52 protein-coding genes (2 of these 52 running past the window's edge) are annotated in these 56877 nt (G+C 65.7%); 28 read left to right on the top strand and 24 right to left on the bottom strand.

Annotation, left to right across the window (positions count from 1 at the left end):
- Positions 1-114, bottom strand: partial view of a YggS family pyridoxal phosphate-dependent enzyme gene (locus M3P36_RS03695; protein ID WP_249700851.1) — the start only. 561 nt of this gene lie to the left of the window's left edge; only the first 114 of its 675 coding nucleotides appear in the window; it begins with the start codon at positions 112-114; the stop codon falls past the left edge of the window.
- 20 nt (positions 115-134) lie between these two features.
- Between M3P36_RS03695 and M3P36_RS03700 the strand changes: the two genes are divergently transcribed.
- The 3 genes from M3P36_RS03700 (at position 135) to M3P36_RS03710 (ending at position 3719) form a co-directional block, all read left to right on the top strand.
- Positions 135-671, top strand: coding sequence for a thiamine phosphate synthase (locus tag M3P36_RS03700; protein ID WP_249700853.1), 537 nt, complete (start codon positions 135-137; stop codon positions 669-671).
- 71 nt (positions 672-742) lie between these two features.
- Positions 743-3115: an FtsK/SpoIIIE family DNA translocase gene (locus M3P36_RS03705; RefSeq protein WP_249700855.1), complete on the top strand. Its 2373-nt coding sequence runs from the start codon at positions 743-745 to the stop codon at positions 3113-3115.
- 94 nt (positions 3116-3209) lie between these two features.
- Entirely contained in the window at positions 3210-3719 is a 510-nt protein-coding gene (locus tag M3P36_RS03710) for a hypothetical protein (RefSeq protein ID WP_249700857.1), read from the top strand.
- Here the strand turns inward: M3P36_RS03710 and M3P36_RS03715 are convergent.
- The 4 genes from M3P36_RS03715 to M3P36_RS03730 all read right to left on the bottom strand — a co-directional run bounded on the left by M3P36_RS03715 (position 3716) and on the right by M3P36_RS03730 (position 7318).
- Positions 3716-4447 carry a hypothetical protein gene (locus tag M3P36_RS03715; protein ID WP_249700859.1) on the bottom strand — a complete coding sequence of 244 codons (732 nt, stop codon included), beginning with the start codon at positions 4445-4447 and terminating at the stop codon, positions 3716-3718. The two genes, M3P36_RS03710 and M3P36_RS03715, sit on opposite strands and share 4 nt — an antisense overlap.
- On the bottom strand, positions 4374-4943 hold the full coding sequence (locus tag M3P36_RS03720) for a TonB-dependent receptor plug domain-containing protein (protein WP_249700861.1): 570 nt from the start codon (positions 4941-4943) through the stop codon (positions 4374-4376). Before M3P36_RS03720 ends, M3P36_RS03715 begins: the two co-directional genes overlap by 74 nt.
- A gap of 82 nt (positions 4944-5025) precedes the next feature.
- Positions 5026-5727 carry an HPP family protein gene (locus M3P36_RS03725; RefSeq protein ID WP_349630535.1) on the bottom strand — a complete coding sequence of 234 codons (702 nt, stop codon included), beginning with the start codon at positions 5725-5727 and terminating at the stop codon, positions 5026-5028.
- Between the two features lie 7 nt (positions 5728-5734).
- The gene (locus M3P36_RS03730) at positions 5735-7318 is read right to left on the bottom strand and encodes a DUF6351 family protein (protein ID WP_249700863.1); all 1584 of its coding nucleotides are present in this window, start codon (positions 7316-7318) and stop codon (positions 5735-5737) included.
- Positions 7319-7466: 148 nt separating this feature from the next.
- Here M3P36_RS03730 and M3P36_RS03735 point away from each other — a divergent pair, with 148 nt between their 5' ends.
- Together M3P36_RS03735 and M3P36_RS03740 are read left to right on the top strand one after the other, a co-directional pair.
- On the top strand, positions 7467-8711 hold the full coding sequence (locus tag M3P36_RS03735; RefSeq protein WP_249700865.1) for an SGNH/GDSL hydrolase family protein: 1245 nt from the start codon (positions 7467-7469) through the stop codon (positions 8709-8711).
- 93 nt (positions 8712-8804) lie between these two features.
- The gene (locus tag M3P36_RS03740) at positions 8805-8981 is read left to right on the top strand and encodes a hypothetical protein (RefSeq protein ID WP_249700866.1); all 177 of its coding nucleotides are present in this window, start codon (positions 8805-8807) and stop codon (positions 8979-8981) included.
- Here M3P36_RS03740 and M3P36_RS03745 read toward each other — a convergent pair.
- Complete coding sequence (locus M3P36_RS03745) at positions 8978-9397, bottom strand: acyl-CoA thioesterase (RefSeq protein ID WP_249700868.1); 420 nt, start codon at positions 9395-9397, stop codon at positions 8978-8980. The genes M3P36_RS03740 and M3P36_RS03745 overlap by 4 nt on opposite strands.
- A gap of 145 nt (positions 9398-9542) precedes the next feature.
- On the bottom strand, positions 9543-11711 hold the full coding sequence (locus M3P36_RS03750) for a S9 family peptidase (protein WP_249700870.1): 2169 nt from the start codon (positions 11709-11711) through the stop codon (positions 9543-9545).
- Positions 11712-11837: 126 nt separating this feature from the next.
- Between M3P36_RS03750 and M3P36_RS03755 the strand changes: the two genes are divergently transcribed.
- From M3P36_RS03755 to M3P36_RS03765, 3 genes are all read left to right on the top strand, one after another.
- The gene (locus M3P36_RS03755; RefSeq protein ID WP_249700871.1) at positions 11838-13643 is read left to right on the top strand and encodes an aminopeptidase P family protein; all 1806 of its coding nucleotides are present in this window, start codon (positions 11838-11840) and stop codon (positions 13641-13643) included.
- Between the two features lie 257 nt (positions 13644-13900).
- Positions 13901-14650: a response regulator gene (locus M3P36_RS03760; RefSeq protein WP_249700873.1), complete on the top strand. Its 750-nt coding sequence runs from the start codon at positions 13901-13903 to the stop codon at positions 14648-14650.
- Positions 14650-16038 (top strand): sensor histidine kinase, encoded by a 1389-nt coding sequence (locus tag M3P36_RS03765; protein ID WP_249700876.1) that lies wholly within the window; start codon positions 14650-14652, stop codon positions 16036-16038. Before M3P36_RS03760 ends, M3P36_RS03765 begins: the two co-directional genes overlap by 1 nt.
- Positions 16039-16083: 45 nt before the next feature.
- Here M3P36_RS03765 and M3P36_RS03770 read toward each other — a convergent pair whose 3' ends face one another.
- On the bottom strand, positions 16084-17658 hold the full coding sequence (locus M3P36_RS03770) for a helicase HerA-like domain-containing protein (RefSeq protein WP_249700877.1): 1575 nt from the start codon (positions 17656-17658) through the stop codon (positions 16084-16086).
- A 102-nt stretch (positions 17659-17760) separates the two neighbouring features.
- Here M3P36_RS03770 and pabB point away from each other — a divergent pair, with 102 nt between their 5' ends.
- The 8 genes from pabB to ribA all read left to right on the top strand — a co-directional run bounded on the left by pabB (position 17761) and on the right by ribA (position 25075).
- Positions 17761-19587 (top strand): aminodeoxychorismate synthase component I, encoded by a 1827-nt coding sequence (gene pabB, locus M3P36_RS03775; RefSeq protein WP_249700879.1) that lies wholly within the window; start codon positions 17761-17763, stop codon positions 19585-19587.
- Positions 19584-20765: a pyridoxal phosphate-dependent aminotransferase gene (locus tag M3P36_RS03780; protein WP_249700881.1), complete on the top strand. Its 1182-nt coding sequence runs from the start codon at positions 19584-19586 to the stop codon at positions 20763-20765. The genes pabB and M3P36_RS03780 overlap by 4 nt, the downstream gene beginning before the upstream one ends.
- Before the next feature lie 54 nt (positions 20766-20819).
- On the top strand, positions 20820-21467 hold the full coding sequence (locus M3P36_RS03785; RefSeq protein ID WP_249700883.1) for an RluA family pseudouridine synthase: 648 nt from the start codon (positions 20820-20822) through the stop codon (positions 21465-21467).
- Between the two features lie 3 nt (positions 21468-21470).
- Positions 21471-21875, top strand: coding sequence for an alternative ribosome rescue aminoacyl-tRNA hydrolase ArfB (gene arfB / locus M3P36_RS03790; RefSeq protein ID WP_249700885.1), 405 nt, complete (start codon positions 21471-21473; stop codon positions 21873-21875).
- A gap of 146 nt (positions 21876-22021) precedes the next feature.
- Positions 22022-22186 carry a 50S ribosomal protein L33 gene (gene rpmG, locus M3P36_RS03795; RefSeq protein ID WP_160770263.1) on the top strand — a complete coding sequence of 55 codons (165 nt, stop codon included), beginning with the start codon at positions 22022-22024 and terminating at the stop codon, positions 22184-22186.
- Positions 22187-22273: 87 nt separating this feature from the next.
- A complete protein-coding gene (locus M3P36_RS03800) occupies positions 22274-22933 on the top strand; it encodes a LolA family protein (RefSeq protein ID WP_249700886.1) in 660 nt (219 codons plus the stop codon).
- 271 nt (positions 22934-23204) lie between these two features.
- Positions 23205-24008: an exodeoxyribonuclease III gene (locus tag M3P36_RS03805; RefSeq protein WP_249700888.1), complete on the top strand. Its 804-nt coding sequence runs from the start codon at positions 23205-23207 to the stop codon at positions 24006-24008.
- A gap of 41 nt (positions 24009-24049) precedes the next feature.
- Positions 24050-25075, top strand: coding sequence for a GTP cyclohydrolase II (ribA, locus tag M3P36_RS03810; protein ID WP_249700891.1), 1026 nt, complete (start codon positions 24050-24052; stop codon positions 25073-25075).
- Between the two features lie 431 nt (positions 25076-25506).
- Here the strand turns inward: ribA and M3P36_RS03815 are convergent, their stop codons facing one another.
- The 5 genes from M3P36_RS03815 to recQ form a co-directional block, all read right to left on the bottom strand.
- Positions 25507-26466, bottom strand: coding sequence for a right-handed parallel beta-helix repeat-containing protein (locus M3P36_RS03815; protein WP_249700892.1), 960 nt, complete (start codon positions 26464-26466; stop codon positions 25507-25509).
- A 45-nt stretch (positions 26467-26511) separates the two neighbouring features.
- Positions 26512-26841, bottom strand: a complete 330-nt coding sequence (locus tag M3P36_RS03820) for a hypothetical protein (RefSeq protein WP_249700894.1) — start codon at positions 26839-26841, stop codon at positions 26512-26514.
- Positions 26841-27053 (bottom strand): type II toxin-antitoxin system antitoxin, encoded by a 213-nt coding sequence (locus M3P36_RS03825; RefSeq protein ID WP_249700896.1) that lies wholly within the window; start codon positions 27051-27053, stop codon positions 26841-26843. The genes M3P36_RS03820 and M3P36_RS03825 overlap by 1 nt, the downstream gene beginning before the upstream one ends.
- A 4-nt stretch (positions 27054-27057) precedes the next feature.
- A complete protein-coding gene (locus M3P36_RS03830; RefSeq protein ID WP_249700898.1) occupies positions 27058-27960 on the bottom strand; it encodes an SPFH domain-containing protein in 903 nt (300 codons plus the stop codon).
- 74 nt (positions 27961-28034) lie between these two features.
- On the bottom strand, positions 28035-29852 hold the full coding sequence (gene recQ, locus M3P36_RS03835; protein WP_249700900.1) for a DNA helicase RecQ: 1818 nt from the start codon (positions 29850-29852) through the stop codon (positions 28035-28037).
- A 121-nt stretch (positions 29853-29973) separates the two neighbouring features.
- Here recQ and M3P36_RS03840 point away from each other — a divergent pair, with 121 nt between their 5' ends.
- Both M3P36_RS03840 and M3P36_RS03845 read left to right on the top strand, forming a co-directional pair.
- Positions 29974-30255: a hypothetical protein gene (locus tag M3P36_RS03840; RefSeq protein WP_249700903.1), complete on the top strand. Its 282-nt coding sequence runs from the start codon at positions 29974-29976 to the stop codon at positions 30253-30255.
- Positions 30252-30443, top strand: a complete 192-nt coding sequence (locus tag M3P36_RS03845) for a hypothetical protein (protein WP_249700905.1) — start codon at positions 30252-30254, stop codon at positions 30441-30443. The genes M3P36_RS03840 and M3P36_RS03845 overlap by 4 nt, the downstream gene beginning before the upstream one ends.
- Before the next feature lie 82 nt (positions 30444-30525).
- Here the strand turns inward: M3P36_RS03845 and M3P36_RS03850 are convergent, their stop codons facing one another.
- From M3P36_RS03850 to M3P36_RS03870, 5 genes are all read right to left on the bottom strand, one after another.
- Positions 30526-30729, bottom strand: coding sequence for a hypothetical protein (locus M3P36_RS03850; RefSeq protein WP_249700907.1), 204 nt, complete (start codon positions 30727-30729; stop codon positions 30526-30528).
- 75 nt (positions 30730-30804) lie between these two features.
- Entirely contained in the window at positions 30805-31074 is a 270-nt protein-coding gene (locus M3P36_RS03855; RefSeq protein ID WP_249700909.1) for a GlsB/YeaQ/YmgE family stress response membrane protein, read from the bottom strand.
- Between the two features lie 80 nt (positions 31075-31154).
- Positions 31155-31949, bottom strand: a complete 795-nt coding sequence (locus M3P36_RS03860) for an undecaprenyl-diphosphate phosphatase (RefSeq protein ID WP_249700911.1) — start codon at positions 31947-31949, stop codon at positions 31155-31157.
- 96 nt (positions 31950-32045) lie between these two features.
- Positions 32046-34166, bottom strand: coding sequence for a M13 family metallopeptidase (locus tag M3P36_RS03865; RefSeq protein ID WP_249700913.1), 2121 nt, complete (start codon positions 34164-34166; stop codon positions 32046-32048).
- A 125-nt stretch (positions 34167-34291) separates the two neighbouring features.
- Entirely contained in the window at positions 34292-36112 is a 1821-nt protein-coding gene (locus tag M3P36_RS03870; RefSeq protein WP_249700914.1) for an ABC transporter transmembrane domain-containing protein, read from the bottom strand.
- 179 nt (positions 36113-36291) lie between these two features.
- Between M3P36_RS03870 and M3P36_RS03875 the strand changes: the two genes are divergently transcribed.
- Positions 36292-37527 carry a polyhydroxyalkanoate depolymerase gene (locus M3P36_RS03875; RefSeq protein WP_249700916.1) on the top strand — a complete coding sequence of 412 codons (1236 nt, stop codon included), beginning with the start codon at positions 36292-36294 and terminating at the stop codon, positions 37525-37527.
- Between the two features lie 3 nt (positions 37528-37530).
- Here the strand turns inward: M3P36_RS03875 and M3P36_RS03880 are convergent, their stop codons facing one another.
- Together M3P36_RS03880 and M3P36_RS03885 are read right to left on the bottom strand one after the other, a co-directional pair.
- The gene (locus M3P36_RS03880; protein ID WP_249700918.1) at positions 37531-38913 is read right to left on the bottom strand and encodes a putative O-glycosylation ligase, exosortase A system-associated; all 1383 of its coding nucleotides are present in this window, start codon (positions 38911-38913) and stop codon (positions 37531-37533) included.
- A gap of 3 nt (positions 38914-38916) precedes the next feature.
- Complete coding sequence (locus tag M3P36_RS03885; RefSeq protein WP_249700920.1) at positions 38917-39078, bottom strand: hypothetical protein; 162 nt, start codon at positions 39076-39078, stop codon at positions 38917-38919.
- Between the two features lie 99 nt (positions 39079-39177).
- Between M3P36_RS03885 and M3P36_RS03890 the strand changes: the two genes are divergently transcribed.
- The 6 genes from M3P36_RS03890 (at position 39178) to M3P36_RS03915 (ending at position 50106) form a co-directional block, all read left to right on the top strand.
- Positions 39178-40422, top strand: coding sequence for a TIGR04063 family PEP-CTERM/XrtA system glycosyltransferase (locus tag M3P36_RS03890; RefSeq protein ID WP_249701757.1), 1245 nt, complete (start codon positions 39178-39180; stop codon positions 40420-40422).
- A gap of 44 nt (positions 40423-40466) precedes the next feature.
- Complete coding sequence (locus M3P36_RS03895) at positions 40467-42434, top strand: hypothetical protein (RefSeq protein WP_249700922.1); 1968 nt, start codon at positions 40467-40469, stop codon at positions 42432-42434.
- A gap of 282 nt (positions 42435-42716) precedes the next feature.
- Positions 42717-47360, top strand: a complete 4644-nt coding sequence (gltB, locus tag M3P36_RS03900) for a glutamate synthase large subunit (RefSeq protein ID WP_502798356.1) — start codon at positions 42717-42719, stop codon at positions 47358-47360.
- A gap of 12 nt (positions 47361-47372) precedes the next feature.
- Entirely contained in the window at positions 47373-48809 is a 1437-nt protein-coding gene (locus M3P36_RS03905; protein WP_249700924.1) for a glutamate synthase subunit beta, read from the top strand.
- Positions 48810-48868: 59 nt separating this feature from the next.
- Positions 48869-49534 carry a hypothetical protein gene (locus M3P36_RS03910; RefSeq protein WP_249700925.1) on the top strand — a complete coding sequence of 222 codons (666 nt, stop codon included), beginning with the start codon at positions 48869-48871 and terminating at the stop codon, positions 49532-49534.
- A gap of 80 nt (positions 49535-49614) precedes the next feature.
- On the top strand, positions 49615-50106 hold the full coding sequence (locus M3P36_RS03915) for a 2,4'-dihydroxyacetophenone dioxygenase family protein (protein WP_249700927.1): 492 nt from the start codon (positions 49615-49617) through the stop codon (positions 50104-50106).
- Between the two features lie 12 nt (positions 50107-50118).
- Here the strand turns inward: M3P36_RS03915 and M3P36_RS03920 are convergent, their stop codons facing one another.
- From M3P36_RS03920 to M3P36_RS03930, 3 genes are all read right to left on the bottom strand, one after another.
- Positions 50119-51069 (bottom strand): TauD/TfdA dioxygenase family protein, encoded by a 951-nt coding sequence (locus tag M3P36_RS03920; protein ID WP_249700930.1) that lies wholly within the window; start codon positions 51067-51069, stop codon positions 50119-50121.
- A gap of 265 nt (positions 51070-51334) precedes the next feature.
- Complete coding sequence (locus tag M3P36_RS03925) at positions 51335-52276, bottom strand: TauD/TfdA dioxygenase family protein (RefSeq protein ID WP_249700931.1); 942 nt, start codon at positions 52274-52276, stop codon at positions 51335-51337.
- Between the two features lie 56 nt (positions 52277-52332).
- On the bottom strand, positions 52333-53013 hold the full coding sequence (locus tag M3P36_RS03930; RefSeq protein WP_249700933.1) for a uracil-DNA glycosylase: 681 nt from the start codon (positions 53011-53013) through the stop codon (positions 52333-52335).
- A gap of 81 nt (positions 53014-53094) precedes the next feature.
- On the opposite strand from M3P36_RS03930, the gene M3P36_RS03935 reads away from it, so the two are divergent.
- From M3P36_RS03935 to M3P36_RS03945, 3 genes are read left to right on the top strand one after another with little or no spacing between them, the layout of a single operon-like run.
- Entirely contained in the window at positions 53095-53712 is a 618-nt protein-coding gene (locus tag M3P36_RS03935) for a ribonuclease D (protein WP_249700935.1), read from the top strand.
- Positions 53713-53739: 27 nt separating this feature from the next.
- Positions 53740-54393, top strand: coding sequence for an LPS export ABC transporter periplasmic protein LptC (gene lptC, locus M3P36_RS03940; protein WP_249700937.1), 654 nt, complete (start codon positions 53740-53742; stop codon positions 54391-54393).
- A 44-nt stretch (positions 54394-54437) separates the two neighbouring features.
- Complete coding sequence (locus tag M3P36_RS03945) at positions 54438-54998, top strand: LptA/OstA family protein (RefSeq protein WP_249700939.1); 561 nt, start codon at positions 54438-54440, stop codon at positions 54996-54998.
- Here M3P36_RS03945 and M3P36_RS03950 read toward each other — a convergent pair.
- Positions 54989-56877 carry the 3' portion of a sugar transferase gene (locus M3P36_RS03950; protein WP_249700942.1) on the bottom strand. Its footprint extends 118 nt past the window's final position, so only the last 1889 of its 2007 coding nucleotides appear in the window; its start codon lies off the right edge, out of view; its stop codon occupies positions 54989-54991. The genes M3P36_RS03945 and M3P36_RS03950 overlap by 10 nt on opposite strands.

Here is a 56877-nt window from a genome sequence, read left to right on the forward strand (position 1 = left end):
CATCTTGCTCACCGCCACCAGCGTGACGTCGGCAGGCTCGCGGCGGGCAATGGCACAGGCCTTGGCAATGCGTTCTTGCACCTGGGCGAGAAGTTGGGCTGCGTTTTCGCTCATGGCCGCGCTATAGCGGGCCGATGGCCGCGATCCAGTCTTTCCCACACCTTTGGCTCCTGTCCGATGCACGCAACGATGGCGTGCTGGAGCGCGCGCTGCACCGCCTGCAGCGCGGATCGGGCTTCATCTATCGCCATTACCACCTGCCGCCGGTGGAGCGCGTGGCACGCTTCCGCAGCCTCGCCCGCATTGCCCGCGCGCGCGGGCACGTGGTGGTGCTGGCCGATTCCGCCCTGACCGCGCGCGAATGGGGGGCCGACGGGATCTACGGCGCGCCGCTGTCGCTCGCGCCGCGCCGCGACGACCTGCTGCGCCTAGCCACGGCCCATTCCATGGCCGAAATCGCGCAGGCCCGGCGGGTGGGGGCTCACGCCGTGCTGCTGTCGCCCGCTTTCGCCACCCGAAGTCACCCTGGCGCTCCAAGCCTCGGTCCGGTGCGCTGGCGCTTACTCGCAGCCCATAGCGGGATGCCGGTAATCGCACTTGGCGGGATGAACCGGCGCAATGCTCACAGGCTGCAATGGCCACACTGGGCCGCAATTGACGGCCTCTCGTAGAGCTATTCCTTGACGCGGACTCGCTGCGGACTCACAATGCCGCCTCGCGGGACGAAGAGGGAACAAGGGCCATGGCGACGCGCGCCCGTAATGCGCAACCGAGTGACTGGAAAGCGGCCTTCCGCCGCTCGCTGGCGCGCGTGTGCCAGCGGACCGGGTCGGTCCTGCTGTTCGCCCTGTTGGTGTTCCTTGCGCTTTCGCTCATCAGCTACAACCAGACCGATCCCTCTCCCTCCACCGCTGCGGGCGAGGTGATTTCCAACTGGATGGGCCGCAGCGGCGCCTGGGCGGCGGAGCGCGTGCTGATGGCCTTCGGGCTGGTGGCGGTGCTGTTGCTGCCGCTGTTCTATGCCTTTGCCCGCAAGCTGTGGCGCACGGCGGACGCCAGCGAAGAGGACGACAACCCGACGATCCACATGGCCCACGGCCGCTGGTGGCGCACCACGCTGGTGCTGCTGCTGGCCATGGCGCTGCTCAGCACTGTGCTGGCCATGGTGACCGATCCGGCCGTATGGTCGCTGCCTGCCGGCCCCGGCGGACTGGTCGGCTTGCTGGGCGAAGGCGCTTTGCGCGCCCTGTCCGGCCGACTGCCCGAAGCGGGCCAGGTCTGGGCCATGCTGGCTGGCGGCGTTGTGGCGCTGGTGGGTGGCGCTTTCCTGGCGGGCAAGGTATTCGCGGTGGACTGGGCGGGCCTGCTCACCCTGCCACAGGCGCTGCGCCGCAAACCTGCCCAGCCCGGCAGCACGGCCAATCCGTTCAAGGAACAGGCCGAAAAGCGCCGCGCCGCAGCCGACCGCAAGGCCGAGCCGGTGGCCTTGGCCCAGCCCGATCGCAAGCCGCCGCAGATCGTCGATCCCAGCGCGCCGCCGCGCCCGGCGCGGGCCACCGCTGCAAGCCAGACCGACATGTTCGCGGCTTTCGCCCTGCCCAGCCTCGACCTGCTGGAAAACCCGCCGTCCGACACCGGCCCCAAGCTCGACAAGCTGGCGCTGGAGAGGAACGCCCGCCTGCTGGAAAACGTGCTCGACGATTTCAACGTCAAGGGCGAGATCACTGCCGTGCGCACCGGGCCGGTGGTCACAATGTACGAGCTGGAGCCTGCGCCGGGCATCAAGGCCAGCCGGGTGATCGGCCTGGCCGAGGATATCGCCCGCAACATGAGCGCGATCAGCGCGCGCGTGGCCTCCATCCCCGGCAAGACGGTGATGGGCATCGAACTGCCCAATGCCGACCGGCAGATGGTCAGCTTCAAGGAAATGGTCGCGTCAGAAGCCTTTGCCGATAGCAAGGGCAACCTGCCGATCATCCTGGGCAAGGATATCGCGGGCGAGCCGGTGGTCGCCGATCTTGCCGCCATGCCTCACCTCCTGGTGGCGGGCACCACGGGTTCGGGCAAGTCGGTCGGCCTCAACTGCATCCTCCTGTCGCTGCTCTACCGTTTCAGCCCGGCCGATTGCCGGATGATCCTGATCGATCCCAAGGTGCTGGAACTGAAAAGCTACGACGATATCCCCCACCTCCTGGCCCCCGTAGTGACCGAACCGCACAAAGCGATCCGCGCGCTGAAATGGGCGGTCGAGGAGATGGAGCGGCGCTATCGCATGATGAGCGATATCGGCGCGCGCAACATCAGCGGCTTCAACGAGCGGGTGAAGACCGCCGTATCCAAGGGCAAGCCATTGGGCCGCCGCATCCAGACCGGCTTCGATCCAGATACCGGCGAGGAGCTGTTCGAGGACAAGCTGCTCGAATACGAAGTTTTGCCGCAGATCGTGGTCATTGTCGACGAACTGGCCGACCTGATGGTGACCGTGGGCAAGGAGATCGAGGTGCTGATCCAGCGGCTGGCGCAGAAGAGCCGCGCGGCGGGCATCCACCTCATCATGGCCACCCAGCGCCCCAGCGTCGATGTCATCACCGGCGTGATCAAGGCCAACCTGCCGACCCGCATCGCCTTCAACGTGACCAGCCGGATCGACAGCCGTACGATCCTGGGCGAACAGGGCGCGGAACAGCTGCTGGGCAAGGGCGACATGCTCTACAAGCCCACCACCGGCGCGCTGAAACGTGTCCACGGCCCCTTCGTGTCCGACGAGGAAGTGGAAGCCGTGGCCGCCCACTGGCGCGCGCAGGGCGAGCCGGCCTACATCGGCAGCGTGACCGAGGAGCCGGAGGACGACGGATATGGCCCCGGCGGCGGCTTCGGGTTCGAGGACGAATTTACCGCTTCGGACAACCCCGACGAGCGACGTTATCGCCAGGCCTGCCAGATCGTGTGGGAAAACCAGAAAGCCAGCGGTTCATGGCTCCAGCGCCAGCTCGGCGTGGGCTACAACACCGCTGCCAAGCTGATCGAGCGGATGGAGGAAGACGGCATCGTTGGCCCGTCTAACCACGTCGGTCGGCGAGAAATCTATCGCGACCGGGATGGCAATCCGCTCTGATCCGGCCCCGGGCCGCCGTTAACCATGATCGGGCAGGCAGGATTCACCCTGTCCCTGTACTGCTGAGGCTCAACTATAGCCCTGGAGAATGGTCGTGTTCGGATTCCTCAAGTCCAAGCCAGCCCCCGAGGGGCCCGTTACCATCGATTTTGATATCGAAATCGGGTGCGCGGCCGAAGATGTTTACGCCCTCATCGACTTTGCAGATCCGCGCAATGCCAAGAAGCAGGTCGGCACGGTTGAGCCAACGGGCAACAACACGTTCCGCATGGAACTGGACCTGGTGCCTGACATGGTGTTCGACCTTCGCGTTACCGAGGCAGCCAGGCCGCAAGTCTATGCCTTCGATACCAGGATCGCCCCGCAGGCAGGCCGACTGACTCACAGCCACGAACGCTACGAAATCAAACTGGTGGACCGGAATTCCTGCATTCTGAGGCTTATCACCGATGTCACCTTCGAGAAGGGCATGACCATGCGCCAATTCGAAGAAGAGGTGACGATGATGTCACGCGCCGTGCACAATGCGTTGCTCAAGCTGAAGATCCACGCCGAGAAGGGGGTCGATGTCGTCCGCCAGATAGAACGCGCCCAGATAGCCTAAAGGGGGCGCGGGCGGGGATCGTATCCCGCCCGCGCGCACCCATCAGAAGCCGGCTGACAGCTGGAGATACCAGTGTCGGCATCGCGGATGCCGCGCGATTCTGGGGAACGATAGGCGGTGATGCTCTTGAAGGTCAGGGCATCGGTCAGGTCGAACGTGGCCGTGCCCGACACAATCCAGACTGCCGACGTGCTCATCACCGGGGCCGTGCCGCCGTTGACGAACGGCCCGCGGTCCTGGAAATCGTTGGCGCAGCGATTGTCGTTGATATTGGGCACAAAAGGCGCACCGGGGGCCGGCGTGCCGGGGAACGGCATGGTCGCACCGGGGCAGCCCGCCGCCACGCTGACAATGGCCGGAACCGGGGCGTTTTCGTTGATCCCGGCAAAGGTGAACGGCGCGCCGTTCTCGTCGCGGTCGGTATAGTCGGCGCGCAGTGACAGGGTGAAATCGGGGCTCGGCTCCCACCTGAGGGCGCCGTTGATCGTCATCGAATCGTCGTTGCCCAGGTCCAGCCCGTCGATCACGCGGATGACGTAGCCATCGCGCTTGCGGAAGCCGCCCGATACGCGGGCAGCGGCCGTGTCACCCAGCGGCACGTTGAGCGCGGCGAAGCCTTCGACCAGGTTGTCGGACCCGATGCGCAGGCGACCGTTACCGGAGAACTCTCCGATCTCGGGCTCCTTCGTCCGGACCAGGATCGCGCCGCCGGATGGTGTTGCGGCCAAACAGCGTGCCCTGCGGCCCGCGCAGCACTTCGACACTGGCAATGTCGCCGAATTCGATCGTCCCGCCGACCGAGCGGCCGACATAAACCTCGTCAATATTGATGCCGACGCCCGGATCGACCGCGGCGGTCGGGTCAAGCTGGCCGATGCCGCGAATGAACACGACCGAGGCCGAGCTGTTGCCCGAAAGCTGTCCGGCGGGCTTGAACTGCAGGCTGGGGGTAATGCGCTCCAGGTCCTGCGTCTGGGAAATCTGCCGTTCTGCCAGCACCTCGGCAGAAAAGGCGGAAATGGCGACCGGCGTTTCCTGCAGCGATTCCTCGCGGCGGCGGGCGGACACGAGGATCACATCCCCCTGGCCTTCGTCGGTTGCAGCGCTGGGAGCGCTATCTTGCGTCAGCGCAGGCATGGCCACGCCAAGGCTGGTGGCGGCGAGCGCGGCCATGGCACAGCTGTGCAGCAGGCGCGGCTTTTCAATCATTTGTGTGTTGGACATCGGTTTTCCTCCCCGGTGTGGTCCACATGGCAATTTTCGAACTGCGCCGCCTGCTGGCCAAGATCCACGGCTGACGGGCCGGTCAGGAGTTGGGGAAGCTCCTCTTCCGGTGCCGTTCAGCCGCCTGGATCAGGGCGAGCAGGTCATCCGCATCGATATCGAGCACCTCGTCCCAGTCCTCCATCACCGCCTCCACGTCGGCGTGGGTCACGGTATCGCCGATGCTGTCGGTCACGGGCGGGGGCGGGACGACCAGCTGGTGCGGCCAGCTATGCCCGGTCAGGTTGTTGTAGAGCCATGCGGCGACCGCCAGGAGCAGCACGTTGGCGGCAAAGGGGAGGAGGTAGAACCAATCCCACTGCTCCGGCCCCGATGCACCCAGCGCGCAGAGCAGTGCACTGGCCCCGCCCGGCGGGTGGAGGCAGCGGGCCACACTCATCGCCGCAATGGCCAGGCCCACCGCCAGCGCCGCAGCCACGGCGGGCGAACCGATCGCCAGCCCCGTGCCGATACCGACCATGGCCGCAACGAGGTTCCCGCCGATTACCGGCCACGGCTGGGCCAGCGGACTGGCGGGCACGGCAAAGACCAACACGGCGCTCGCCCCCATCAGCGCGACAATCATCGGCAGGGCCGGATCGTATGGGCCAAGCAGCATGGCCGTAACCACGGCGGCCAGCCCGATCCCGATCGCTCCGCCCACGGCTCCACGCAGCCAGCCAAGCTGGCCCAGCGGCGCTTGCGGCATCAGCGATGCAGCATGGGCGAAAAGCGGTCTCAGCAATCGTAAGTTACCCGGTCACTCCAGGCATCCGGCACGAATAGCTCGCCGCGCTGGCCGCATCGCCGCCGGTGTAATGGGCATAGGACGGATGCGGGCACAAAGGCATCTGAGCGGGCGTGCCATTCGTGCGGCTGGCATTGACAGCGCCGGGCGCCGAGCCGCCTTCCACCCAGTCCACCAGCGGGCCAAGCAGGTCGAAATTGTCGAACGCATTGCCGCCCGAACAATGCATCATTCCGGGCACCATGTAGAAGCGCGCGGCATTGTCCCACGCCTCGGCCCCGTTGGCCTCGCGGGCGCGCTGGAAATAGTCCCACGTATCCCATGCGGAGAACCACGGATCGGACACGCCGTGGAAATACATGATCTTGGCCCCGCGATCGAGGTAGGTGGACAAGTTGGTCCAGTAGGCGGTGTCGGTCAGCCGGCCCACCGCATCGGAGCGGACCTCGTGCATCCGCTCGTCGATGTCGATCGCGCGCGCCGTGCTGGCCGGGCCGAAGGGGCCTGGAGCTCCGGCGGGAAGGAAGCCCGGCAGGCCCGCGCCGGTGAAGGTGATACCGGTGTCCCACGGGATCGGCACATAGATCGGGCGGCCCGCCGCATCGCGCGGTCCGGCAAACATTGCGCCGAGCGCCGCAACCTTTGGCGCGGACAGGCATCCTTCGCGCTGGCCTGCGCTACACGAGAGGGCGGCAGGATCGAAGGCACGGCAGGCCTCGACATTGGCGATCACGCCATCGACCCGCCCGTCCTGCCCGTCGCACTGCCGGCGAAGCTCGGCATCGACCAGCGCACGTTCGGGCGCACTGAACCCGGCTGGCCCCGCCTCGCCCGCAGGCAGGGTGGCGTTGAGCAGCACCTGGGCATATTCGATGCCGAGGTTGGAGTGGCCCGGCCGCATGGCCGGCGCGCCCACCACGATACCGTCGAACAATTCGGGGTAACGCTGGCTTGCCAGCATCCCCTCGCGCCCGCCGGTGGAACAGCCGGTCATGTAGGAATGGTGCGGGGCCTCGCCATAGAACTGCGCGGTGATCGCGCGCGCGGCCAATGTGACGGTCAGGACAGAGGTTTCGGCAAAGTCGAGCGCGGCGCGCTGGTCGGCCTGGAAGCTGGCATCGAAGCCTGCGCCCTTGTGCCCGCTGTCATGACTGGCCACGGCAAAGCCGCGTTCCAGCGCGCTGCGGTTGCCCGCCGCGACCGGGCCGGTGGCCGGCCGGATCGATCCATTGAGCCCGCCGCCGCCCATCAGCAGGAAGCGGCCGTTGTAATCACCCGGCAGCGCCAGTTCGAACCCGATGCCATATTCCACACCACCGACACCGACCCGCTGGTTGATCATCCCTTCGACCAGGCAGTGCGGCGGAAGCTGGGTGGCAGGGCTGCCCATGAAGCCGGGAAGTTCGCGCCCTTCGCCATGCCAGGTGGTGGCCACGATCTGCACGTCGCCTGTCACTTGCCCGGCAAGGGCCGCGCAGCGTTGGTCCATGCCGGTGGTCGCCTGGCCCTGCGCAAAGCCCGCCGATGAAGGAAGCGCAGCAACCGATGCCAGCAAGGCGACAATGGCCGGTGTCCGTGGTCCGCTCATATGCATTTCCTCTCCTGCTCCGCCACGCTGGCTAGCAAGGTCGGACAGGCGCAACAACCTGCATTGCTGCACCGCATTGAAACGGCGCTGCAACGAGCTAAGGTAACGCCAAAAGCGCGACGACCGCGCCGAACGGGAGAAATCGACGATGCGCCTCCTTCTGACTTCCATGGCCCTTTCAGCGATGCTGTTCACCGGCACTTCTGCCGCCCAGGATGAGGGCCTATGGGTCGCCAGCTGGACCGCCAGCCCGCACGCGCCGCTGTCGACCGAAGGGCCATTTGGCGCCGCGCGGTTCGAGAACGTGACGGTCAGCCAGGTCTTGCGCCTCAGCGAAGGCGGCACTGGCCTGCGCGTGCGCTTCACCAACCGCTATGGCCCCGGCCCGCTGGAGATCGGCCAGGCGCGGGTGTACCAGATCGACGAGGCGGGCGCGGAAGTGCCCGGCACCAGCCGCATGCTGACCTTCGGGGGCGAGGCGGGCGCGGTGATCCCGCGCGGTGCGCCATTTGCCAGCGATGTGGTGGACCTCGACCTGTCTGATCTTGCCCGCATCAAGGTGGAGATGTTCCTGCCAACAGACACCGGCCCCTGCACCTGCCACCTTACCGGGCAGGATGAACTGGCAGTCTCTGCCCCCGGCAACTTCGTCGGCCAGACATGGGAGCCTGCCTCCACCGCCGGATACCGCGCGTTTCTCCACACGGTAGAGGTGCTGTCGCCCGATGCGGTCGGCACCATCGTCACCTTCGGCGATTCGATCACCGATGGCGTGGGCTCCACGCCGGGCGAGAACCGCCGCTGGCCGGATGTGCTCGCCAACCGGCTGGAGGAGGCGGGGCTGGAATATGCCGTCGCCAATGCCGGAATTTCCGGCAACCGCGTGCTCAGCCCCGGCATGGGCGAAAGTGCGCTTGCCCGGTTTGACGAGGACGTGCTTGCCCTGCCCAACGTCACGCACCTGATCATCTTCGTCGGCGTGAACGATATCGGCAACCGCTATGGCCCCACGCGCGGCGGGCCTGCCGGGGTTGGTGGCTTCATGCTCGACCAGCCCGAGATCGACGCTGCCCAGATGATCGCCGGATACCGGCAGTTGATCGCTCGCGCCCGGGACAAGGGCATAACGGTCATCGGCAGCCCCATCGGTCCCTACAAGGGCGCAAGCTACTGGACCGAGGAAGGCGAAGCGGCGCGCCAGACGATCAACGACTGGATCCTCAATTCAGGCGAATTCGACGCCACCACCCGGCTCGATCTCGCCTTTGCCGACCCGGCGGACCCTGCCACCATGCGCGACGGCTACCACATGGGCGATTTCCTGCACGGCTCGGACGCCGGCTTGCAGGCGGTGGGTGAGAGCATCGACCTTGGCCTGTTCGGACGGAATTAGCTTGGTCGCCCGCGACTCACGCAGTAACCTTGCGCTGCCGCATTATCGCGGGCAAATATGTGGGCCTGCGGAATTCAGGCAGGAGAATCTTGCATGCCGATCATAGAGCTGAAGGGCGGCCCGTTCGACGGTGATCAAATGGTGTGGGATGGGACCGACTGGATTCAGTTCAATCCTGATTGTCCGCCCAAACTGCGCAAAGCCTACGAAAAGCCTGTCCTTTATCAACGATCGGGTGACGACCCGGCACTTTTCATCTTCCGGAACTAGGCCTCTCGCGGCACTTCTTGCGGAGCCAGAAATGGCGCGGATACCTCCGCCGGCACTCGCATCACGCGGCCGGTGCCGCGGTCAACCATGGCCCAGGTTGTGCGGGCGCGGACCAGCGCCTTGCCTTTGCTATCGGTGAAGGTGAAATGCCGGTCAAACCGCGCGCCGGTTGGCCCCTCAAGGATCTCGGTCAGCGCGGTCACCGTGTCGCCCAGCCGCACGTTGCCGCGATAGTCGATCTCGTGCCGGGTCACGACCCAGGCATATTTCGCGACATGCGCCGGATCGCCATCATGCTGCCAGTGGGCCGTGGCGATGGCTTCCATCCAGTTGACCCACACCCCGTTGTTGACGTGACCCATCTCGTCGATGTGCCGCGCCTCGGCGGTGAAGGTCATGGTGAACCGGTTTGCCATTACTCCACCTCCCGCTTGCGGGAGGGGGTCGGCGGGTGGGTGCGGGCAGGCACGATCATCGCCGATACATGCCCACCCCCGCCCCCTCCCGCAAGCGGGAGGGGCCTATTGGTTGCGCCCTCCCGCAAGCGGGAGGGGAGAAGCACTACTCCGCCACGCCCAGCTGCCACAGGATAAATGCGGCTTCCTCGGCATCCTCGCGCAAGCTCTCGAACCGCCCGGAACGCCCGCCGTGGCCTGCGCCCATGTTGGTCTTCAAGAGCAGCACGTTGTCGTCCGTCTTGGTGACGCGCAGCTTGGCGACCCACTTGGCAGGTTCCCAATAGGTCACACGCGGATCGTTGAGGCCCGCGGTCACCAGCATCGGCGGATAGTCCTGCGCCGTGACCTGGTCATAGGGCGAGTAGCTGAGGATGTGGGTGAAGGCGGCCTTGCTTTCCACCGGGTTGCCCCATTCGGGCCACTCGCCCGGCGTCAGCGGCAGGCTTTCATCCAGCATGGTGCTGAGCACGTCCACGAACGGCACATGGGCCGCCACCGCACCCCACAGTTCGGGCGCCTGGTTGACCACCGCGCCCATCAGCTCGCCGCCGGCAGAGCCGCCGCTGGCGCTGATTTGCCCTTCGGTCGTATAGCCAAGAGCGATCAGTCCGCGCGCCACATCAACGAAGTCGTTGAAGGTGTTGGTGCGTTCTTCCATCTTGCCCTGGAGGTACCAGCGCCGCCCCAGGTCATCGCCGCCGCGGATATGGGCGATGGCATAGGCCATGCCGCGATCAACATAGGACAGCCGGTTGGTCGAAAAGCCCGGCGGCACGGCATAGCCATAGGCACCATAGGCATAGAGGTGCAGCGGGCCGCCTTGCCCATTGTCTCCGGTCTGGCGATCCTTGCGATAGACCACGCTGACCGGAACCAGCGTCCCGTCGCGCGCCGGAATTTCCAGCCGCTCGACCGTATAGAGCGAGGGATCGTAGCCCGAGGGGATTTCCTGCACCTTCAGCGTCTCGAGCCGCTGCTCGCCCACGTGGTAGTCATAGACCGTGCTTGGCGTGATCATCGACTGGTAGGACAGGCGCAGCGCCTGCATATCCCATTCGGGATTGTTGCTCAGGCCCGCGGTATAGCTCGCTTCGGGGAAGGTGATCTGTTCCAGCCGCGCCGGATCATCGTAGTACCGCACCTGCACCTGGTCGAGGCCGGCCAGCCGCCCTTCGGTGACATAGAAATCGCGGAACAGGTCCACGCCGGTGAGGTAGAACTCGTCCGACCCCGGGATCAGCGTGGTCCACTGCGCCGGGTTCGCCAGCGGCGCGGTGGCGAGGCTGAAGTTCAGGTGATCGGCATTGTGGTGGACGAACAGCGTGCTGTCCTTCACGTCCACCGAATATTCCACCCCGGTCTGCCGCGCGCGCACCAGTTGCTGCGTGCCCAGAGGATCGGAGGCGGGCAGCAGCCACACTTCGCTTGTCTCGTTGTCACCCGTGGCGAGGATCAGCCATTCCTCGTTGCCCGATAGCCCGGCGTGGACGGTGAAGCCCAGCTGCGCCTCGCGATAGATCTCCACGTCCTCTGCAGCATCTGTGCCGATGCGGTGAACGCGGACGTTGTCCACCCGCCAGTTCTCGTTCGCTACGCCATAGACCAGCATGGTGTCGTTCGCCGCCCAGGTGAGCGAGGTGTTGGTCTCCTCGATCACGTCGGGCAGCAGGTCGCCGGTTTCGAGATCCTTTATCCTGACCGTGTAGCGTTCCGACCCGTCGGTATCGATCGAATAGGCCATGTAGCGGCCGTTCCGGCTGATCGAGATATCGTTGATCGACAGGTATTCGTGGCCCTCGGCCAGCACATTGGCATCGAGATAGAGCTGCGCCTCCCCACCCGAAACGGGGCGGCGGTAGTACTTGCGGTATTCGCTGCCCGCCTCGTATTCCGCCCAGTAGAGCCAGTCGCCATCCTTCTGCGGCACGGTGGAATCGTCTTCCTTGATCCGCCCGCGCATCTCCTGGAACAGTTCCTCCACCAGCGCGGAATGCGGCGCCATCTGCGCTTCGAACCAGGCGTTCTCGGCATTGAGGTAGGCCAGCACATCGGGATCGTCGATCACCGGATAGGACTGGTCCTTCAGCCAGTGATAGGGATCGGCAATGGTGATGCCGTGGCGGCTGTAGGAATGCTCGCGCTGCTCGGCGATGGGCGGCGCATTCGGAATAGGCTGGTTCAATGGGGTCTCGCTCGGTTGGTCTTGCGCCGACAGGCTGGCAAGGGGAGACAGCAGCAGGGCCGCGGCTGCAAGCTTGAATGCAGGTTTCATTGGTGAAAAAATCAATCCTTGTGGTGGGGGAGCGAGCGGCCCGGCCCGCTTCGATCGGGGGCCTGTGCCAAACGGCAGATTGTGCTAGGGCATCTAGTTACAGTTTCAACCGGAAGCAAATGTTCGATGCTGATGCAAACCTATGAAGCCCGTCTTGTTTCCCTGCGTGAAGAACTGGCCCGGCGCGGGCTGGCCGGATTCGTCATCCCGATCAGCGACGAGCACCTGTCGGAATATGTCGGCGGCTATGCCCAGCGGCTCGCCTGGCTGACCGGCTTCGGCGGATCGGCGGGGACCGTGGCGGTGCTGAAGGACCGCGCGGCGATCTTCGTCGATGGCCGCTATACCCTGCAGGTGCGCGACCAGGTCGATGGCCGGTTGTACGATTACAAGTCCGTGCCGCAGGATACATTGGCCGACTGGCTGGCGGACAATGTCGCCACAGGCGCCAAGGTCGGCTTCGATCCGTGGCTGCACACGCAGGGCTGGGCAAGAACCACGGCGAAGCGCCTCGCCAAAGCGGGCGCGGAACTGGTCGCGGTGGAATCGAACCCGGTTGATGCCGTGTGGGAGGACCGCCCCGAACCTTCCACCGCCCCCGCCTTCCTGCAGGACGAGGCGCTGGCGGGCCGTTCCAGCGCCGACAAGCGCGGCGCGATCGGCGAATGGCTAAAGGCCGAGGGGCTGGATGCCGTGGTCATCAGCGCGCTCGATTCGGTCGCCTGGGTGCTCAATGTGCGGGGCAGCGACGTGGAACGCACGCCGGTGGCGCTGAGCTATCTCGTCGTCCATGCCGATGGCACGGCGGACTGGTTCATCGCGCCCGAGAAAGTCACCGCCGAACTGGCTGCGGCCCTGGGCAATGCGGTGCGCGTGCGTGACCGCGACACCTTCGAAGCAGCGCTGGGGGAATTCAGCGGCAAGAAGGTGGCCAGCGATCCGCAGCGTTCGGTTGCCGCCATCGACAGGGCACTGGTGGCAGCAGGCACCGAAGTCGCCGCCCTGCCCGACCCTGCCGTGCTGCCCAAGGCGGTGAAGACTCCAGCCGAACAGGCCGGGCACCGCGCTGCCCAGGCCCGCGACGGGGTTGCCGTGTCGCGCTTCCTGCGCTGGCTCGAACTGGAAGCGCCCCGGGGAGAAGTGGACGAACTCGGCGCTGCTGCTCGGTTGCAGGCCGAACGCGAGGCCTGCGGCGATCTGCGCGACCTGTCGTTCGACACGATCAGCGGGGCCGGACCCAACGGTGCGATCGTCCACTACCGGGTGAGCGAGGAGACCTGCCGCAAGCTGGAGCCGAACAGCGTCTATCTGGTGGACAGCGGGGGCCAGTACCCCGACGGCACGACTGACATCACCCGCACCCTGTGGGTCGGGCCGGGAGAGCCGCCCGCCGAGGTGCGCGACCGCTTCACCCGCGTGCTGAAAGGCCACATCGCGCTGGCCGTGCAGACATTCCCCACAGGCACCACCGGCTCGCAACTCGACGTGCTGGCCCGCCAGCACCTGTGGGCAGCGGGCATCGACTATGCCCACGGCACCGGCCACGGCGTGGGCAGTTTCCTGTCCGTCCATGAAGGCCCGCAGCGCATCGCCAAGCCGAGAGGCGGGCAGGCGGGCGGCGAGCAGGAACTGCTGGCCGGCATGTTCCTGTCGAACGAGCCGGGCTATTACAAAACCGGCGAATACGGCATCCGCATCGAGAACCTGGTACTGGTCGAACCGCGCACGATCCCCGGCATGGAAGGTGAATGGCTCGGCTTCGAAACGCTGACCCTGGCCCCGATCGACCGCAAGCTGGTTGATCGCCCATTGCTCTCAGCCGCCGAGATCGACTGGTGGAACACATACCACGCCCGCGTGCTCGACGTGGTCGGCCCGCAGCTCGATGGCGAGGACCGGGCATGGCTCGAACAGGCCTGCGCGCCGCTCTGAACCGTTCGGATGGGTCGCGACAAATTGCGACACTAAAGCCGCCGCCCGGCATATCCCTGCGACAAGCGCACGCTAGAACCTCTTTGAGCAGCGGGGCGCCGCCCCTCCCCCCCTTCCTTGGAAGGCAGTGCCCCGTTGCTCTAGTTGTCCCCCACCGGGGCTGATACGGAATCGCGCAATGGCTTACTTTGTTGCCGGGCATGGACAGTGCGGAACGATCGGCTAGTCTGGAACCGAGGGGATAGAACAAACCACCGATGAACAACGAACAGGCTGAAATCAGGCTGCTGCTGGTCGATGACGAGGCCAGCCTGCGCGAACCCCTGGCCGACTATCTGTCGCGCCAGGGCTTCGTGGTGACCCAGGCAGCCGATGCGGCGCGTGCCCGCGTGCTGTTGCAGGACCGCAAGCCCGATCTCGTGCTGCTCGACATCATGATGCCGGGCGAGGATGGCCTGTCGTTGTGCCGTCACCTGATCGAGGGCCAGCATGTCCCCGTCATTTTCCTGACCGCCCGTGGCGAGGCGACCGACCGCATCGTCGGGCTGGAAATCGGTGCCGACGACTATGTGGTCAAACCGTTCGAGCCGCGCGAACTGGTGGCGCGCATCCGTTCGGTCCTGCGCCGTGCCGGGCGGCAGAGCCAGGTGGTGGAATCCGATGCACTGTACGATTTCGAACGCTGGCTGCTCGATCCGCTAAAGCGTCGCCTGATCGACCCCGATGGCACGGTGGTGCCGATTTCCTCGGCCGAATTCCGCCTGCTCACAGCCTTCCTCGACCATCCGCGCCAGGTGCTCGACCGTGACCGGCTGCTCGACATGGTCCAGGGTCGCGAAGCGCACCTGTTCGACCGGGCGGTGGACAACCAGGTCAGCCGCCTGCGCCGCAAGATGGAAGAAGACAGCCGCGATCCCAAGCTGATCCAGACCGTTTGGGGCGGCGGATACCGGCTGGCGGCCGACGTGCGGCGCATCCCGCAAGACCAGAACGCCAGCCGCGACTGATGCACCGCTTCCTCCCCCGCAGCCTGCTGGGCCAGATGCTGCTCGCCGTGGCCGTTGCACTCTTGGTGGCGCAGACCATCTCGGCCGTGCTGCAGTACCGCGAATCGGAACAGCGGCGCGAAGCCATCGCCGCCAACAGCCTGGCCTTCCAGCTGGTGATGGAGCCGACCTTCGAGTTCCGCCAGCCCACCAGCCGCGACAATGCCCGCGCTGCCGGCCGGTGGCAGCGCCTGCGGGTGGAGAAGACCACGCAGGCGCCGCTGCAACCGGGGGAAGCGCGCGAGACCCAGCGCGAGGAAGTGCTGCGTTCGATCCTGTCCGACCAGGGCGTGGACCCGGCTGAACTGGTGGTAGTGGCGCGCCGGATGGCCGACGATCCCTATGTCATGGGACAGGTGCTGGAAGCGGAACTCGGCGACTGGACCAGGGGCCGCATCCTGGTGGCCGCCATGCGCCGCGCCGATTCGCCCGAATGGACCGTGGCCCGCTGGTCGGTCGGCAATCCCGATCCCGGGCGCCTGGGCGCGCTGATCGGGCAGACACTGCTGCTTTACGTCCTGCTGGTGGGTGGCCTGGCCTTCCTGCTGCGCCGCATTACCCGCCCGCTGGCTGCCCTCGCCGACCGGGTGGAACAGTTCGCCGAAACCCGCCAGACTGCCGGCCAGCTTGAACCTTCCGGCCCGGAAGATACCCGCCGCCTGATCACCGCGCACAATGCCATGGAAGCGCGCATCGTCGCCCTGATCGACGAGAAGGACGTGATGCTGGGCGCCATCGGCCATGACCTCAAGACTCCGCTCGCCGCCCTGCGCGTGCGCATCGAATCGGTCGAGGACGATGCCGAGCGCGGCCGCATGGCGCGCACGATCGAGGACATCACCCGCTCGCTCGACGATATCCTCTCGCTCGCCCGCGTAGGCCGGCCGACCGACCCGCTCGAACGGACGGACCTTGCCGCACTGGTGTCTTCGGTGGTCGAGGAATACGAGGACATGGGCGAGCCGGTGGAACTGGGCGAAACCGCCCGCATGGCGCTGAACCTGCGCGCCACCTGGCTACGTCGGGCGCTGCGCAACCTCATCGGCAACGCGCTGCGCTATGGCCAGGCACCGCACATTTCGCTGTCCCGGCAGGGCCGTGAGGCCGTGATCCGCATCGATGACAGTGGCCCGGGCATTCCCGATGGCGAGATCGGCCGGATGGTGGAACCCTTCACCCGCGGCGAAGGTTCGCGCAATCGCGAAACCGGCGGGGCGGGCCTCGGCCTCACCCTGGCCCGCGCCATCGCCGAACAGCATGGCGGGCGGCTGGTACTGGCCAACCGCTTTGATGCCAAGGGCAACGTGGCCGGTTTGACGGCGCAAATCCGGCTTCCGCTGGAGGGGTAGCGAACTCTTCCCAACTCCGTTCGACACGAACGGATGCAAGGTGCGCTACCTCATCAAACCGCCGATAAGATTCCGCACGAACCGTCCGGCAATCGACCCGCCAAACTCCGTCGCAATCGTCCCTGCCGCGCTGGTGGCCGCGGTGCGCATGGGATTGGCGCGGCTGCTCCTGCCGGTAATGGCGGCAGCCGCCACCGAAGCGGCCGACCCTGCCGCAGCGCCCAGCGCCGCCTTGCCGGCCTTTTCCCACACCGAAGTGGTCTTGCGCGGGCGGGCGCGGACCTCCTCGACACCCTTTTCCTCAACCTCGAGTGCCGTGGCCGCAGCGTCGGCGGCCTTCTGTTCGAGCACTTCGGCGGCACTCTCGCGGTTCACTTTGGTATCGTATTTGCCATCGACCGGGCTGATCGACTGGATAATTGCCCGCTCCTTGGGCGTAATCGGCCCCAGCCGGCTGCGCGGCGGCTTGACCAGCGTGCGCTGGACAATGCCTGGCGCGCCGTCTTCCAGCAGGGTGGAGACCAGCGCCTCGCCGGTCCTTAGTTCGGTGATGGCGGTCTCGACATCCAGATCAGGATTGATGCGGAAGGTATCTGCCGCCGCCTTGATCGCCTTCTTGTCCTTGGGGGTGAAGGCGCGCAACGCGTGCTGCACCCGGTTGCCGAGTTGGCCGGCCACCTGTTCGGGAATGTCGATCGGGTTTTGGGTGATGAAATAGACCCCAACGCCTTTCGACCGGATCAGGCGCACGACCCGCTCGATGGTGTCGGTCAGCGCTTTGGGGGCATCGTCGAACAGCAGGTGGGCCTCGTCGAAGAAGAACACCAGCTTGGGCTTCTCGGGATCGCCCACCTCGGGCAGGCTTTCGAACAGTTCGGCCAGCAGCCACAGCAGGAACGTGGCGTAGAGCTTGGGGCTGCGCATCAGCTGGTCGGCGGCCAGCACGTTGATATAGCCGCGCCCCTGCTCGTCGCAGCGCAGGAAATCGTCGATCTCCAGCGCCGGTTCGCCGAAGAACTGCGCGCCGCCCTGCGAATCGAGGCTGAGCAGCTGGCGCTGGATTGCGCCCACGCTGGCCTTGGTGACATTGCCGTACTTCGCCGTCAGTTCTGCCGCATTGTTGGCCGTGTGGAGCAGCATCGCCTGCAAATCCTCCAGGTCGAGCAGCAGCATCCCCTGTTCGTCGGCATAGCGGAACACGATGTTGAGCACGCCTTCCTGCGTGTCGTTCAGGTCGAGCAGGCGGGCAAGCAGCAGCGGACCCATTTCCGACACCGTAGTGCGGATCGGGTGGCCCTGTTGGCCATAGAGATCCCAGAAGATCACCGGATTGTCGGAATAGGCATAGTCGGTCATGCCCAGTTCCGCCGCGCGGCCTTCCAGCTTGGCGGCGTGCTTGAAAGTGGGCGATCCGGGCATCGAAATGCCCGACAGGTCGCCTTTCACATCGGCGACGAATACCGGCACGCCAACGGCCGAAAAGCTTTCGGCCAGGCCCTGCAAGGTCACCGTCTTCCCCGTGCCGGTGGCGCCCGCAACCAGCCCGTGGCGGTTGGACCGGGCGAGGTTGAGCACCTGGCTCCCGCCGCTGGCATCCTTGCCAATGAAAATCTCGCCCATGTCTTGCGCCCCGTCCGTTGAAATCCCGGCGTCATGCTTGGCGCAGGCAAAGGTGCGCGGTCAAGCGATAGACACGGGCAATTTTCCGGCTAGAGCGGGGCAATGGCCGGGCCAGATCTCTCCAGCGAACCCTTTGTCCTGCTCGACGATGCGCGCGCCGACGGGGCGAGCGATGCGCAACTGTTCGAGCGTCCGCGCGCGCTGTTCGTCGCCCGCCGCCCGGCCGACGTTGCCCGCGTGCTGGCCGAGGCCGAGGCCGCCCAGAAAGCGAGCGGCGGCACGCTGGCAGGCTACCTTGCCTATGAAGCAGGCTTGGCGCTGGAGCCCAGGCTGCACCCCCTGGCAGACAGCCGCAGCGGGGCGGCCGGGCCATTGGTGTGGTTCGGCCTGTTCGATGAGGTGACCACGATCCCTTCGGCCGAGGTCCCCGCCTGGCTCGAAGCGCGCGGCGGTACCGGACGGGCGAGCATCGGCCCGATGGAGCCGCAGGTATCGACCGGCGCCTATCTCGCAGGTTTCGAACGGCTGCAGGAAGCAATCCGCGCGGGCGATATCTACCAGGCCAATTTCACCATGATGCTGGCAGGCGCGGCAAGCGGCGAGCCGCTGGCGATCTACCGCGCGATCCGCCCTGCCGCGCAGGCGGGCTATGGCGGCGTGGTGTTCGACGGGTCGCACTGGCTGCTGTCGTTCAGCCCTGAACTGTTCTTCACGCTGAAAGGGCGTGAGGCCAAGGTCAAACCCATGAAGGGCACCCGCCCGCGCGGGCAGACCGCGGCCGAGGATGCTTCGCTGGCAAGCGAACTGGCCGCATCGGTCAAGGACCGGGCCGAAAACCTGATGATCGTGGACCTGATGCGCAATGATCTTTCCCGCGTGGCCGAAGCAGGCAGCGTGCGGGTGGACCGGCCCTTTACCGTGGAAAGCTATCCCACCCTGCACACCATGGTTTCCACCGTGCGCGCCACGCTGAAGCCGGATCGCGGCGCATTCGACATGATCGCCGCGCTGTTTCCCTGCGGCTCGATCACCGGCGCGCCCAAAATCCGCGCGATGGAACTGATCGGCGAGGTGGAGCGCGATGCGCGGGGGCCATATTGCGGCGCCATCGGGCGAATCGGCAGCTCTCCGGATGGAGAGGCGGATGCTGCCTTCAACGTCGCCATCCGCACCGTCCGGCTGACCCCGGGCGAAAACAACCGCCACCATGCCGTGGCGGGCGTGGGCGGAGCCATCGTGGCTGACAGCCAGGGGATGGGCGAATGGCGCGAATGCCTGGTCAAGGGCGGCTTCTTGCGCGGAGAGGCATCGGGCGCGGACCTGATCGAGTCCATGCGGTTCGATCCTGTCGATGGCATCCCGCTGCTCGAACTCCATCTCGAACGGCTGAAGGCGAGCGCGCTGGCGCTGGGTTTTGCTTTCGACCGGCACGAGACCCGCAACCGCATCCAGGCCCTGTGCTTCGAACTGGAAGACCCCGCCAAGCTGCGCATCCTGCTCGCCCGCAGCGGCGAAGTGACGCTGGAGGCGCAACCGCTGTCCGCAGGTGCCCTGCCGCCCGTGGTGCGCTGCGCGGTCATGCCGCTGCCGGTGGTGACCGGCGACTGGCGCCTGCGCCACAAGAGCACTGACCGCGCGTTCTACGACCAGGCACGGGCTGCGGCACAGGCGATTGGCGCGGACGAGGCGCTGTTCCTGCGCGACGACGGCCTGCTGACCGAAGCGAGCCATTCCAACCTGTTCGTGCGCGGCGCCGACGGAATGCTCCTCACTCCGCCGCTGGCGCTTGGGCTGCTGCCCGGTGTCATGCGCCGCCACCTGATCGACGAAGGCCGCGCGGTGGAGGCCGAACTGACGCTGGACGATCTTGCTGCAGGCTTCCTCCTCGGCAATTCCGTGCGCGGATTGATGAAGGCGAAACTGCTATGACCGGGCTCAGCCAGCACCTCCAGCGGATCGAAGCATCGCCCACCACGGCGATGACCGACCGGGCAACGCAATTGCGTGAGGAAGGCCGCGACATCATCTCGCTGTCCGTGGGCGAGCCCGATTTTGCCACCCCGCCCCACGTGATCGAAGCCGCCAAGGCGGCGATGGACGCAGGCGCTACCAAGTACACCCCCGTCACCGGCACCATGGCGCTGAAGAAGGCCGCCTGCCTCCATTTCGAGCGCGATCTCGGCATCGCCACCGGTCCTTCGCGCGTGATCGTCAGCGCGGGCGGCAAGCAGGCGCTGTTCGAGGCCATCGTTGCCACGGTCAGCGAGGGCGACGAGGTGATCGTGCCTTCGCCGTGGTGGGTGTCCTATCCGCAGATGGTGCGCTTTGCCGGGGGCAGCGTGGTGCCCTTGCGCACCCATGCGAGCCGCAATTTCCGCTTTGATCCGGGCGATGTCGAAGCGCTGATCGGGCCGCGCACCAACTGGCTGATGCTCAATTCGCCCGGCAACCCGACCGGCGCGGTCTATCCGGCGGACATGCTGCTGGGCATCGGCGAAGTGATCCGCCGCCATCCGGGCGTGATGGTGCTGTCCGACGATATCTACGCGCCGCTGAACTATTCTGATGGCCCCCATGCCACGCTGGCCAACCTCTGCCCGGACCTGGCCGACCGCATCTGCACGGTTTCCGGTGTATCCAAGAGCCACGCGATGACCGGCTTCCGCATCGGCGTTGCCACCGGGCCGAAGTGGCTGATCGATGCCATGGGCACGCTGCAGAGCAATTCCAGCGGCAACCCCGCCGCCGTCAGCCAGGCCGCCGCCGTGGCCGCCTTCGAAGGCCCCCAGCAATTCCTCGCCGAATGGCGCGAAATCTTCCGCCGCCGGCGCGACATGGTGGTGGCGGGGATCAACGCCATCCCCGGCCTCAGCACCCCGGTGCCCGATGGCGCGTTTTACTGTTTTATCGATGCGAGCCCCCACATGACCAAAAACGGGGGTCGCTTTGGTGACGACAAGGCGCTGGCGCTGCACCTGCTCGATCACGGCGTGGCCGTGGTCGCCGCATCGGCCTTTGGCGGGAAGGACGGCTTCCGCATCTCCTTCGCCACCGGAGAAGACGTGCTGGCCGAGGCGATCCGCCGCATCGAAACAGCACTGGCCTGACAGCCTGATCTTCGCGGTTCGACAATCGCGCCCTTAACGGTCTATGGGCGGGCGATGAGCGAATTCATCATCCTGTACGAAGATGCCGAGGCCCTGGTGATCGACAAGCCGGGCGGCCTGCCGATCGACACGCCGCGCAAGCGCGGCCCGTCGATCGAGCAGCGGCTGGGCGAGCTGAAGCTGGGCTTCCAGCGCGAGCCGCAACCGGCCCACCGGCTCGACACCGACACCTCCGGCTGCCTGCTGTTTGCGCGCAATCCCAAGGCCTTGGTGCGCTACCATCAGGCGTTCGAACAGCGGCTGGTGGGCAAGACCTATCTCGGCGTGCTGGCGGGCATTCCGGACCAGAAAGAAGGCGACATCGACCTGGCGCTCACCAAGATCAGCAGCGAGGAAAAGGGCTGGCGGATGATTCCCGCGAAAAAGGGCAAGCCCAGCCTTACCCGCTGGCGCGTGGTGGCCGAGGCCAATGGCCGGGCGCTGGTGGAATTCACGCCCGAAACCGGCCGCACCCACCAGATCCGCGTCCACGCCGCCAGCGGCATCGGCATCCCCCTGCTGGGCGATCCGGTTTACGGGACAAAGGCCGGTTATGCCCGCACCATGCTCCACGCCAGCAGGCTGGAAGTGGCGCGCGATGGCAAGCCGCCGATCATTGCCGAAGCGCCCATGCCGGCTGACTTTGTGGCCCAAGGGTTCTGAGCCATGGGCCGCGTCGTCGATCGCGCGCTGGAACTGGTCGAGGAAAGCTTCGTCACCGCCAGCGGCCCCGGCGGGCAGAACGTCAACAAGGTGGCGACTGCCGTGCAACTGCGGGTCGATGTATTCCAGCTTGGCGTGACGCCTGCGGTGTTCCAGCGGCTGAAGACGCTGGCCGGATCGCGCATGACGTCGAAAGGCGAGATCGTGATCGATGCGCGCCGGTTCCGCACCCAGGAAGCCAACCGCGCCGATGCGCGCGAGCGCCTCACCGAACTGATCGAGGCTGCGCTGGTCGAACCCAAGAAGCGCGCCCGCACCACGGTCAACCGCCCCGGCAAGGTCAAGCGGCTGGCTTCCAAGAAGGCCCGCACCGCAGTGAAGGCCACCCGCGGCAAGGTGGACTGGTAGAGGCCAGCCCAAGTGCTCCTCGGCTTGACTTTGCCCCGATTCTGTCCCAATGGCCCGCCCCATGTGGCGGCGCCTTGCGCGTCGCCTGTTGCATTTATGGGTCCGGCCCGTCGCCTGCCCTGACAGATATCATTGGGAATTGAGACATGGCGAAGCCCGCAACCATCAAGATCCGCCTGAACTCGACCGAGTCGGGGCACTTCTACGTGACCAAGAAGAACCCCCGCAACACGACCGAGAAGATGAGCTTCCGCAAGTACGATCCGGTCGTGAAGAAGCACGTCGAGTACAAGGAAGGCAAGATCAAGTAAGCTGCCAGCTGCTTGCTTGCCGAATGTGAACAGCGGGAACATCGCGGTTCAGTGACAGTTCAAGCCCCGGCCACTATGGGAGGGCGCATGAACAGCTTCAAATCGATTTCCGCCAAAGTGCTGGGCGCCGCATCTGCCGGCGCCCTGGCCGTTCTTGCCCCTGCCGCACTGGTTGCGCCCGCCCCGGCTACGGCGCAAAGCGCCAGCCAGGTGGACCGCGCCGCCCAGGCACTGCGCGCCATTACCACGATGAAGGCCGATTTCACCCAGACCGACCGCAGCGGCCAGACCGTGTCCGGCACGCTCACGCTAAAAAGCCCCGGGCGCATCCGGTTCGAGTATTCCAGCGATGTGAACATGCTGGTGGTATCCAACGGCTCCACCCTGACGCTGGTCGATTACGATGTGCAGCAGGTGGAACGCTATCCGGTGCGCAATTCGCCGCTGGGCGCGCTGCTCGATCCCAATCGCGAGATGTCCCGCTTTGGCAGCGTGGTGCCGACCAATTCCCCCGGCGTGGTGAGCATCGCGGTGGCCGATCCCGACCGGCCCGAGATTCCCGGCTTCACCTTCATCTTCGTCGAGAAGGCCTCGGCCCCTGGCGGGCTGGAACTGGCGAGCTGGGTAGCGCTCGATGCGCAGAATTCGCGCACCACGGTGCGTCTGCGGAATCACCGCTATGGCATGGACGTGGCGAACAGCACGTTCACCTTCCGTGACCCCCGCCGGACGACCCGTCGCCCCTGACCATCGGTTGGCGGGCGAGCTGTTGGATGGTTGCGACAAAGCGCGACAGGTCATTCATTCTCCTGACAGGCAGGCGTCCCTATATTGAGATCTGCAAGACGGCTGGCGGACGCGGGTTTCCCCCCTGTTGCCCGCATCGCCACCAAGGCCGGATTGCAAGCGTGACGAACGCTGAAAAGAACCCCCGTCCCAACATGCCCCCGGGACGGGGGTTTATTCTTCCCAACTCCGAACACTTGCTGGCTCACCGCGCCCCCCCTAAGGCTGGCGCATGATCTCTGTTGCCACGTGGAATATCAATTCGGTCCGCCTGCGCATGCCCCAGGTGGCGCGCTTCCTGGTCGAGCAGGCGCCCGATGTGCTGTGCCTGCAGGAGATCAAGTGCCAGGAGCAGTTGTTCCCCTACAAGGACTTCGCTGACCTCGGCTACAGCCACATGGTGGTCCACGGGCAGAAGGGCTATCACGGCGTGGCCACGGTCAGCCGCATCCCGATCCGAGAATTTTCACGCTACGACTGGCAGGACAATGGCGAGGCGCGGCATGTCGGCGTGGAGCTGCTGGGCCCCGAGGCCGGCGCGCTGGCCGGCATGGTGCTGGAGAACGTCTATATTCCCGCTGGCGGCGACCAGCCCGATCGCACGATCAACCCCAAGTTCGGCCAGAAGCTCGATTTCCTCGAACGGATGACCCGCTGGGCGGGCGCGCTTGACCGCCCCACTCTGATTGTCGGCGATTTCAACATCGCACCGCTGCCCGATGATGTCTATGACCACAAGGCGCTGCTGAAAGTGGTCAGCCATACCCCGATCGAGGTCGAGACGCTGGGCCGCTTCGCCGATGCGCACGGCTGGGTCGATATCGGCCGCAAGCATATCCCCGCGCCGACCCGCAACTGGACCTGGTGGTCATACCGCACCTACTGGCAGGAAAAGGATCGCGGCCGCAGGCTGGACCATATGTGGGCCTCGCCCGACCTCGCCGCGCAGACGCTGGGCCACCGTTTCGTCGAAGAAACGCGCCGCTGGGAACAGCCGAGCGACCATGTGCCGCTGATCACGGAATTCGCCAGCTGAGCACGGTCCCGCCTTCTCCCGCGCGCCGGGTGGCGCAGGCGGTGGACGCGCTGCGTCACGGCTGGCCGGTGAAGCTGGGTGATGCGCCCGTGCTGCTGCCGGTCGAAACCGCACCCGGCGGCGAAGCGAGCGCTGCCTGCATTCTGATATCCGCCGCGCGCGCCGCCACGCTCAAACTCGCCAACCAACGCGAGGCGGCAGATGGCCACAGCCCCGTTCTGGTCCGCGCCGCCGCGCCGCTGTCGCTGGCCGATGCACGGCCCGTGGCCGATCCCTCGCTCGATCTGGTCGTGCCGCTCAAGGGGCCATTCAAGGCCGAATCCATCCCCCACCTGCCCGAGGCCGAAGCCGCGCTGGAACTGGCACGCATTGCCGGGATCCTGCCCGCTTTCCTCTATGATCCTGCCGATGCCGGGGAGGCGGTGTGCCTTGAGGCCGCTGACCTCGCCCACTGGGCCGACCCGACGCATCTCACCATCGCGACCCGCGCCCGCCTGCCGGTGGCCGCCATCGCCGATGCCGAACTCGTAGCCTTCCGCAAGGTGGACGACATGCGCGAGCACGTGGCGCTGGTGATCGGCCAGCCCAACTTCGACCGCGAACCCTTGGTGCGCCTCCATTCCGAATGCCTGACCGGCGACATCTTCGGCAGCCTCAAATGCGACTGCGGCCCGCAATTGCAGGCAGCTCTCAAGCTGATGGCGGCAGAGGCGGAACAGGGCGGCTGGGGCGTGCTGCTCTACCTCCGGCAGGAAGGGCGCGGCATCGGCCTCGTCAACAAGCTGCGCGCCTATCGGCTACAGGACGCCGGGTTCGACACCATCGACGCCAACATGCGGCTCGGCCTGCCGGTCGAGGCACGCGATTTCCCCACTGCGGCGCGGATGCTGGACCTTCTTGGTGTGGAGCGGGTCCGCCTGCTCACCAACAACCCCGCCAAGGTCGCGGCGATGGCGGCGGCGGGAGTGACGGTGACGCAGCGGGTGGCGCACCAGCTGCCGGCCAACCCGCACAACCAGCACTACCTCGATACCAAACGCGACCGCGCGGGGCATTTGTTGGGGTAGGGTTTTCGGGTTGGGGATGGCTGCCATAGCGCCTTGATCAGCCTGTCAGCTAACGACCCCTTTGCGGTCGCTCGCTGGACGTTGTAGGATAGTGGATGTGGGCATCATGGAATGGATAGCTGCCGGGGTGCCGATTGGCCTGCTGGCGTCGCTTGTCCCAAGCAGAAAAGCAGGATGTGCCTTTCTCTGTCTAATCCCGGTAGCGATGATTGTATTTGTCTATGTAGAGCTCGCTGAACCAACGCGACGACCGGACGCCCTCGACGCTTTGCTTTATTTTTTCGGACCGCTGTATCCGAGCATTGGGGCTGTCGCCGGCTTCACCGGTGGGAGAAGCGTTCGAGCTTGGCTGGCTTCACGCAAAGCCCGACGTGATCGTACCTAAGGCGGAATGGCAGCTTCCCACCCAATTCCACCCCTCAGGGTCCCCCCTACCTGATCTCGTACCGCGCCAGGTTGGCCGCCAGCCGGTTGTCCTCGATCCGGCTCACTTCGCCCGACCAGTCGGCCACGAAGGTGGAGCGGCGGTCAACGCCCGGGGCGAAGCGGGCGTGGTTTCCGGCCACCACCAGTCCGGCGCTGGAATAGTCGCGGCTTTCGGGCGCTACGGCGATGAAGGCGGAGTAGTTCTCCTTGTCGCGGCCCTGGACGAACCAGTTGTTGCTGATCTGCCCGCTGGCCCCCGCCGGAAGGTCGATCATGTAGTTGGTGCCGCGTCCGCCCGCATCATCGAAGCTGGAACTGGCGATTTCCACCCTGGGCGCGCGCAACTTGACATAGTGGCCGCCGCGCCCTTCCTCGAACCGGCTGTTGGTGATGCGCACCAGGCCCAGCGCCCCCGTATAGATCGAGTGCGCACAGCCGCCCGAGCCTTCGCAGGTGCCAAGGCGGGTGAAGGTCGAGCGGTCCACCACCAGCGTCGCGGTCTCGGCATTGGCGGTCAGGATGCCCTGCTGGCTGTCGCGGAACCAGCTTTGCGCCACGGTGAGGTTGCCCGCTTCCAGCCTGATCCCGGCGCCGTTGTAATCGCGCACGTTCATGCTCTGGAACACCAGACCCGAAACCTGTGCCCCGCGCCCGCGCAGCACCAGAGCGGCCTTGCCTTCGCAGGTGACGGCATCGAACACGGCCTGCCCCGGAACCTGCGCCAGATAGGCGATCTCGCCTGCTTCCTGCACCGCACATTGCCGGTGGTTGCCGGGCGCAATGGCAATGGTCCCGCGCCCGTCACCGATGGCATCGACCGCCGCCTGCAAGCTGCCAAAACCGCGCCCCGTCTCGGTCACGGTGAACGGCGCGGAATTGCCCTGCGCCAGCAGCGCGGTGAGCGGAATCGCGGCAGTCGCGACTAGCGCGAGGGCGATGATGGAACGGGTCGCAGGTCGGGTCATTCTGCCAACATCGCACAAACCGGTTAATGGGCCGCAAAGCGTTCCCTAAGGCCGCCGATTGTCCTTTGTCCGCTCCTGCTCGCGTTTCCATGCGAGCACATCGTCCAACCGGATCACTTCGGATCGCGCCATCATCCAGCGGATCATCGCCACGGCCCAGACCGTGGTCACTACCAGGAACCCGAACGTGACCCAGCCGACGAAAGCGTCATCCTCCGGCGCGCTCGCCACCAGCCAGGCATAGGCGCCGCACATCAGCAGGAAGACGATCATCCACATGCCGAACAGTCGCCAGCCTTCCGCGTTGCGCGGCATGATCTTCATGCCCAGCCGCCCCTGCCGGTAGCAGACGAACGGCTTGTCCTCCTCACCCATCACTCGCTCTCCTCACTCTCTTTCCGGGGCCGTCCCCGGCGCGGCGTTTCGCTCTGGCCCACCTTGATCCCGCGCCGCCCCAGCGCCTCGCGCAGCAGCACCTCGACCTCGGCATTGACCGAGCGGAAGTCTGCCGCAGCGACCCGTTCCAGCGCTGCATGGAGCGCCGGATCGAGCCTGAGGGGGAATGGTTTGCGGGGAGGAGGGGCCATGGTTTTACTGGTACAGCGTTCCGGTATTGACCACCGGCTGGGTATCGCGATCGCCCACCAGCACGACCATCAGGTTCGAAACCATCGCCGCTTTGCGCTCATCATCAAGGTGCACGATGTTATCGGCCGACAGCTTTTCCAGCGCCATCTCGACCATGCTCACCGCGCCCAGCACCAGCTTGGCCCGCGCGGCAATTACCGCTTCGGCCTGCTGGCGGCGCAGCATGGCCCCGGCGATTTCGGGGGCATAGGCAAGGTGGGTCAGCCCCGCCTCGTCCACCACGATGCCCGCCACGCGCAGCCGGTCGTTCAGTTCGGCCTGCAGTTCGGCATTGATGACATCGGCAGAGCCGCGCAGCGTGGTCTCGTCCTCCTCGCTCATATCGTCATAGGGATGGCGCGCGCCGACGGTGCGCAGCGCGGCCTCGATCTGGATGTTCACGAATTGCTTGTAGTCGTCCACGTCGAACACCGCCTGGGCGGTATCGGACACGCGCCACACCACGTTGCAGGCGATTTCCACCGGGTTGCCACGCAGGTCGTTGATCTTGACCCGTTCGGAATGGATGTTGTGCGCCCGCATCGAGATCTTCTTGCGGCCCATCCACGGCCAGACCCAGTGCAGGCCGGTCTTGCGATCGGTCCCGCGATAGTCGCCGAACAGCGTAATGACCGCGCCCTGGTTGGGCTGGATCATGTAGAAACCCAGCAACACGAAGAGGATCGCCAGCACCGAAACCGGCAGCGAGATGATCCCCAGCAAACTGGGGCCATCCGTGCCGAACAAGACGAAGCGCCACAGGATCCACAGGACCAGCGCGAGTACCGTCAGCAGCATCACATAGCCATTGTAGGTGTTGGCGGATCGCTCCTTGCTGGTGTTCATGCCCAATGAAATCTCGGCCATACCATTCCCTCCTTATGATATATATATGATATCATATTTACCCATGGTCGGAGATTTGGCAAGCGATTCGGAATTCAGTGCTGGCGGATCACGGCAAGGAAAGCGTCGCCATAGGCCTCCAGCTTTTTCGCGCCGATGCCGGGAACCTCGCCCAGTTCGCTGATGGTCGATGGGTGCGCCTGCGCCATGTCGCGCAAGGTGGCATCGTGGAAGATGACATAGGGCGGCACCTGGGCTTCCTTCGCCAGTGCGCGCCGCAGGTCGCGCAGGGCCTCGAACAGCGGATCGCCGACGGGGTTGGGCACTGTCGAGCTGCCCCGGCGGCCCCCACGCCTGTCCCCCCGTGGCTGGCGCTCGACCGGGCGGGCGATAGTGACAGAGGCCTCGCCCTTCAGGATCGCCCGCGCCTCGCCGCCCAGCGCCAGCCCGCCATGCTCGGTCGCCACCAGCGCGCCGCGGGCCTGCAGCGCGCGGCTCAATGGCTGGAGCATCCGCGCCTCGTCGCCCTCGACAATCCCGAAGACCGACAGCTTGTCATGACCACGGCTGACGATCCGCTCGTCGCTCGCCCCGGTCAGCACCTTCTGCACATGGCCGAAGCCGAAGCTCTGCCCGGTGCGATAGACTGCGGACAGGAGTTTTCGCGCCAGTTCGGTCACCACCGTCAAGCCCGGCGGATCGAGGCAGTTGTCGCAATTGCCGCAGGTCCTGGGCGGATCCTCGCCGAAATGCCGCAAAAGCAGGGCGCGACGGCATTCGTGCGTTTCGACCAGCGCGGCCAGGGCATCGAGCCGGGTGCGCTCTCCCGCCTGGCGGGCAGGCTCGACTTCGGACAGGCGCTGGCGGGCCTGGACGAAATCGCCCGCGCCCCAGAACATCACCGCCTGGGCCGGATCGCCATCGCGCCCGGCGCGGCCGGTTTCCTGGTAATAGGCCTCGATCGACTTGGGGATGCCCGCATGGGCCACGAACCGCACGTCGGGCTTGTCGATCCCCATGCCGAAAGCGATCGTGGCGACCATCACCATGTCCTCGCTCGCCACGAAGGCAGCCTGGTTGGCGGCGCGCTGTTCGGGCGGCAGGCCAGCGTGATAGGGCAGCACCTGCCGTCCGCTGGCGGCAGCAAGTCCTGCGGCGAGATCCTCCACCTTCTTGCGTGTAGGGGCATAGATGATCCCGGGCCCGGGCTGCTCCTCCATCAGCCGGGCAAGCTGCGCGGCCACCCCCTGGCGGTGGCGCACGGCATAGCGGATGTTGGGCCGGTCGAACCCTGCCACCACCATGCCTTCATCGGGAATGCCTAGCTGGTGCAGCACATCGGTGCGGGTGTGCTCGTCCGCCGTAGCGGTCAGCGCCAGTCGGGGGACCGCCGGAAAGGCGTCCATCAGCGGGCGCAGCAGGCGGTAATCGGGGCGGAAATCGTGGCCCCATTCGGATACGCAGTGCGCCTCGTCCACCGCGAACAGCGCCAGGCGGCCTTCTGACAGCAGTTCGCGGAAGGCGGGCTGGCTGGCGCGTTCGGGCGCTACATAGAGCAGGTCCAGCTGCCCGGCGCGGAAGGCGTCCACCGTTTCGCGCCAGTCGGCGTCCACGCTGGTCAGGGCGGCGGCGGCAATGCCGTTGGCGCGGGCCGAGCGCAGCTGGTCGTGCATAAGCGCGATCAGCGGCGACACGACCACGCAGGTTCCATCGAGCAGGGTGGCTGGCAACTGGTAGGTGAGCGACTTGCCCGCACCCGTGGGCATGATCGCCAGCGCCGATTGCCCGTCCAGCACCCGCGCCACAACCTGTTCCTGCACCCCGCGAAAGGTCTCGAACCCGAACACCCGGCGCAGCGCGGCGTGGGCTTCGGGCGGAGCTGTCGGGGCAAGGGGAGCGGCGGAGACTGGCATGGCCCGGGGCTTGGCACAGCCTTGCCGCGACCGGAACCCGCACGGGCGGCGTTTCTACGATTTAATTCGCTGCGGCTTCGCGCTATCCGTGTGCGCGACCTGCCAAACGGAGACACCTGCCATGAAAAAGACCTTTACTACTGCGCTTGCCGGCGCTTTCGCGCTGACCCTGGCTGCCTGCGGCTCCACTACCGATGCTTCGGAAGATGCCAGCGCCGACAATGTCGAGATTCCCGCAGACGAAGCCATGGCCGGTGCCCCTGTCCCGGTGGACGATCCCGATGCCCTGGCTGAAGCGGCCGATGCTGCCGAAGCCGATGCAATGGATGCCGCCGCAGCTGCCGAGGATATGGTGGCATCCGATTCGCCCGAAGCCGCAACCGTCACCGAAGCGGCCGAGTGACCGGACGCGCTGCCCTTCTTGCCGCCTGTGTGCTGCTGGCGGGCTGCGGCGCGGCGGACAACGACCCCGGGCCGGGCGGGGTAACCGTGGGCGAGGCGCGGGCGCTGGATGAAGCGGCCGAGATGCTCGACCAGCAGCGCCTGCCCGCAGAGGCGCTGGACGATCCTGCCGCCACTCCGGAATCCTGAAGGCGCACAACAGAAAAGGGCCGGTTCCTCGCGGAACCGGCCCTTGTTCTTTGCCGGAAGGCCTGAACCTTCCTGCGGACGATTACTCGACCGGAGCTTCTTCTTCGACGACTTCGCCTTCCATCGCGGCATCGTCCATCGCGCCTTCTTCCATCACGGGCTCTTCGACCACGACTTCTTCCATCGCGGGCTCTTCAACCACAACTTCTTCGCTGGCTTCTTCAGCGCAGGCGGCGAGGCCCATGGTCAGCACGGCAGCGGCGGCGACAGAAATAATCTTCTTCATGTGATTTCCCCTTCAAGAACCGGGGCAGCGAACACCACCCCCGATGAATGGGCATGCGCCCCTTCGGGAACTCGCTTAGCGTATTTCTCCGTCACGCAACAGGTTTACTGCAACCAACAGCACGACGGCCCCGGCCAGCTCAACCATCAGGGCTTCGACCTTGTACCTTCCACCGATAACATCTCCCAACCCTATCAGGGGGTTAAGGATGATTCCGGCAAGCAGCGCGCCACCAATTCCGGCGAGCACATTGACCAGGAGCCGCGACTTTTCCCCCGTCTGGAGGATAATCGTGGCCACCCAGCCCAACGCCATGCCGAGCAATAGGAGGAAAATGAGGCCCATTAGAGGCAAATCCGCTGTGTCATGCCCGACCAACGCGGCTTTCAGCCTGGGGGTTCCGTAATGTCCCGGAATCGCTGATTCTAGAACAGCACCAGCAGCCCGATCCCCAAGGCCACGCGATAGATGACAAACACCATCATCGAAGCGCGTTTGAGGAAGTTCATCAGGAAGGCCATGGTCAGGAAGGCCGCCACGAAGGTCAGCACACCGGCCACCAGCGCATCCCACTGCATCTGGGCCGAAGCTTCGGCCAGGTCGAGCGCGGCAAGGAGGCCTGCACCGGCAACCGCCGGAATCGCCAGCAGGAACGAGAACCGCGCCGCCTCGACCCGCTTGTAGCCCAGCGCGCGGGCCGCCGTCATCGTGGCGCCCGAACGGCTGGTGCCGGGGATCAGCGCCATGGCCTGGGCCAGGCCGATCAGGATGGCATCGCGCAGGCTCGCGTCCTCGAAGTTCTTCTCCTGCCGCCCCCAGCGGTCCGCCGCGCCGAGCAGCAGACCGTAAACGATCAGGTTCACCGCCACGAGATCGGTGATGCGGAAGCTTTCCATGTAGCCGCCCAGCTTGAGGAACAGGCCGAAGGCCACCGCGGGGACAGTTCCGGCGATCACCCACAGGAACAGCCGGCGCTGCTGCGGCTCCTTGCCAATGCCCACCGTGGCGAACCCGCCTCGGGCAAGGCCCACCACGTCGCGCCAGAAATAGATGATGATTGCCAGCAGCGAGCCGACATGGACCGCCACGTCGATCATCGGCCCCTGGTCGGGGAAATCGGTCAGGTAGGGGATGAGGATCAGGTGCCCGGAGGACGAGATCGGCAGGAATTCGGTGATCCCCTGGACCACGGCGATGAGCAGCAACTGGAGGAAGGTCATGCGGGCGGGTGATCCTGCTGGCGTGGAGCTACGGCCTTAACCGCCAGCCCCACGCCTTCACAAGCCTGCAAACCGATGCCCGCGAAAAAGAGCCGCCTACCAGATCGACACGCGCTCCTCGGGCGGCAGGTAGAGCGGATCTTCGGGCGACACATCGAACGCCTCGTACCAGGCATCGACATGGCGCACCGCGTTGTTGAGGCGGAAATCGGAAGGCGGGTGAGTGCCGCCAACCATCTGCGCACGCCGCGCCTCCGGCCGGATCATGCCGCGCCAGACCTGCGCGAAGCCGAGGAAGAACCGCTGGTCGCCGGTCAGCCCGTCGATCATCGGGGCCTCTGCCCCGTCCAGCGACAGGCGATAGGCGCGATAGGCCATCTGCAGGCCGACCACGTCGCCCAGCGTCTCGCCCATGCCGCGGCTGGTCAGGCATACGTCGCCGTCCTCGGTGCAATACTGCTGGAGCAAGGTGAGAAGCTTGTCGGTCTGCGCGCGAAAGCCCGCCTGGTCCTCGGGCTGCCACCAGTTGCGCAGCGTGCCGGTCCCGTCATAGCGCGATCCGCTGTCATCAAAGCCGTGGCCGATCTCGTGGCCGATGACCGCGCCGATAGCGCCATAGTTGACCGCCGCATCGGCACTGGCATCGAAGAACGGTGCCTGCAGGATCGCCGCAGGGAAGACGATCTGGTTGAACGGCGGCATGTAATAGGCGTTCACCGTCTGCGGCAGCATCAGCCATTCCATCCGGTCCACCGGCTCGTTCAGGTCGGCCAGCGAATCGGCTTTGCGCCAGGCGCTGGCGCTGATCCGGTTGGCGACCGGCTGGCCGGGGCGCACTTCCAGCCCGTCATAGGTCTCGAACTCTGCCGGATAGCCGATCTGCGTGGAGAAGCTGGCCAGCTTGGCCCGCGCTTCGGCCAGGGTGGCCGGCGTCATCCAGTCGTTGCTGGCCAGGTCCTCGCCCATCGCGCGGATCAGGTTGGCGACCAGTTCGTCCATCTGCGCCTTGCTTTCGGGCGGGAAATGGCGCTCGACATATTTGGCGGCGAGCTGCTCGCCCAGCATGCCTTCGACTTCGCCGATGGCGCGCTTCCAGCGCGGGCGCTGTTCGGTCTGGCCGTTCAGCACCGTGCCGAAGAAGGCAAAGTTCGCATCGTCGATCGCGCGCGGCAGGACAGGGGAGTAGGACGACAGCAGGCGCACCGCCATCCACGCCTTGAGGTTGGCGAGCGGAGTTTCGGCCACCAGTTGCATCATCGCCGGCATGCCGCCGCCCATCATGGCGAGCTGTTCGGGGGTGAGGCCCAGTTCGGCCACTTTCTCCTCGGTCGGCAGGATCTGGCCGACAATGAAACGGTCCACCCCGGCAAAGCCGTTGGCATCGAGCATCACGTCGGTGGGGAAAGCCGGGGCAAGGGCCGCCATCTCGGCGCGCGACACCTCGTTGTAGGTCAATTCGGGGATGCGCAGGACCTGCCCGTCCCATTCCAGCTCGGCCACCTGATGTTCGAAGTCATAGACGATCTGCGCTGCGGTCGCCGGATCGGCATAGCCCGCCTGGCCCAGCATGAAGGTGAGGAATTCCATGTAGGCGGCACGAATCTCGAGATTGCGTTCACTGTCCACCAGGTAATAATCGCGGTCGGGCAGGCCCATGCCGGAGAACCCGGCCGATGCGACGTGGGCGTTCGGATCCTTGCGGTCGATGGTCACGCCCGCCGTAACAAGAGCGGGAACGCCCGGTTCGGCCGACAGGGCGACCAGCGCGGACAGATCCGGCGCGGCATAAATTTCACCCAGCAACGGATAGACCGGGGTAAGCCCCGCCGCATCGATGGCGTCCTGGTCAAGGAAGGCCTGGTATGCATCGACCAGCCGCCGCTCCGCCGTGCCGGGGGCCGGGTTGGCGGCGACCATGTCGGCCACCAGCCGTTCGACATCGGCAACGGCCTGCTCGCTCAGCATGTCGAAGGCGCCAAACCGCGAGCGGTCGGCCGGGATCTCGTTCGCTGCAACCCAGCGCGCGTTGACATAGGCGTTGAAGTCCACGCCGGGATTGATTGCCGGGTCGATCTGCGACAGGTCCACGCCCCAGGTACCAAAGTCCATCGTGGGGACAGCCATCGGTGCGGGGGGCGCGTCGGCTTGAGCTGTGGCGGGAATGGCAGTGGCGAGCGCGATGATGGAAATGCCGGTGGCAAGCAGTTGGCGGATCATGTGGTCCCTCGGGTTTGCCGCAGCGGGTGCGGCTTGGGTCTGTCAACGAAGCCTTAGCGCCGCTCCCCAGGGGAGGAACGTCGTTCGTCGGTTTCAGTTGTTACTTGGTCGATTTGTCGGCCAATTCAAGCCGCAGCGTCATCGAATTGCAGCGCGGCAAGGCGCGCATAGAGCCCGCCCCTGGCAATCAGGCTGGCATGATCGCCTTCCTCCACGATGCGCCCGCCGTCCATCACGATGATCCGGTCTGCCGCGCGCACGGTGGCCAGGCGGTGGGCGATGACGATGGTGGTGCGGTTCTGCATCAGCCGGTCCAATGCCTGCTGCACCAGTTGTTCGCTTTCGGCGTCCAGGGCGCTGGTCGCTTCGTCCAGCAACAGGATAGGTGCATCGCGCAGCAGGGCGCGGGCGATGGCCACGCGCTGGCGCTGCCCGCCCGACAGCCGCGCGCCGCCTTCGCCCAGGTAGGTGTCGAGGCCATCGGGCAGGGCACGCAGGAAGGTTTCCGCGTTGGCATCGCGGGCCGCCTGCCAGATCTGCTCTTCCGTGGCGTCCCACGCGCCATAGCGCAGGTTGTCGCGCGCATTGGCGGCAAACAGCGTGCCTTCCTGCGGGACCAGCGCCATGCGGGCGCGGATGGCGGCGGGATCGGCCTGGGTCAGCGGAACGCCGTCCATCTTCACCGTGCCCGAGGTCGGATCGTAGAACCGCTCGGCCAGCTGGAAGATCGTGCTCTTGCCTGCGCCAGAAGGCCCGACGATGGCCACGGTCTCGCCAGGTTCCACCGTCAGGCTGAAGCTGTCGATGGCATTCTCGGACAGGCGCGTGGGATAGCTGAACGTCACGTTCTGGAACGACAGGCTGCCGCGCGGCGGTTCGGGCAGGGCCACGGGCCGCGCCGGCGGGGCGATCGCGGGCTTTTCGTTGAGCAGTTCGTTGAGGCGGCTGGCCGCACCCGCCCCGCGCAGCAGGTCGCCATAGACTTCGGCCAGCGCGCCGAACGCGCCTGCCACCAGCATCCCGGTGAGGACAAATGCGGCAATGTCGCCACCCGAAAGGCTGCCGTCGGCCACCAGCAGCGCACCGCGCCACATGACCCCGGTGATCGCACCGAAGATCAGCGCGATGACCACTGCCGTCATCACCGCGCGCAAGGTAATGCGCTGGCGGGCGGTGTCGAACGTCGCCTCGACCTTCTCGGCAAAGCGGCCAAGCTCGCGCTTTTCCTGGTTGAAGCCCTGGACGATCTTCATCGCGCCCAGCACTTCGGACACCTGCGCGCCGACATCGGCCACGCGGTCCTGGCTCTCGCGGCTGACCTTGCGCAGGCGGCGGCCGATCAGCACGATGGGCACGATCACCACCGGAATCGCCACCGCCATCAGCAGGGCAAGGCCCGGTGCCAGCACGATCATGTAGGCCGATCCGCCAAGCGCCATGATGAGGTTGCGCAGCGCCACCGACACCGTGGTGCCCACCACCACTTCGATCTGCGCGGTATCGGCGGTCATCCGGCTGGAGATTTCCTTGGGGGAGTTTTCCTCGAAGAACCCGGGCGACAGGCGCAGCAGGTTTTCCTGCACCCGCTGGCGGATATCGGCGACCACCCGCTCGCCCAGCATCGACACGAAGTAAAACCGGCAGGCCGTGCCCAGGGCCAGCACGGCGGCGATCATGAACAGGTTGCGGAACCAGCGGTTGATTTCTTCCGGGTTGGTCCCTTGCGTGAACCCGCCGTCGATCACCTCGCGGAAATAGGCCGGGATGGCCAGCGTGGCGGCCGCGGTGACGAACAGGGCCAAACCCGCCAGCCCGATCAGCCCGGGATAGGCGCGCGCCGCCTTGAAGATCATCGCCAGCGGACCGAGCGACCGGGCGGGCGGCGGATCGCCGGCGTCAGGCGTCTCGGCTGGGGCGACGGTTTGGGATGATGCGCTGGTGGCCATTGGCGCAGGCGACTAGCCCAATTGGCCGCCAGAATGAAGGCCAAGCACATCACAAATTGTCGCGCGCTGCAGAAAGAAGCGCACAAATGCCTTTTGCTGCACTGCAACAACCCCTACATAGGGGTGGAGGACGCGGCGACAGACCGGGTCGCACACAAGATCGCAGCAGAAGGAACGCCATGCTCTATTCCGCCTACGAAATGCACCGGCAGATGATGAATGCCGCGAGCAACTGGGCGAACGTGGGCGCGGCCATGCTGTCGAACCCGGCGCTGCCGATGGGCTATTTCGGACTGGGTCCGGCCATGGCGAGCGCGCTCAAGGTCTTTGCCCACGTTTACGAGGAACGCGGCAAGCCCACGTTCGATATCGACACGGTCAAGGTGGATGGCAGGGAATTCGACGTTACCGAACAGGTCGTGTTCGAAAAGCCGTTCGGCAGCCTCAGGCATTTCAAGCGCGAGGGGCTGCCCAAGGATGCGCCGAAGCTGCTGATCGTCGCGCCGATGAGCGGGCACTATGCCACGCTGCTGCGCGGCACGGTGGCGCGCATGGTGGAAAACCAGGAAGTGTGGATCACCGATTGGGCCGACGCGCGCATGGTGCCGCTGTCCGAAGGGCTGTTCGACCTGGATGACTACATCGATTACCTTATCGAGTTCCTGCAATTCATCGGTGCCAATGGAAAGGGCAGCACACATATGCTGGCCGTGTGCCAGCCGTCGGTCCCGGCCTTCGCCGCCGCTGCCGTGATGGGCGCCAACGAGGATCCGTTCCGTCCTGCCAGCCTGACCATGATGGGCGGGCCGGTGGACACCCGCGCCAGCCCGACCAGCGTCAACGACGTGGCGGTGGACCGGCCCTTGAGCTGGTTTGCCAACAACGTCATCGCCACGGTCCCGCTCAGCTATCCCGGTGCCGGGCGCAAGGTCTATCCCGGCTTCCTGCAACTGGCCGGGTTCATCTCGATGAACCTCGAAAGCCACATGCAGAGCCATTATCAGATGTTCCAGCACCTCAACCTGGGCGACCACGATAGTGCCGAGGCCACGCGCAAGTTCTATGACGAATACCTGTCGGTCTGCGACATGACGGCGGAATTCTACCTCCAGACGATCCACCACGTGTTCCAGGAGCACACCCTGCCGCGTGGCAAGTTCGTCCATCGCGGCAAGGCGATCGAGCCGCGCGCGATCCGCGATACGGCCCTGCTGGCGATCGAGGGCGAGAAAGACGATATCTCGGGCATCGGCCAGACCAGGGCGGCGCTCGACCTCGCCCCGCTGCTGCCGGATGCGCAGAAGAAATATCACCTCGCCAAGGACGTGGGCCATTACGGCATTTTCAACGGGTCCAAGTGGCGCAACCAAATCGCCCCGGTGGTGGAAGACTGGATCCGCGCCAACCCGCGCTGAAAGCTAGGCTGCTGAGGCTGCCGACGACGGGGCCACCGCCCGCGCTTTCAACCGCGCCATCGGGACCCGGCTTTCGGGCCCCTCGACGCGGCGGACATAGGACCACAGGGCGCATTGCAGGCCCACCAGCATGAACAGGAACGGCTGGTAGCCGATGCCGACGAAGGCCGCGCCCGCCAGGTAGACCAGGTGTCCCTGCTGCAGCGCCGTGGCGAGGCCCCATTGCCAGCTCGAATTGTCGCCATCGCGGCGGCGGAACCGGCGGCGCAGTTTTTCCATGTGCCACAGCCCCAGAAGCTGCAGCCACAGCCAGATTCCCAGCCCGACATAGCCCTGTTCGCCCAGCAGCTCGAAATAGGACGAGTGGTAGGCGCGGGCTTCCTCGGTCACCTCGCGCAGTTCGACCTGGCGGTTGTTCTCCGGCCCGGTCACCACCTGCACATTGTAGGTGAAGCTATTGGCGCGATAGGCATCGAACCCGCCGCCCAGCGGATGGTCCCTGGCATAGTCGATGGTCCATTGCCACACCACCAGCCGGGTCGATGCGGACTGGTCGCCGCGGAAGCCGGTGATGGTCTCCATCCGCTCGACATAGCTGGCCGGCAGGAAGGGCACGGCCATGGTCAGAGCCAGACTGGCCGCGCCCATATAGAGGAACCGGTGTTTGACCGAGCGCAGCAGGAGCACGCCCAGCACGGCAATGCAGATCAGGCCGGTGCGCGCCGAGGTGCCGACCGGGATCAGCAGGCAGGCAAAGACCAGCCCTGCGGTAAAGGCCCATGTGGTCCAGTGGCGCGGGAAGATGTTGGTGTGCCGCGCCACCCACAAGGCCAGGGGAATTGTGGCAATGGCAACGGTGGAGATGATCGAGCCTTCGTACATGCCCGAATTCTGGTCCACCAGCAGGCGCAATTCGCCGTAACCGCCGCCGCCAAAGACCGTCTTGATCCCGCCATTGATGGCAATGGTGCCCACCGCCAGCACGACGAAGGTGACCGCCGCCTCGATCCGCAGTTTCGTCCGCAGCGTCAGAGGCAGGAAAGCGGCAAAGATCAGCGCCTTCCATACCCAGTCCCATTTGGCCCAGGCCGAATCCTGGAATTCCGCGCCCAGCGTGGTCATCCCGCACCACGCCAGCAAGGCCAGGATCAGCCCCTGGCGCAAGGTGAAGCGCGAGCCGTTCTTGGCATCGAGCAGCAGGTAGCCGGCAAAGGCGACGACAAAGGTGATCATCGACAGCTGGAAGCTCTGGATCAGGCCCCAGCCGATCTTCTGCGGGGCCACGATGTCGATGTAGATATAGGCCAACACCCAGATGAACGGGCGTTTCAGCCCCAGTAGCAGCAAGAGGCCGATAAAACCGAGGAGGAAGAGGTCCTTCAGCATGGCCTAGCTGTCCCGATCCGCCGGGGGTGCGGGCGCGCGCTTCTTGAGCCAGCGCGAGCGCGGCGCAGCGTCGCCCTCCTCGTCCAGCTCGTCACGCGACAGCAGCCGACAAGCGGCATAGGCCATCAGTCCGTGGGTCAGGGCAAGAGTGAGGATATCGACCAAGCGGGCGGCTTTCGGGTTGTTGCGGGAATCTTCCCTCGCTGGCCCTAGCCGACAGTCATTGACGCGCCGTTAAGCTTGTCATGGCAGGACATGTCCACCATGCGCATCCTCCATGTCCTCGATCATTCGCTGCCCATGCACAGCGGCTATACCTTCCGCACCCGCGCCATCCTGAAAGCGCAGGAGGCGCTGGGGTGGGAGGTGCGCGGGATCACCGGCTTGCGACACACTGCCACCGGACCCGAGGTGGAACAGGCAGAAGGCCTCACCTTCCACCGCACCTGTGGCGAGGCGGGCGGCCCGCCCGGTATCCGCGAATGGGCCGGTATCCGCGAATGGCGCGAAGTGGCCGCGCTGACCGAAGCGATCTGCGCGCTGGCGGCACAGTGGCGACCGGACGTGCTCCACGCCCATTCGCCTGCGCTGTGTGGCCTTGCCGCGGTCCGCGCCGGAAAGCGCCTCGGCATCCCGGTGGTCTATGAAATCCGCGCCTTCTGGGAGGACGCCGCCGTGGGCAACGGCACGGGGCAGGAAGGCTCGCTCAAGTACCGCCTGACCCGCGCGCTGGAAGACCATGTGGTGGCCCGTGCAGACCGGGTGGTGACGATCTGCCAGGGCTTGCGCGCCGACCTGGTCGCGCGCGGCGTGGCGGCGGAAAAGTTGACGATCATGCCCAACGGGGTGGACCTTGGCCTGTTCGGCCAGCCTATCGCGCGCGATCCGGTGCTGGCTGATGAGCTGGGGCTGGGCAGCGGCCCGGTGATCGGCTTCATCGGCAGTTTCTATGACTATGAAGGGCTGGACGACCTTGTCGCCGCCATGCCCATGCTGCTCGAACGCCACGCCGATGCGCGGCTGCTGCTGGTGGGCGGCGGGCCGATGGAACAGGCGATCAGGGCTCAGGTCGAGGCCTCGCCCGCCGCCCATGCAATCTGCTTCACCGGCCGCGTGCCGCATGGCGAGGTGGAACGCTTCTATGCCCTGGCCGATATCATGGCCTATCCGCGCAAGGCCAGTCGGCTGACCGACCTGGTCACCCCGCTCAAGCCACTGGAAGCCATGGCCCAGGGCAAGATCGTGGCGGCCAGCGATGTCGGCGGCCACCGCGAACTGATGACCGACGGGGTGACCGGCACCCTGTTTACGCCCGATGATCCCGCCGCCTGCACCGCCGCACTTGCCGACCTGCTCGACCGGCGGCAGGACTGGCCCGCGATCCGCGCTGCTGCCCGTGAGCATGTCGTCAACAGCCACGACTGGGCCAGCAATGTTCAGCGTTATCAACCCGTTTACCAAAGCCTGTTAGGCCCTTCGCTTCATGGCCGAATCCGTGCTGCCGCCTGATGGCTCAAGCATTTACGAGGACCGGCGCAGGACAGGACTGATACGTGGCAAGTCTGGCTAACGACAACGGAATGAAGGGCGCGGGCGCAAAGCCGCCGATCGCCACCCATCCGGCATTTCCCTTCATCGTGGCACTGTGGTTTGCCGCGCTGCTGGGGCTCGGCAGCCTGATGGTGCCCGTGCCGCTGCTCGAAAGCCTGACCGTGGCGACCGGCCTGGCCGGCATTGTCCCGGCCACGGCCCCGCCGCTGGGCTTTACCGCCCGCGCATTGATGGCCATTGCCTTTGCCGGTGGCGGCGCGCTTGCCGGGCTGTTGATCGCCCGCCAGGTGGCAAGGGCACAGCGGGTAGAGCCCACGCGCCGGACCAATCCCGTTGCCGCCGACCGGACTGCCGCCGACCGTCGCCCGATTTCGGCCCATGACGAACTGGGTGACGAGGGGCTCGACGGGGTGTCGAAACTCACCGCGCCGCGCGCTGGCGCACTGGGACGTCGCGGCCTGACAGCCGAAGCGGAGCACGTGCCGGCAGACCTGCCCGAAGACCCGCAGCCAGAGCAGGCAGCCGAAGTCAAACTCTCGCGCCGCCTCGGGCTGACCGCGCTGTCGCAGCAGCCCGACGCTGCTGGTGCGCCGGAAGACCTGGTGCTGGACGATTCGTTCGAAGAGCCCGAACTGACCGACGAAGCGCTCGACGCCCACGAGCCGGAACCCGTCGCCGCACATGCTTCCGAGCAGCTCCCGACACTGGCCCCGACACTGGCATCAGAAGATGCGACCCCCGGGTTTACGACAATTTCAGCCGCCGACGAGGCAGACGACAGCAGGGACGATACCATGGATGACAGGCAATTCTTCCACATCGCGGGCGAAGCCGCTTCGCATGAGCGGGAAGAGCGGCAGGAATTCCATTTCCCCTCCGCCGAGCAGGGCCGCTCTCCCGTCGTGCCCTCGATCGACCTGTCGTGGGATGACGAGCCGGAAAACGCCGCCGAAGAAATGGCCGCAGTTGAAGCCGAACCGCAGCCGGAAGCCGGTGACGAGGATATTTCTGCCGACGCGCTCGACTTCTCGCCGCCCTCGCTGGCCCGCCAGCTATTTGCCGACGACGACGAGACCGCCGGTGAAGCGGTAGACCAGGAACTGTCCGCTGCATTCGATGCAGAAGAGTTTGCAGGCGAGGTCGATGCCAGTCCGCTTGACGATCTCGGCCTGGTACAGCTGGCCCAGCGCCTCGGCTCGTCGATCGAAAAGCGGCGCGAGATGCGCGCCGCCAAGGCTGCGTTGGCTGCGTCAGCCGCCCACCAGCTGGTTGCGGCTCCCGCAGTGGCCCCCGTTCCGGTCGATACCCTGGCACAGCAGTTCGGCCTGGCCGAACCCGACGAGGCAGCCGAAGCCATGGCCGCCTATTTCTCGCGCCCCGCGCCGGTTGCCGACGAGGCCGGAGTGGCCGACGAATCCACGGTTGCCGAAGAAAAAGCATGGGACGAGCCCGTGTACCGCGAGCAGGAACCGGTCTATCCCAATGCCGAGGTCGAGCCGGAACCTGCGGCCCGCCAGATGTTCGAACCGGCCCCCGCTCCTGACGCTCCGCCGCACGCCTTCGAGACGTTGGCCGGTCTGGCCCGGATCGACATTGACGATGAGGACGAGGACGAGGAGATCGCAGATCTGGCCGCTTCGTTCTCGCTGCCCCTGTCGCGCCTTTCGCTGGCCCACCCCGAACCCGCCGCGGAAAGTGCTGACGAAGCCGAATTGGGTTCGCAGATGGCTCCGGGCAACCCGTTCCAGCAGCAACAATTCGTGCGGATCGAGGATGAGCCGGAACCCGCAATGGACGAGGCCCAGCCCGCCGTGATCTTCCCCGCCGAAGCCACGCAGGCCGCCGCCCCTGAACCGCTCGCTTTCGAGTCCCCCGCCTTCCAGGCCCAAGCCCGGATCAATAGCGAGGAACATGAACGGGCCCTGCGCGAAGCCCTGCTCAACCTCCAGCGGATGAGCGGCGCGGCCTGACCGTCGGGCCTCCTTGCAGGCCTTCCACCTACGGTCTTTGGACTAGCGGGGCGCACGAACTGCGCTCCGCTAGTCCGTATCGCGCGTCCGTCTCCGGCCCGCCCCTGGTCCGACCTGGCGATTTGACCCGCCTGTGACCTTGCCAAAACAGCTTCGTGTCGCCATGGGGAACCCTCGCGACATTTATGACAAGCACCCATGCCAGGTGAGTCGCGTTTCGCTGCCTGCCCGAGCAGGTGCCGAAGCGCTCCGCACTATCGGCCTGAGACAGGACGACGAGAGTTGAACGAACTGCCAGCCCGCCAGGGCCTTTACGATCCGCGTAACGAACATGACGCCTGCGGCGTGGGCCTTGTGGCCCACATCAAGGGCGAAAAATCGCATGCCATCGTGACCCAGGCGCTGGAGATTCTGGCCAATCTCGACCACCGTGGCGCGGTGGGCTCCGATCCCCTGCTGGGCGATGGCGCGGGCCTGCTTATCCAGCTGCCCGACCAGTTGCTGCGCAAGTGGGCCACTGCCGAAGGCCTGACCCTGCCGCAGCCGGGCGACTATGCCGTGGCCATGTGCTTCCTGCCGCAGGACGAGGCCGCGCGCGATTTCGTGGTCGCCGCGTTCGAGAAGTTCGTCGCCAAGGAAGGCCAGAAGCTGATCGGCTGGCGCGACGTGCCGGTGAATACCGAGGGCCTCGGCAAGACCGTGCTCGCCTCGATGCCGGTGATCCGCCAGTGCATCGTGGGCCGCGGCGCCAATTGCGCCGACCAGGATGCGTTCGAGCGCAAGCTGGTGGTGATCCGCAAGCAAACGCAGAACCCGCTGGCGGCCCTGGCCGAAAAGCATGACCTGCCGGGCCTCACCGAAATGTACATGCCCAGCTTCTCCAGCCGCACCATGGTCTACAAGGGCCTGCTGCTGGCAACGCAGGTGGGCAGCTTCTACCGCGACCTGCAGGATCCCGATTGCGTGTCGGCGCTGGGCCTTGTCCACCAGCGCTTCTCGACCAACACCTTCCCCAGCTGGCGGCTGGCCCACCCGTTCCGCTTCATCGCCCACAATGGCGAGATCAACACGGTGCGCGGCAATACCAACTGGATGAACGCCCGCCGCCGCACGATGGAATCGGACCTGCTGGGTGCCGACATGGACAAGCTGTGGCCGATCGTGCCGCACGGCCAGTCCGACACTGCCAGCCTCGACAACGCGCTCGAACTGCTGGTCGCGGGCGGCTATCCGCTGGCCCACGCGATGATGATGCTGATCCCCGAAGCCTGGGCCGGCAATCCCGACATGGAGCCCAAGCGCCGCGCATTCTACGAATACCACGCCGCGCTGATGGAGCCGTGGGACGGCCCTGCGGCCGTATGCTTCACCGATGGCCGCCAGATCGGCGCCACGCTGGATCGCAACGGCCTGCGCCCCGCGCGCTGGTGCGTGACCAAGGACGACCTCGTCTGCCTCGCTTCGGAAAGCGGCGTGCTGCCGTTCAAGGAAGAGGATATCGTGCGCAAGTGGCGGCTCCAGCCCGGCCGCATGCTGCTGATCGACCTGGAAGAAGGCCGCATCATCGAGGACGAGGAGCTGAAGGCCAGCCTCGCCAATGCCCAGCCTTACGAGGAATGGCTGCACAAGGCGCAGTACAAGCTGAAGGACCTCGAAGCGATCGAGACTTCCAGCGAAGCCGTGCGCGCCAGCGACGAAACGCTGCTCAACCGCCAGCAGGCGTTCGGTTACACCCAGGAAGATGTCGCCAAGTTCCTCGAGCCGATGGCCGTGGCGGGTGACGATCCGATCGGTTCGATGGGCACCGACACGCCGATTGCCGTGCTATCCGCCCGCAGCCGCCTGCTCTACGACTATTTCAAGCAGAACTTCGCCCAGGTCACCAACCCGCCGATCGATCCGATCCGCGAGGAACTGGTGATGAGCCTGCTGTCGATGATCGGCCCGCGCCCCAACCTGCTGGGCATGGATGCCGGCCTGCACAAGCGGCTGGAAGTGGACCAGCCGATCCTGACCAACCAGGACATGGAAAAGATCCGCTCGGTCGAAGCCAGCCTCGACGGGGCTTTCCGCACCGAGACGATCGACATCACCTGGGACGCAGAAACCGGCGCCGAGGGCCTCGCCCAGGCGATCCAGGAAATGTGCTGGACCGCGACCGAAGCCGTGCTGCAGGATCGCAACATCCTGATCCTGTCCGACCGTGCCGCCAGCCCCTCGCGCATTCCGATGCCCGCGCTGCTGGCAACGGCCGCCGTGCACCATCACCTGGTGCGCCAGGGCCTGCGCATGCAGACCGGCCTCGTGGTCGAAACCGGCGAAGCGCGCGAAGTGCATCACTTCTGCGTGCTGGCAGGTTATGGCGCCGAAGCGATCAACCCCTATCTTGCCTTCGAGACACTGGAAGCGATCCGCGCCGACAAGCACGCCGATCTTGCGCCCGCGCAGGTGCAGAAGAACTATATCAAGGCGGTCGGCAAGGGCATCCAGAAGGTCATGTCCAAGATGGGCATCTCGACCTACCAGTCCTATTGCGGGGCGCAGATCTTCGATGCGGTGGGCCTGTCGTCGGCTTTCATCGACAAGTATTTCACCGGCACCGCCACCACCATCGAAGGCATTGGCCTTGCCGAAGTCGCCGAAGAAACGGTGCTCCGCCACCAGGCTGCCTGGGGCGACAACCCGATCTATCGCCACATGCTCGATGTTGGCGGGATCTACCAGTACCGCATCCGTGGCGAGGAACACGCCTGGACCCCGTCGAACGTGGCCGACCTGCAGCACGCGGTGCGCGGCAACAGCTTCGAGAACTACCAGGCCTTCGCCCGTTCGATCAACGACCAGTCGGAACGCATGCTGACGATCCGCGGGCTGATGGAACTGAAGAAGGCCGACAAGCCGCTTGATATCAGCCAGGTCGAACCGGCCAGCGAAATCGTCAAGCGCTTCGCCACCGGCGCGATGAGCTATGGCTCGATCAGCTGGGAAGCCCACACCACGCTGGCCGTGGCGATGAACCGCATCGGCGGCAAGTCGAACACCGGCGAAGGCGGCGAGGATCCCAAGCGCTTCACGGCCATGGAAAACGGCGATTCGATGCGCTCTGCCATCAAGCAGGTGGCATCGGGCCGCTTTGGCGTGACCACCGAATATCTCGTCAATTCGGACGATATCCAGATCAAGATGGCCCAGGGTGCCAAGCCCGGCGAGGGTGGGCAGTTGCCCGGCCACAAGGTGGACAAGACCATCGGTGCCACCCGCCACTCGACGCCGGGCGTGGGCCTCATCAGCCCGCCGCCGCACCATGACATCTATTCGATCGAGGATCTGGCTCAGCTCATCCACGACCTGAAGAACGTGCAGCCCTCTGCCCGTATCTCGGTCAAGCTGGTAAGCGAAGTGGGCGTGGGCACGGTGGCCGCAGGCGTTTCCAAGGCGCGGGCGGACCATGTGACCATTTCCGGCTATGAAGGCGGAACCGGCGCTTCGCCGCTGACTTCGCTGACACATGCCGGCAGCCCGTGGGAAATCGGCCTGGCCGAAACCCAGCAGACTCTGCTGCTGAACGACCTGCGCAGCCGCATCGCGGTGCAGGTCGATGGCGGCCTGCGCACCGGGCGCGATGTCGCCATCGGCGCGCTGCTGGGGGCCGACGAATTCGGCTTTGCCACGGCCCCGCTGATCGCGGCGGGCTGCATCATGATGCGCAAGTGCCACCTCAACACCTGCCCGGTGGGCGTGGCGACGCAGGATCCGGTGCTGCGCGCGCGCTTCGTCGGCCAGCCCGAACACGTCATCAACTACTTCTTCTTCGTGGCCGAAGAGCTGCGGGCGATCATGGCCGAGATGGGCTTTGCCACGATGGACGAGATGATCGGCCGGGTGGACCTGATCGACATGAAGCGGGTGGACCGGCACTGGAAGGCCGCCGGTATCGACCTCACCCGCCTGCTCACCAAGGTGGAGGTGCCCGCCGGCAAGCAGCTCTACCGCACCGAAGTGCAGGACCACGGGCTGGAAAACGCGCTCGACAACGACTTGCTCCAGGCCGCGCGTCCCGCGCTCGATCATGGCGAGACGCTGGTGCTCGATTTCCCGATCCGCAACACCAACCGCACCGTCGGTGCCATGCTGTCGGGCGAGATTGCGCGGCGGTTCGGCCATGCCGGGCTCAAGGCCGACCAGCTGCGGATCAACTTCACCGGGGTTGCCGGGCAAAGCTTCGGCGCATGGGCCGCCCACGGCCTGACGCTGGACCTGGTGGGCGATGCCAACGACTATGTCGGCAAGGGCCTGTCGGGCGGCCGCCTGATCGTCCGTCAGCCGGAAGGCGTTGACCGCGATCCGACCAAGAACATCATCGTCGGCAACACCGTGCTCTATGGCGCCATCGCGGGCGAAGCCTATTTCAACGGCGTGGGCGGCGAACGTTTCGCCGTGCGCAATTCGGGCGCCATCGCGGTGGTCGAAGGCACGGGCGACCACGGTTGCGAATACATGACCGGCGGCGTGGTCTGCGTGCTGGGTGCCACCGGTCGCAACTTTGCCGCAGGGATGAGCGGCGGCATTGCCTATGTCTATGACGAGGATGGCACTTTCGCCAGCCGCTGCAACATGGCCCAGGTCGAACTGCTGCCGATCGGCACCGACCCCTCGCCCACCGAGGGAATGGGCCTGCCGCAACAGCGGGCGCTCGACATCCACGATTTCGGCATGGGCGATCCTTTGTACCACGATGCCGAACGGCTGCGGGTGCTGGTGGAACGCCACAAGCTGCACACCGGCTCTGCCCGGGCGGCGGCATTGCTGGATGATTGGGACAATGCCTTGGGCAAGTTCATCAAGGTGATGCCGCGCGACTATGCCAGGGCGCTGCGCCAGATCGAAGCCGAGCGCGAGGCCGTGGCCTCTGTCGCCGCCGAATAAGGGTTACAGGAAATGGGCAAGGAAACCGGGTTTCTCGAACTCGACCGCCAGGATCGCACCTATGCCGATCCCAAGGAGCGGCTGCATCACTACAAGGAATTCGTCATTCCGCCGAGCGAAAGCACCCTCAAGGGGCAGGCCTCGCGGTGCATGAATTGCGGCATTCCCTACTGCCACAACGGCTGTCCGGTGAACAACATCATCCCGGACTGGAACCACCTGGTCTATGAGGGCGACTGGAAGAATGCCCTGGAAGTGCTGCATTCGACCAACAATTTCCCCGAATTCACCGGCCGCATCTGCCCCGCCCCGTGCGAGGCAAGCTGCACCCTGAACCTGACCGACCAGCCGGTCACCATCAAGTCGATCGAATGCGCCATCGTCGATCGCGGGTGGAAGGAAGGCTGGGTCGCGCCGCAGGTTCCGGCAAAGAAGACCGGCAAGAGCGTGGCCGTGATCGGCTCCGGCCCTGCCGGCATGGCTGCCGCCCAGCAACTGGCGCGCGCCGGCCATTCGGTAACCCTGTTCGAGAAGGCCGACCGGATCGGCGGCCTGCTGCGTTACGGCATCCCCGACTTCAAGATGGAAAAGCACCTCATCAACCGCCGCGCAGTGCAGATGGAAGCCGAAGGCGTGACAATCCGCACCTCCACCGAAGTGGGCGTGGACGTATCGATGAAGTCTCTGCGCGAGAACTTCGATGCCATCGTGATGTCGGGCGGCGCGGAAGATGCGCGCCAGCTCACCATTCCCGGTGCCGAGCTGCCCGGCGTGCGGCTGGCGATGGAATTCCTCACCCAGCAGAACAAGCGCAATGCCGGCGACAGCGAGGAACGCGCCGCCCCGCGCGGCACGCTGACCGCAACCGGCAAGGACGTTATCGTGATCGGCGGCGGTGATACCGGCTCCGACTGCGTGGGCACCAGCAACCGCCAGGGCGCAAAGTCTGTCACCCAGATCGAGATCATGCCCCAGCCCCCGGCGCACGAGAACAAGCTGCTGACCTGGCCCGACTGGCCGATGAAGCTGCGCACGTCCTCCAGCCACGAGGAAGGCGTGAACCGCGATTGGGCCGTGCTGACCAAGGAAGTCGTCAGCACCGATGGCGTGGTCACCGGTCTGAAATGCGTTCGCGCCGACTGGTCCGAAGGCAAGTTGCAGGAAGTGCCGGGCACCGAATTCACCCTGAAGGCCGACCTCATCCTGCTCGCCATGGGCTTCGTCGGCCCGCGCAAGGCAGGGATGATCGACCAGTCGGGCGTTGAGCTCGACGGGCGCGGCAATGTGCTGGCCGATACGACCTCCTACCAGACCTCGGACCCGCAGATCTGGGCCTGCGGCGACATGCGGCGCGGGCAGAGCCTCGTCGTCTGGGCCATCCGCGAAGGCCGCCAGTGCGCCCGCGCGGTGGACGAAGCGCTGATGGGCGTGAGCGAACTGCCGCGCTAATGGCCGGGTGATGGAACGGTAATGGCCCGGTGAAAGCCGCCCGCCGGAAACTTGCCTTTATGGCATGCGGGGCTTCGCTCCTCACCGGTTGTGTCCATGTCGCGGCGCAGGAAGCTGCTCGCGACGAGGTTGTCGGCCTTTACCACCTGCGCGACAGTTTCGAAGTGGCCATGCTGCTCGAACTGCGGGCGGACGGCACCTATAGCTATGAACTGGCCGTGGGCGCGAAGGACGAACGCTCGATCGGCACCTGGTCGCTCGATGGCAACCGCATTACGCTGGTGACAACGCCCAAACCCGTTGCCCCGCTGTTCGAACAGGTGGGCAGCGATCCGTCGCCCGACGCGCCATTCCTGCTGGTTACCTGGCCCAACGGCAATGCGCTGCAGGGCGTCGATGTGATCCTGCACTGCGCAGGCGGTGAAGTGGCCTATGGCTATACGCTCGACACCGGCTGGCCCTATCCGGAGAACGAGGACGGCATCGGCGGTGATGGTCTGTGTGCCGATCCGCAGACCTTGCGCTTGGTCGAAGGCATCAACGACATCGCCTCGCCCGAATATGACGTGGCGGGCGTGGCGGGCGGCCTCAGGTTCGTGCTCCATCCCAATGACCTGGGCCTGCGCGACATGACCGGCTGGCAAGCCACGATCACCGGCGACACCTTGCTGCTCGCCTACGAAGGATCGCAGATGGTCGAGATGGTCCGCTATCGCGCCGATTGACGGCAGCCGCCCCCGCGCGCCGCTTGTTTCCGCCCCCGGCATGGGCCACTCTCGCCCCCGGACGAGAGGAGAGGGCGCAAATGATCCCCGAAAGCTACCACGCCGATACCGACAGCCTGCCCTGGGCAGAATGCTGGGCCGATGATCCCGGCATCCGCCTGAAACTGCTGATGGCCGATGTCGAAGGCGGGCGCTTTGCCGTGCGGATGGGCTTTGCGCCGGGCACGCAGGTTTTCCCGCACAAGCATACCGGCGAGGTCCATGCGATCACCCGTGCCGGAAGCTGGACCTATCTGGAATATCCGGACAGCCCGGCCAATGTGGCAGGCTCCTACCTGTTCGAGCCGCCGGGCAGCACCCACACGCTGAAAGTGGCCGACGATGCCGACGGCGAGACCGACGTGCTGTTCGTGATCTACGGCGCGCTGGTCCACCTCGATGACAGCGGCACCATCCTGGCCATCACCGATGCCGCCAGCGTGATCGAGGAATATGCCCGCCGCCTGCGCGACCAGGGGCTGGACGTGCCCAAGGTGCCGGTTGGCGGGGCGATGGGATATCGCAGCCTATAGGGTTCAGGCCGGTCAGGCCTTCACCAGCACCCGTTCCTTCATCGCGTCGGACGGGCTGAACGGCGTATCACCTGCCGCCGCAAACATCGCCGTGTAGTGATCGGGCGCGGCATCTGCGCCCGGCGCGCGCACGGTGGTGCGGCGCATGTCGCGGCGATATTGCGTATCGTCGTACTCGCCGCCGCGGTGGAGCGTGGCGAGGTTGTCCCACACCGCCATGTCGCCGGGGCGGTAGTGGACCGAGATCACATATTCGGGCCGGGTGCACCACTCGATCAGCTCGTCGATCAGCGCGCGGCCCTCATCTCGGTCCATCCCCACGATATCGCGGGTATGGGCGCCCACGAACAGCGCCTTGCGGCCCGAGGCGTGGGTATGGACCAGCCTGTGCGTGGCATGGGGCTTCGCGTCCACCTCGGCTTCCGTATAGGGATAGCCCGCACGGCGGCGACTCCAGAAATAGGAGTGCCTTGCCTCCAGCCCTTCGATCCGCTCCTTCATCGCCTGCGGCAGGTCATCATAAGCTGACCGGCTATCGGCAAACCAGGTCGGCCCGCCGTGCGGAGGCGCTTCGTGGCACAGCAGCAGGGCCTGCGCGCTGCGCACGTCCATGAAACTGGAATCCGAATGCCACAGCCGGTTGCCCGCCGCGCCCAGCCGGATGCTGGGATTGTCGGTAATCTCGCCATCGAGCCCCAGGTTGGAGGCATCGAACAGTTCCGGCTCGCTCATGCGCGAAGGCTTGCCCGGATGGCGCGGCGCCAGTTCTACATGGCCGAACAGTCGGCTGAACGCGACATGGCCTGCATCGTCCAGCCCCGTATCGCGCCACACGGTGACGCCCCATGTGTCCTGCGCTGCGCGAATCTCGGCCTTGGTCGCCTCATCCAGCGGCCGGGCTATGTCCACGTCCGCAATCTCCGCGCCGAACCGCTGGCTCAGCGGCGTAACTGCAATGCCCATAAATCCTCTCCACGCATGGGGGTGCGAGGCTTGGGATAGGCGCCCCCGAGGCAAGGCGAATTGACGGGGCGCAAATGGGCTTTCCTACAGGGGCGGGGGCAGGCGATGGAGCGCGCTGCTCTTTCGCATTGCTGGTTGGTCCTGCGGGAAGCCGGACCCGGTTTTCTCCCCGGGGAGTGTCACTTTGTCACCGCGCGCTTTTTTAGCGTGTTTTCCATCGGTTAGGGCACAAAACAAAGGTGACACGCTGTCACTTGTGTCACCTTTACCGCCCGCCAGAGGCTTCTGCCGCGCGTTTCGAGGCGGCGAACAGGGTGGTGAAGTGGTCGTCCGCCGCCTCGACCCCGGCTTCGCGGATGGTCGTGCGGCGCATGTCGCGGCGGTAGGTGGTGTCGTCGAATTCGCCGGCGCGGTGCATGGTGCACAGGTTGTCCCAGATGCTCATGTCGCCCGCGCTGTAATTCACCTCGATCACATAGCGGTCCTGCGCGGTCCAGGCGTTGAGTTCGTCGATCAGCGCGCGGCCCTCCTCGCGGCTCATCCCCACGATGTCGCGGGCATGGTTGCCGAGATAGAGCGAACGCCGTCCGCTGGCCTTGTGGTCCAGCACCACCGGCTGGTGCGCGTGCGGCATCGCGTCGAGCTCTTCCTCGGTAGTGGGATATCCCGCCTTCATCCGCGAATAGAAGTAGCAGTGCCGCGCGGTCAGCCCCTCGATCCGGTCCTTCATCGCCTGCGGCAGGTCATCGTAAGCGCTGCGGGTATCGGCAAAGAAGGTCGGCGCATGGACCGGCGGCGCCTCGTGGCAAAGCAGCAGGGCCTGGGCGCTGCGCACCTCCATGTAGGAGCTGTCGATATGCCACAGCCGGTTGCCCGCATTGATCAGGCGGCGGTTGGGGTTGTCGATGATCTTGCCCGCCGCATCGATATTGGTCGCGTCGAACAGTTCCGGCTGCGAGAAGCGGGGCGGATTGCCCGCGTGGCGCGGGGCCAGTTCGACATGGCCGAACAGGCGGCTGAAGGCGACGTGGCTCGCATCATCAAGGCCGGTGTCGCGCCAGACGGTGACGCCCCAGCGGTCCTGGGCGGCGCGAATTTCCGCCTTGGTCGCCTCGTCCAGCGGGCAGGAAATATCCACACCGGACAGTTCCGCGCCGAAGCGCTCGGACAGGGGGGTTACGGTCAGGGGTTTGACGGTCGGGGCCATGCTCATCCTCTCTATGGAGGAGCGCATTAATGTTAGATTGCTAACGAATCCACCCTTTACAAGGCCCAGTCGATCGCGTCCCGGCCATGCTGTTGGAGAAAGGCATTGGCCTGGCTGAACGGACGCGAACCGAAGAAACCTCGATGGGCTGACAACGGGCTGGGATGGACCGAACGCAAGACAAGGTGGCGCCCGTCCGCCAACCCGGGAATGCGCTGCGCCTTCTTCTGCGCATGGCTGCCCCACAGGATGAAGACGGCGGGATCCGGGCGCGCCGCCACCGCCGCCACCACGGCATCGGTAATCGCCTCCCACCCCTTGCCCTGATGGGAGCCTGCCAGCCCCGCCTCGACCGTCAGCGCATTGTTGAGCAGCAGCACACCCTGCCGCGCCCAGTTTTCGAGATTGCCGTGCACGGGAATGGCGATGCCGAGATCGGCCCGCAGTTCCTTGCAGATATTGGCCAGCGAGGGCGGCTGGCGGACACCATGGGGCACCGAAAAGCTCAGACCATGGGCCTGCCCCGGCCCGTGATAGGGATCCTGCCCGAGGATCACGACCTTGACCGCGTCAAGCGGGGTCAGCTCCAGCGCGCGCAGGCGGCTCCCGCGCGGCGGATAGATCGCCTTGCCCGCCTCCTCCTCGGCCTGCAGCCAGCCGCCCAGCCGCCGCGCCTCGGCACTGGCCAGCACGGGATCGAGCGCGGCGCGCCAGCTTGGGGGGATTTTCTCGGCCATGGCGCTTTCCTACCGCCCTGCCGACAAGGCAGCCAGCGCGCTCTTCCCCTCTTTCCCCAATCCGCCTAAGGCTTGCCTCCTATGACAGTATATTTCCACGAAGAAGACCTGCCCGCCGACGCACTGGCTCCCGGACCGCTGGCGGTCGATACCGAGACCATGGGCCTTGTCACCCAGCGCGACCGGCTGTGCCTGCTGCAGATCAGCGACGGCAATGGCGACGAGCACCTGGTGCGGTTCGCCAATGGCAGCGCGTTCGATGCGCCCAACCTCAAGGCCGTGCTGGCCGATCCGGCACGGGTGAAGCTCTATCACTATGCCCGGTTCGACCTGGCGGCGATCCAGCATTACCTCGGCGTCTGGGCCACGCCGGTGTTCTGCACCAAGATCGCCAGCAAGCTGACCCGCACCTATACCGACCGGCACGGGCTGAAGAACCTGGTCAGCGAACTGCTGGGCGAGGACATCTCCAAGCAGCAGCAGTCGAGCGACTGGGGCGCACCGATGCTGAACGATGCCCAGCGCGAATATGCCGCCAGCGACGTGCGCTTCCTCCACCGCCTGCGCGAGATCCTGATCGCGCGGCTGGAGCGCGAGGGGCGGCTGGAACTGGCGCAATCGTGCTTCGATTTCCTGCCCGCCCGCGTCTCGCTCGACATGGCGGGATGGATCGACAAGGACATCTTCAGCCACGAGTAAGGCTGGCCAAGCCAAAGGCCCATCTGAATGACCATCCAGGCCGACACCATGCGCAACAGGCGGCAGGCCAATGCCGCTCCCGGATCGGGGCTGGACCGGCTTGTCCGCACCCTGGCCGTGGTGCTGCCCGCGGCTGTCGGCGTGGTGGCGGCAATGATGCTGATCACCCCGCTGGGGCCGCGCGGTGAGGTGTCTTTCCTGCTCGACCGCAACAAGGTGGCCATTGCCGACGACCGGCTGCGGATGGACAATGCCATGTACCGCGGCGTGGACGACGATGGCCGCCCGTTCTCGATCGCAGCCGGGGATGCCGTACAGACCAGCAACCGCATTCCGGTGGTAGAGATGCACGAGCTGGTCGCCCGGATCGTCCTGCCGGATGGCCCGGCAGTACTGAGCGCTGTTGCCGGGAGCTATAACATCGAAGACGAACAGGTGCAGATCCCGGGAACGGTCCAGTTCACCGCAACCGATGGCTATCGGCTGCTGGCGCGAAACGTGGCGATAAACCTGCCCACGCGCACGCTCGAAGGGCGGGGCCGGGTCGAAGGGGCTATCCCGGCGGGCACTTTTGCTGCCGATCAGTTCCGCGCTGACCTGCCGGAACGCACGCTTTCGTTGATCGGCAATGCCAGGTTGCGGATGGTGCCGGGCCGGATGCAGCTTCCGGAAGGGATGTGACGATGTGCTTGCCTCACCGTTCTGATCGGCTATCGCCTGACGCCATGAAAAGACCGCGCCCCACCCCTGCCAAGCTGGCCGCCCGCAGTCTTGCTGCCGGACTATTGGCCGGTCTTGTCGCCGCGCTCGGCTTCGGATCAGTCGCCGGGGCCCAGAACATTGCCGGTTTCAACTCCAACCAGCCAGTCAACTACGCGGCCGACCGGATCGAACTGCAGGACCGGCAGAACCGTGTTGTGCTGTCGGGCAATGTGGTGATCGACCAGGGCGACCTGCGACTTACCGCCGCCCGTACGACTGTCGCCTATACTGATACCGGCTCGCTTTCCATTCAGCGAATCGACGCGACTGGTGGGGTTGTCGTGACACGCGGAAGCGAGCGGGCGAGCGGCGGATCAGGGGTCTATGACTTCAATCGGCGGGTAATCGTGCTGGCCGGGGGCGTGGCGCTGCGCCGTGGCGGTGACACTCTGAATGGCGGCCGCCTGACCATCGACCTCAACACCGGATTATCAAGCGTTGACGGTTCTGCTGCGGGTTCATCGGGCCAGAGTGCATCGGGCGGCCGGGTCTCTGGCACGTTCTCGGTTCCCGATCAGGACTGAAATCTCTCCGGGCAAGTTTGCGGAAAGAGGCGATCAAGCAGGGTGGCATCGTCCCCCGGTGAGGCAGTGCAATCCCGCGCAGCTGCGATTGCATCTGCCCTTGCAGTCAGGTCGGCATAGATCTCCGGATCGAGATAGGTTCCGGCCGAACGCCAGAAATTCGTCTGCCAGTGACCGCGATCCACCAGCTTTTGGGCCAGAGCGTCGCGACCCTGTGGGGTGGCTGCCAGTTCTATAATCAGTGCGCTTCTGCTTTCGGCATCGAGACTTCCGCTGGCATGCAGCGCAACAATTCGCTGCGATGCCGCTTCAACATTGCCGGAAATGAGCGCCGCTTGCGCCATAGCACGCTGCGAGAGCGGTTCACGCCATCCGCGACGACCCGCTTCTTCCAGTGCCGCAACACTCAATTCCGCGTCGCCCGAAACCAATGCCGCCCGGGCCAGGAGACTCAAGTGTTCGGCTGGCAATGGCCTGACACGGATGAGCGCCCTTGCCCGGACCAGGGCATCGGCAGTACGTTGATCCGCTAGGGCCTGATCGGCCAGAACCATGGCGGAGAAACCTTGAAACGGTTGTGGCACCAGGTCGGCCAGAGGCGGAGCAAAACGCGCCGCCCGGTCGATCTGCGCAAAGCTGGTCACTCCGGCCAACGCCACCAGTGTGGTAATCCAGGCGATCTTGCCTATCATGGGTTTGCCCATCATGTGCTGCGAACATTTCTGACCGGGCTGACCACCAGAAGCACCACAAGCAGCCCTGCGAGGCACAGAATGGTTTGGTTGCGGAGCGGATAGTCCACCAGGGATTGTGCTCATCTCGCCCTTCAGCACGTTGAGCAGCTGGGGCAATTCATCGAGGCTGGTCTTGCGCAGGAACCGGCCGACACGTGTAATCCGGTCATCGTCCTGCGCGGCAGACCGGTTTCCGTTCGCATCGGCCTTGTCCACCCGCATGGTGCGGAACTTGTAGATGTCGAAGAACTGGTTGCCGCGTCCCATTCGTCTCTGGCGGAAGAAAACGGGACCATGGTCGTCCAGCCTGATCGCCAGGGCGCAAGCGAGTAGCACGGGCGACAGCGCTAGCAACGCAACAACGGAAACCGCGATGTCGAACAAGCGCTTGGTGATTCGCGAGCGAATTCCCAGATGGCCGTGCGACACGACCAGCGCGGTTACATCGGCCTCGTCATGCCGGACGATGGCCAGGGCGCCGATCTGCTGCGCAAAATCGCTAATCACCTCGCCGTGGATGCCCGAGCCACGAAGCACTTCCGACCAGGCGATGCGGTCTTCCTGGCTGCAGCTTACAATGACTGTATCCATGTTGCGCAGGTACTTGGACAGCCGGTCAAGCGCAAGCGGGTCCTCCAGGTCGGGACGCAGACCGTGTTCGCGGGCATTGATGCGGTATACGTTGGGAATCCTGACATCGGGACCACCGGCATCGATAAGCAGGCGGTTGGTGACGCTGGGGCCCCACAGGGTGACGATGAACCGCGCCAGCCACCAGCGGATCGCCGTCATGCCAATGGCCGTTGCAATCAGGCTGCTAATGAACACCGAGCGCGAGAAATCGGCGTTCGCCTTCGCGAAGAAGGCGAAGAAATTGAACATTAGCGCGGATACGGCCAGGGCGATAATCGCTCGTCCTGCCGCGACCCGCCAATTGGTCAGCCCGTCCCGCGAATAGGTGCCGTTGTAGAATGCGATCGTCTGGAACAGCGGCAACATGAGGTATGCCGGCAGCATAGCGTCATGGTGGGAAAAGATGCCGGGATGGATCGTGGCCGCCAGGGCAAAGCTTGCCAGCAGCACGACAACATCGGCCAGTACCAGCACGAGATAGAATTGCAGGCGCCGGTTTTCCAGCGACATCG

Source organism: Altererythrobacter sp. KTW20L, assembly GCF_023501975.1.
In the GTDB taxonomy this organism is placed as follows: Bacteria; Pseudomonadota; Alphaproteobacteria; order Sphingomonadales; family Sphingomonadaceae; genus Alteraurantiacibacter.

Coding starts and splice junctions, on each gene's coding strand:
- M3P36_RS03700 (WP_249700853.1), top strand. CDS start 135: ATGGCCGCGATCCAGTCTTTCCCACACCTTTGGCTCCTGTCCGATGCA.
- M3P36_RS03705 (WP_249700855.1), top strand. CDS start 743: ATGGCGACGCGCGCCCGTAATGCGCAACCGAGTGACTGGAAAGCGGCC.
- M3P36_RS03720 (WP_249700861.1), bottom strand. CDS start 4,943: ATGTCCAACACACAAATGATTGAAAAGCCGCGCCTGCTGCACAGCTGT.
- M3P36_RS03730 (WP_249700863.1), bottom strand. CDS start 7,318: ATGAGCGGACCACGGACACCGGCCATTGTCGCCTTGCTGGCATCGGTT.
- M3P36_RS03735 (WP_249700865.1), top strand. CDS start 7,467: ATGCGCCTCCTTCTGACTTCCATGGCCCTTTCAGCGATGCTGTTCACC.
- M3P36_RS03740 (WP_249700866.1), top strand. CDS start 8,805: ATGCCGATCATAGAGCTGAAGGGCGGCCCGTTCGACGGTGATCAAATG.
- M3P36_RS03745 (WP_249700868.1), bottom strand. CDS start 9,397: ATGGCAAACCGGTTCACCATGACCTTCACCGCCGAGGCGCGGCACATC.
- M3P36_RS03750 (WP_249700870.1), bottom strand. CDS start 11,711: ATGAAACCTGCATTCAAGCTTGCAGCCGCGGCCCTGCTGCTGTCTCCC.
- M3P36_RS03755 (WP_249700871.1), top strand. CDS start 11,838: ATGCTGATGCAAACCTATGAAGCCCGTCTTGTTTCCCTGCGTGAAGAA.
- M3P36_RS03760 (WP_249700873.1), top strand. CDS start 13,901: ATGAACAACGAACAGGCTGAAATCAGGCTGCTGCTGGTCGATGACGAG.
- M3P36_RS03765 (WP_249700876.1), top strand. CDS start 14,650: ATGCACCGCTTCCTCCCCCGCAGCCTGCTGGGCCAGATGCTGCTCGCC.
- M3P36_RS03770 (WP_249700877.1), bottom strand. CDS start 17,658: ATGGGCGAGATTTTCATTGGCAAGGATGCCAGCGGCGGGAGCCAGGTG.
- pabB (WP_249700879.1), top strand. CDS start 17,761: ATGGCCGGGCCAGATCTCTCCAGCGAACCCTTTGTCCTGCTCGACGAT.
- M3P36_RS03780 (WP_249700881.1), top strand. CDS start 19,584: ATGACCGGGCTCAGCCAGCACCTCCAGCGGATCGAAGCATCGCCCACC.
- M3P36_RS03785 (WP_249700883.1), top strand. CDS start 20,820: ATGAGCGAATTCATCATCCTGTACGAAGATGCCGAGGCCCTGGTGATC.
- arfB (WP_249700885.1), top strand. CDS start 21,471: ATGGGCCGCGTCGTCGATCGCGCGCTGGAACTGGTCGAGGAAAGCTTC.
- rpmG (WP_160770263.1), top strand. CDS start 22,022: ATGGCGAAGCCCGCAACCATCAAGATCCGCCTGAACTCGACCGAGTCG.
- M3P36_RS03800 (WP_249700886.1), top strand. CDS start 22,274: ATGAACAGCTTCAAATCGATTTCCGCCAAAGTGCTGGGCGCCGCATCT.
- M3P36_RS03805 (WP_249700888.1), top strand. CDS start 23,205: ATGATCTCTGTTGCCACGTGGAATATCAATTCGGTCCGCCTGCGCATG.
- M3P36_RS03815 (WP_249700892.1), bottom strand. CDS start 26,466: ATGACCCGACCTGCGACCCGTTCCATCATCGCCCTCGCGCTAGTCGCG.
- M3P36_RS03820 (WP_249700894.1), bottom strand. CDS start 26,841: ATGGGTGAGGAGGACAAGCCGTTCGTCTGCTACCGGCAGGGGCGGCTG.
- M3P36_RS03825 (WP_249700896.1), bottom strand. CDS start 27,053: ATGGCCCCTCCTCCCCGCAAACCATTCCCCCTCAGGCTCGATCCGGCG.
- M3P36_RS03830 (WP_249700898.1), bottom strand. CDS start 27,960: ATGGCCGAGATTTCATTGGGCATGAACACCAGCAAGGAGCGATCCGCC.
- recQ (WP_249700900.1), bottom strand. CDS start 29,852: ATGCCAGTCTCCGCCGCTCCCCTTGCCCCGACAGCTCCGCCCGAAGCC.
- M3P36_RS03840 (WP_249700903.1), top strand. CDS start 29,974: ATGAAAAAGACCTTTACTACTGCGCTTGCCGGCGCTTTCGCGCTGACC.
- M3P36_RS03850 (WP_249700907.1), bottom strand. CDS start 30,729: ATGAAGAAGATTATTTCTGTCGCCGCCGCTGCCGTGCTGACCATGGGC.
- M3P36_RS03855 (WP_249700909.1), bottom strand. CDS start 31,074: ATGGGCCTCATTTTCCTCCTATTGCTCGGCATGGCGTTGGGCTGGGTG.
- M3P36_RS03860 (WP_249700911.1), bottom strand. CDS start 31,949: ATGACCTTCCTCCAGTTGCTGCTCATCGCCGTGGTCCAGGGGATCACC.
- M3P36_RS03865 (WP_249700913.1), bottom strand. CDS start 34,166: ATGATCCGCCAACTGCTTGCCACCGGCATTTCCATCATCGCGCTCGCC.
- M3P36_RS03870 (WP_249700914.1), bottom strand. CDS start 36,112: ATGGCCACCAGCGCATCATCCCAAACCGTCGCCCCAGCCGAGACGCCT.
- M3P36_RS03875 (WP_249700916.1), top strand. CDS start 36,292: ATGCTCTATTCCGCCTACGAAATGCACCGGCAGATGATGAATGCCGCG.
- M3P36_RS03880 (WP_249700918.1), bottom strand. CDS start 38,913: ATGCTGAAGGACCTCTTCCTCCTCGGTTTTATCGGCCTCTTGCTGCTA.
- M3P36_RS03890 (WP_249701757.1), top strand. CDS start 39,178: ATGCGCATCCTCCATGTCCTCGATCATTCGCTGCCCATGCACAGCGGC.
- M3P36_RS03905 (WP_249700924.1), top strand. CDS start 47,373: ATGGGCAAGGAAACCGGGTTTCTCGAACTCGACCGCCAGGATCGCACC.
- M3P36_RS03910 (WP_249700925.1), top strand. CDS start 48,869: ATGGCATGCGGGGCTTCGCTCCTCACCGGTTGTGTCCATGTCGCGGCG.
- M3P36_RS03915 (WP_249700927.1), top strand. CDS start 49,615: ATGATCCCCGAAAGCTACCACGCCGATACCGACAGCCTGCCCTGGGCA.
- M3P36_RS03920 (WP_249700930.1), bottom strand. CDS start 51,069: ATGGGCATTGCAGTTACGCCGCTGAGCCAGCGGTTCGGCGCGGAGATT.
- M3P36_RS03925 (WP_249700931.1), bottom strand. CDS start 52,276: ATGGCCCCGACCGTCAAACCCCTGACCGTAACCCCCCTGTCCGAGCGC.
- M3P36_RS03930 (WP_249700933.1), bottom strand. CDS start 53,013: ATGGCCGAGAAAATCCCCCCAAGCTGGCGCGCCGCGCTCGATCCCGTG.
- M3P36_RS03935 (WP_249700935.1), top strand. CDS start 53,095: ATGACAGTATATTTCCACGAAGAAGACCTGCCCGCCGACGCACTGGCT.
- lptC (WP_249700937.1), top strand. CDS start 53,740: ATGACCATCCAGGCCGACACCATGCGCAACAGGCGGCAGGCCAATGCC.
- M3P36_RS03945 (WP_249700939.1), top strand. CDS start 54,438: ATGAAAAGACCGCGCCCCACCCCTGCCAAGCTGGCCGCCCGCAGTCTT.